This window comes from Flavobacterium sp. (assembly GCF_027490375.1).
In the GTDB taxonomy this organism is placed as follows: Bacteria; Bacteroidota; Bacteroidia; order Flavobacteriales; family Flavobacteriaceae; genus Flavobacterium.
The window spans coordinates 1-57671 of sequence record NZ_JAIXYH010000011.1; the positions used below are offsets into that span (position 1 = coordinate 1).

The window sequence follows — 57671 nt, forward strand, 5'->3', positions numbered from 1 at the left end:
AAAGATTAAAAGATTAAAAGATTAAAAGATTAAAAGATTAAAAGATTAAAAGATTAAAAGATTAAAAGATTAAAAGATTGAAAGATTAGCTTTCAACACGTTCAGGCTCCCACGATATTTAGGTTCAGTAGGGCAAAACGATACAGTAATTGGTGATCGCATCAAAGTCTTAATACTTATTACTCCGATCTTAATACTCCAAAAATTCCGTATTGCGATCTTTGCGAAAATCTCTGGGCCCTTTGCGGTTAAGCCTTCGAGAAGCTAAAGCAGCGAGGTAGCACAATGTTTCCCAAAGTTTTTCACAATGTACACAACGCCAGCCTTCGACAAGCTGCCTTCGACAGGCTCAGGCTCGCATGATACGCTGGTTCGGGTCGGTAAAACCATACGTAAAGTGGTGAACGTCGCGAAGTCTTAATACTTCAATCTTAATACTCAAATCTTAATACTTAATACTCCCATCTTAATACTTCTTTAAAATATGTGGAAAACCCGTAATCGTATGTCGATTTTTTTTCAAAACTTCGCTTCGATGGGGGCGGGAGGGATGGGGAGCGATTCCCACGTACGAAATTCCCGGAAATAAATTTTACGGAAAAACCACATTTTTGATAAATTTTGAGATTTCGAAATTTTGAGATGAAAAGATCTATGGAGCACAATGTTTCCCAAAGTTTTTCACAATTTACACAACGCCAGCCTTCGACCCGCTCACGTACCAGCTTTTTAAGCGCACAGAAAACACTGAACCTCACAGAATTTTGCACAATATGGTACCGTTGAGGAAAACACAGAACGTGTCAAGCCACCAAAAAATCGCACCAGCCTTCGACAAGCTCAGGCTGCGACGATACGCGGGTTTGGGAGGTAAAATGAAACGTAAAGTGGTGAATTCATCGAGTCTAGCTTCTCTCCCGATAGCCATCGGGACTATTTTCTAATTTCTAAAAATCAGCCTTTGACAAGCTCAGGCTCGCATGATTCGATGGTTCGGGTCGGTAAAACCATACGTAAAGTGGTAAACGTCGCGATTCCAAGAGCTATCTGAACTAACTTCCCAAAAACAAGGTGTGGTTTTTAAATAAGCACATTCTTAAACTGTGGTTAATCTTGCGTTAATTCACAGGAAGTTTAAAACCGTTTCGTGTTTCTCTACGTACCTTCAAGCATAATCAAAAAAATAAATTGTTATGAAAAAGTTGAAAATGATTTTAGTTGCAGCTGTACTTTTTGGCGCAACAACAGTGCATGCACAAAAAAATCCGGAAGTGGGCGGAGCACCGATGTACGCTACAAAAAACATTGTTGAGAACGCCGTAAACAGCAAAGATCACACGACTTTGGTGGCTGCTGTAAAAGCCGCTGGCTTGGTAGAAACTCTTTCGGGTAAAGGTCCGTTTACTGTTTTTGCTCCAACAAATGCCGCTTTCGACGCACTTCCGGCCGGAACCGTGGAAACTTTGTTAAAACCGGAGAACAAAAAACAATTGCAAGCAGTACTTACGTACCACGTTTTGGCAGGCAAGTTTAGCGCTGCCGATGTAGTGAAAGCTATTAAAGCAGGCAACGGAACCGCAACGTTTACCACCGTACAAGGCGGAAAATTAAAAGCTTCGCTTAAAGGTTCGAATGTAATTCTGACCGACGAGCAAGGAAGAAACGCAACCGTTACTATTGCCGACGTGAACCAATCGAATGGCGTAATTCACGTGATCGATCAAGTTCTCCTTAATAAATAGTGATTTGTTTTAAGTTTTGAGCGAAAGTCGGTCGTAATGTCCGACTTTTTTAGTTTCGATCCGAAGCTTTAATGAAATCGGTTAGTAAATAGCCAATTAGTTTTCCGAGCAATTGCGGATTTCCCGTATTTTCTAATTCGGGCGCTCCTTCGCAAATATGCAAATAACTGGCGTTGGGATGCGAGCCGAAGTGATACACAAATTGCCGCGCTTCTTCGATCGAGAATCCGCTGTTTGTCATTGCGCTGCTGGGCACAAACGGCAAGCTGTCTAAATCGATTTCCACACCAAAATAGTCGGTTTTAATAAATGAGAGTGCTTGAAAAAGTTCTTGTTCGAAGTTCTTTTGGCGTTTCACCTTAATTTCGTCGTAGGTATTGAAACGCACGCGGTCGTCGGTTTTCTTTAATAAATCGAGTACGGCTTTTGAGGTGTAGCATTCGTGCAAACCAAAGACAAAGTATTTTTTCAGAAATCCGTCTTCGTAGGCGTACGAAAAGCCGTTTCCAGAATGTCGGCCTTCCAGAATTCGGAAGTCGGAATGTGCGTCTAAATTCACGGCATTAACCGATTTCCCTTTTGCCAGCGCCGTTCCTTTAATGTTTCCGTAGGCGTTGTTGTGTCCGCCGCCAATAATAATAGGTGTTTTCCCCGCTTTAATAATCGTACACACTAAATGCGCCACCTCGCGATCGATCTTTCCCACCAAGAGTTTTAGTGCATCGCGATCGGCAGAAACTTTATAATCCAAATTTTCGGCGGCTTCCATTTCGGCATCGGTATCAATGGCGCCGAGTGCGAGAATCTTACTTCCTTTACAAAAACGGTTGTGCTGAATGTTGGCTATGGCAGTTAGGGCAACGTCCCAGGTTTGGTGTGCACCGCGTCGTCCGTGGTTAGCTCGTACGCCAATATCTTCCGGAATGCCAAACAACACGTATTTTGCTTCGCAGTTGGCGATGAAATGTTCGGCACTTACATCTTTCGGCACTGTGAGCATTTTCTCTCCAAATTTTACTTCACCACTTCTAAAATTGGTGCGTTTGGCGAGATCTGTTGCCGAAATCAATTTCAATTTCTCCATAAAAAAGTCGAATACGCTATGTTGTAAAAGTATAAACTTGCGTTAATAAGTCGTAAATAATCACAAGACTTTTTACTTTAGATTTGTCTTAAAAATAAAAACTATGGATACACAAAGAAGTAACTCAAGTTTAAAAGCAGTAGTTGTCATTTTAGCGCTATTACTCATTGCCAGTTTAGCTTATATTTTTAAGATGACCAGCGATGCTAAAACGCTTGAAACCGAGATTGTTGATGTGAAATCGGAGAAAAATGCCCTTTTAGATTCGCTAGCTGTTCAAAAAGGTATCTACGATAAAGCTATCGAAGAGAAAACAGAATTGAGCGACGAATTAATTGCTGAACGCGATAAAGTGGTGCAATTAATGGAAGATTTGAAGAAATCAAAAGGCGATGCTGCTTCATTACGTCAGTTTAAAACGCGTTACAACGATTTGCAAACTAAGTTTAAAGCTTTAATTGCAGAGAACGAAACTTTGAAGAAAGCCAACGAAGAGTTAACACAGCAACGCGATAGCACTGTTGTGGCGCTCGGCGAACAGAAGAAGTATAACGATACGCTGGTCGTACAGAACGAAAATCTGGCGAAAACCGTTGAGAAAGGATCGAAAATTGTTGTGATGAATTTGCGCACACAAGCGATCAAGCAACGTTCGTCTGGAAAACAAATTGAAACGGATAAGGCAAGTCGTGCCGATAAATTAAAAGTTTGTTTTGCGTTAGCAGCGAATGCCATTGCCAAGTCGGGAAGTCGTACCTACTATGTGCAAATTATCGACAGCAACAACAACGTTTTAGGCGATAAGAAAACCGAGTCGTTTGGCGAATCTTCGCTCACGTACAGCTTTACAACTACGGTGGAGTACAACAACGAAGCGGTTGACATTTGCGAATACTTAGATGGAAAAGGTAAAGATTTTGAGAAAGGAACGTACTATGTGAATATCTTCGATAAAAATGAATTGCTTTCTAAAACAACCTTCTCTTTAAAATAATATTTGATTGTTAATTCACTAAAGGTCGGATTCGAATAGAGTCCGACCTTTTTCATTATATCAAGTAGGAGTAAGCGCTTTTAGTTTTCCGACTCTTCGTTCTTGTCGGTTGATTTAAAATGCTTCTTGGTCCATTGCGAATTCTTGGCTTCAAACACTTTTTCAATCGATTTAATCATGCTTCCCGCAATGTCAAAATTGGTAGCGCCTTCAATGCCTTCTAGTCCGGGCGATGAATTTACTTCCAGCAGCAACGGACCTTTACTTGAACGTATTATGTCGACGCCAGCCACTTTTAAATCCATGGCTTTTGCGGCCCGAATGGCAATTTTCTTTTCCTGCGGCGTGATTTTTACCACCGATGCCGTTCCACCCAAATGAATGTTTGCACGGAATTCGCCCGGTAACGCTTCACGTTGTATGGCGGCAACCACTTTGCCATCAACCACGAAGCAACGAATATCTTTTCCGTTGGCTTCTTTGATGAATTCTTGCACCAAAATGTTTGCGTTCACACTTTTAAATGCATTGATTACGCTCTCTGCCGCCTTTTTTGTTTCGGCTAAAACCACGCCTTTTCCTTGCGTTCCTTCAAGCAGCTTGACGATCAGCGGCGGTCCGCCCACCATTTTAATTAAATCATTCGTTTCTAAAGGCGAATTCGCAAATCCCGTTGTTGGGATTTCTAAGCCGTGATTGAGTAATAATTGTAAAGAATATAGCTTGTCTCGCGATTGTGTTATCGCTGCTGCAGAATTTAAACAGTAAATTCCCAAGGTTTCGAATTGGCGTGTGAGTGCGCTTCCGTAGAAGGTCATACTTGGGCGAATTCGCGGAATAATCGCGTCGAAGTCGTTTAAAATGCGTCCGTCCCGATACCTGATTTGAGGCGTTGTGGCGTCGAGTTTCATGTAACATTCTTTGATATTCAAAAAATGCATGTCGTGTCCGCGCATCTCGCCTGCTTCCATAATTCGTTTGTTGCTGTACAATTCAGGATTGCTGGCCAGAACGCCGATGCGCAATCCCAGACTAGTTACTTGCGAGAATTTATATACTTCTTTAATACTGTCGGAAGAAGGAATTCCGAGCAGATATTTTTGTTCCGGATCAACAAGTACGCGTCCGCTCATGGCTTCGCGCCCGAGCAGCATCCGAAATCCCATCGAATCGCGGTTGGTCAGTGTAATTTCCACCGTCCATTGGCTGCCGCCGATGTTAAGCACGGAACTGATAACGTAGCGTTGTTCGCGAAAGCCACTAGAACTTTTAACAACGCGTTTTCCGACGAGTTTAGCTTCGCAATGCAACAGCGTTTGCACATTGTTTTGAATCGGATTGATATCGAACTTCACCCACGATTCGCCGTCTTTTAAAAACGGAGAAATATTGATGGCGTGAATGGCTGAGGTCTTGGCTCCGGAGTCGACGCGTGCCTTGATGTATGGGATTCCCAATTCGGGAAACGAGCACCATTCTTCGCTTCCAACAATTACTTTATCTGCAAACATTTTCTGATGTAAAAGAAGCCAAATGTAAGACGCCGATTTTGATTTAAGTTTAAGAAAATAATAAAAATGGCGTCCAGAATTTCTGAACGCCATTGAGATCAATAAAACCCGATGATAATTAACTGGTTGGTTCTTGTGCTTTATTCACAGAAACAGTTAATTCTTCGGCATTATCTTCAATATCCATAAAGATTTCATCACCTGAAGCGATTTTCGATGTGATGATTTCCTCCGCCAAAGCATCTTCCACATATTTTTGAATGGCTCGTTTTAGCGGACGTGCTCCAAATTGCTTATCGAAACCTTTATCGGCAATAAACGCTTTCGCTTTATCCGATAAATTCAATTGGTAACCCAACTCAGCAATGCGCTTGTACAGGTTTTTCAATTCAATTTCGATAATTTTATTTATGTCTTCTTTTTCTAGCGGATTGAACACGATGACATCGTCGATTCGGTTTAGGAATTCCGGAGCGAAGGCTTTTTTCAACGCATTTTCAATTACACTTTTTGCGTACTCATCGCTTTGCGAAACTTTAGCTGCGGTTCCAAATCCAACGCCTTGTCCGAAGTCTTTCAGCTGGCGTGCACCGATGTTCGACGTCATGATGATAACCGTATTTCTAAAATCGATTTTTCGACCTAAAGAATCGGTTAGGTAACCATCGTCGAGCACTTGCAGCATCATGTTGAATACGTCTGGGTGTGCTTTTTCAATTTCGTCTAGAAGCACCACTGCGTAAGGTTTTCTGCGAACTTTCTCGGTTAATTGCCCGCCTTCTTCGTAACCTACGTATCCCGGAGGTGCTCCGATGAGTCGAGAAATAGCGAATTTCTCCATGTATTCGCTCATGTCGATACGGATTAACGAATCTTCCGAATCGAATAATTCACGGGCAAGCACTTTTGCCAACTGTGTTTTTCCCACACCCGTTTGTCCTAAGAAAATGAACGAACCAATTGGTCGATTCGGATCTTTAAGACCTGCGCGATTTCGTTGAATCGATTTAGCAATTTTGTTAACGGCTTCGTCTTGCCCAATAACTTTTCCGCGAATGAGTTCCGGCAATTGAGCCAATTTATTACTCTCGGTTTGTGCGATTCGATTTACCGGAATGCCCGTCATCATGGAAACAACGTCGGCAACCTGATCTTCGGTAACTACGATACGATTCGATTTAGAGTCGGCTTCCCACTGTTCTTGGGCGATTGCCAAGTCTTTTTCGATTCGTTTTTCGTCGTCGCGAAGGCGTGCTGCTTCCTCATATTTCTGTTTTTTAACGACCGAATTTTTCAATTCGCGAACTTCATCCAATTGCCTTTCGAGTTCCAAAATGGTTTTCGGAACTTCGATATTGGTGATGTGAACGCGAGAACCCGATTCGTCGAGCGCATCGATGGCTTTGTCTGGAAGGAAACGTTCCGACATGTAGCGGTTGGTCAGTTTCACACAAGCTTCGATAGCTTCTTGGGTAAACGTAACATTGTGGTGGTCTTCGTATTTACCTTTAACGTTGTTGAGGATTTGAATGGTTTCTTCAACGGTTGTAGGTTCAACGATTACTTTTTGGAAACGTCGTTCGAGGGCACCGTCTTTTTCTATGTACTGACGGTATTCGTCGAGTGTTGTGGCACCAATACATTGAATTTCGCCGCGAGCGAGCGCTGGTTTAAACATGTTTGATGCGTCTAGTGAACCGGTTGCGCCGCCAGCACCAACGATGGTGTGAATCTCGTCGATGAACAGAATGATGTCGTCGTTCTTTTCGAGTTCGTTCATCACGGCTTTCATGCGTTCTTCAAATTGTCCGCGGTATTTGGTTCCGGCAACCAAGCTCGCTAAATCGAGTGTGACTACGCGTTTGTTGAACAAAATACGCGACACTTTCTTTTGAATGATTCGCAGTGCGAGACCTTCGGCGATTGCCGATTTTCCTACGCCGGGTTCTCCGATAAGCAGCGGATTGTTCTTTTTTCTGCGGCTTAGAATTTGCGAAACGCGTTCAATTTCTTTTTCTCTTCCAACTACTGGGTCGAGTTTTCCTTCTTCGGCCATTTCGGTTAAATCGCGACCGAAATTGTCGAGAACAGGAGTTTTCGATTTCTTGTTGGTTTTATTTCCAGGATTGTTGAAACTACTTTCTTTTAAACTGTCATCTTGTCCTGAATCGTCGTTGTAAGATTCGTTTCTTGGCAAGTTTTTCTGGAAATCATCGTCGATTGGCATCATATTTAAATATTGTTCTTTGGCTGAATCGTAGTCGATTTTCAACTTATTCATCAGCTTGGTTGTAGGGTCTGAGTCGTTTTTCAAGATACAAAGCAAGAGGTGAGCGGTGCTAATTTCTTTGCTTTCATAGAGTTTAGCTTCTAGGAAAGTGGTTTTTAGCGCGCGTTCGGCTTGTCTGGTTAGGTGCAGATTTTTCTTGTCGTTATTTGCTAACGGATTGTCGTTCGGCGGACTCAAAACCTCTACTTTTCGACGTAGGTGTTCTAAATCGACAGATAGATTATTGAGAATATTAATCGCTTTGCCATTCCCGTCGCGCAAAATGCCAAGCATAAGGTGCTCTGTGCCAATAAAATCGTGCCCTAATCGTAAAGCTTCTTCCTTACTGTAGGTGATTACGTCTTTTACCCGAGGTGAAAAATTATCATCCATTTTTTTAAGTTGGGTCTTTAATTATTGCTGAAAAAGCTTCAAAAACTGTACCCTGATGCGAAGCTGTCAGCTAAGTGACAAAAAATCTGCAATATTTTCAGTTAATTTTCTATTAATTTATCAACTATGGCGTGCAGAAAAACTGTTGATAAAAACCCGATTTTTTGAATGATATTTTCATCATCCACAAAGCAGATACCTTATATTAGCGAGATTTTTTTAACCACATAGTTTTTAAAATAGTTCAAGCTTATGGCCGATGGCGAAAAGTTAATTCCGATTAATATAGAAGATGAAATGAAGTCAGCCTACATCGATTATTCGATGTCGGTTATTGTATCGCGTGCTTTACCTGATGTTCGCGATGGACTTAAACCCGTACACCGTCGCGTGTTGTACGGAATGTACGAACTGGGCGTTCTTTCAAACCGAGCGCACAAAAAATCAGCGAGGATAGTCGGTGAGGTTTTGGGTAAATACCACCCGCACGGCGACTCGTCGGTGTATGATGCCATGGTTCGTATGGCACAAGAATGGAGTTTGCGTTACCTATTAGTAGATGGTCAAGGGAACTTTGGTTCGATTGACGGCGATTCTCCTGCGGCGATGCGTTACACCGAAGCGCGTATGAAAAAGATTTCGGAAGAAATCATGGCGGATATCGATAAAGAAACCGTTGATTTTCAACTAAACTTCGACGATACGCTTTACGAGCCTAAGGTAATGCCAACTAAAATTCCGAATTTGCTCGTTAACGGCGCATCTGGAATTGCGGTAGGTATGGCAACAAACATGCCGCCTCACAACTTAACGGAAGTAATCGATGGTACTTTAGCGTATATTGATAATCACGATATTGAAGTCGATGAGCTTCTTACACATATTAAAGCACCTGACTTTCCGACAGGCGGTGTAATTTACGGGTACGACGGCGTTAAGGAAGCATTTAAAACCGGTCGTGGTAAAATTGTTATCCGCGCGAAAGTTCATTTTGAGGAGATCGAAGGTCGTGAGTCGATTATCGTGACGGAAATTCCGTATCAGGTGAATAAGGCAGAAATGATTAAGCGTACTGCCGATTTAGTAAACGAAAAGAAAATTGAAGGTATAGCCAACATCCGCGACGAATCGGATCGTTCAGGTATGCGTATCGTGTACATTTTAAAGCGCGATGCCGTTCCGAATGTAGTGCTTAACACCTTATATAAGTATACGCAGTTACAGTCGTCGTTTAGTGTAAACAATATTGCACTAGTTGCAGGCCGACCACAAATGCTGAATCTGAAAGATTTGATTCACTATTTCGTGGAACACCGCCACGATGTTGTAGTTCGCCGTACGGAGTTCGATCTCAGAAAAGCAGAGGAGCGCGCCCATATTTTAGAAGGTTTGATTATCGCTTCGGATAATATTGATGAAGTTATCCAAATCATTAGAAGTTCAGCGAATACCGATGTAGCTCGCGAACGCTTAATGGAACGTTTCAGCTTGAGCGAAATACAATCGCGTGCTATTGTCGACATGCGTTTGCGTCAGCTTACAGGTCTTGAACAAGACAAGCTTCGCGCGGAATACGAAGAAATCATGAAATTGATCGAGCATTTGCGTGCTTTGTTGGCGAGCAAAGAACTTCGAATGAATTTGATTAAAGAAGAGCTTGCTGAAATAAAAGAGAAATACGGCGATGAGCGTCGTTCGACAATCGAGTACAGCGGCGGTGATGTAAGTATCGAAGACTTAATTGCCGACGAGCACGTGGTGATTACCATTTCGCATGCCGGTTACATTAAGCGTACACCGTTGAGCGAATACAAAACGCAAAACCGCGGTGGCGTAGGGCAGAAGAGTGCTGGAACTCGCGACCAAGATTTCTTAGAGCACATGTATGTGGCTACAAACCACCAGTATATGTTGTTCTTCACGCAAAAAGGAAAATGTTTCTGGATGCGCGTGTACGAAATTCCGGAAGGAACTAAAACCAGCAAAGGCCGTGCGATACAGAACTTGATTAACATCGAGCAAGATGATAAGGTAAAAGCATTTATCTGTACGCAAGATTTGAAAGATCAGGAATACATCAATAAGCATTTCTTAATTATGGTGACCAAAAAAGGTCAGGTTAAGAAAACGGCGCTGGAGCAATACAGCCGTCCACGGGCGAATGGAGTTGCTGCTATTACGATTCGTGAAGACGACGAATTATTAGAAGCAAAATTAACAGACGGTACTTGCGACATATTAGTTGCTGTTCGTTCTGGAAAATTAGTTCGTTTCGAAGAGCGCAAAACACGTCCGATGGGAAGAACAGCTTCTGGCGTTCGTGGAATTACCTTAGCCGACGAAGCCGACGAAGTAATTGGCATGGTTGCTGTAAGTGATAAGAACAGCGAAATATTGGTTGTGTCGGAAAACGGATACGGAAAACGTTCGAGCTTAGACGATTATCGTATCACGAACCGCGGTGGTAAAGGTGTTAAAACTTTGAATATCACCGAGAAAACCGGTAAATTAGTGGCTATTAACAACGTAACAGATGCCGATGATTTGATGATTATCAATAAGTCGGGGCTTACCATTCGTATGGCTGTGGAAGATTTACGAGTTATGGGACGAGCTACACAAGGTGTTCGTTTAATTAACTTGAAAGGAAATGATTCGATTGCCGCAGTAACGAAGGTTGTTAAAGAAGACGAAGAAGAATCAGCAGAATCGGAAACTGAATCTGGTGATGATCCAATTGTTAATGAAAATCCGGAGGCTGAAACTTCGGAAGATTAAATCGAGTAATATGAAAAAAGTATTTTTAATTACTGCTTTTACCGTTTTTAGTATTTCAGCAGTATCAGCTCAGAAAGATGAATTAAAATCTTTAAAGAAGATTTATTCTCGGGATGAGGTTAGCGCGAAAGACGCTACGGAATATAAAGGTGTAGTTCAAAAATTGAAGTCGGTTGCTGTAGAAGAAGGCGATAAACTATACGCAGCATTTTATGAGGCAAATACGCCTATGATTGAAATAGCAGCACTAGGTCCGGCAGCTTCTCCACAGGCAATGATGGCTTTAGTTTCGGCACCGAAAGTGACCGCATTTGCTACTGCTGTAAATGATTTACTTGCCTACGAGCAAAAGCAAGGAAAGAAAGTGCTAACCGATCAAATCTTGCAGCGCTACCAGACTACTAAGACTTTACTATTGAATTACGTAGTTTCTTTGGGTAACGAGAAGAAATACCAAGAGTGTGCAGAAATTCTCTATGCCATGTACACTCTCGATAAAAACGATCCAGAGAAATTGTACTATGCTGCTAATTATGCCGTAAACTCTAAGGACTACGATACGGCATTGAAGTATTACGATGAATTGAAGCGAGTTAATTATTCTGGGGAAGGTGTTGCTTACTATGCGACAAGTGTATTAAGCAATAAAGAAGAGTACTTCAATAGCAAAACAGATCGCGATAAGCTCGTTAGCTTAAAAACGTACATTAACCCAAGAGATGAAAATATCCCGAGTAAACGTGGAGAAATTTACCGCAATATTGCACTTATCTTAGTAGAAAAAGGTAAAGTAGAAGAGGCAAAAGCGGCTATAAAAGACGCTAGAAAAACGAATCCAGATGACACATCTTTGATTATTTCTGAAGCAAACTTGTATTTACAAACGAAAGATTTTGCCACATACAAAGAGCTTGTAAAAGAATCGTTGGCAAAAGATCCAAACAACAAAGATTTGATCTTCAATTTGGGAGTAATTGCTTACAATAATAAAGATATGGTTGAGGCTGAAAATCATTACAAGCGCGTAATTGAATTGGATCCGACATACGCCAATGCCTACTTGAATTTAGCTATTCTTAAACTAGATGGGGAGAAGGAAATCGTTGAGAAAATGAATAAGCTGGGTAACTCAGACGCTGACAACAAAAAGTACGAAGCTTTTAAAAAGCAACGCGAAGAAATGTTTAAAGCTGCGATGCCGTACTTAACAAAAACAGTAGAGTTACAGGCAGATAATATCGATGCAGTAAGAACTCTATACAACGTTTATCGCACACTAGATATGGAAAGCGAGGCAAAAACGTTAAAGGCACGTTTAAAAGAGCTGGAAGGTAAGTAGTAATTTTTTTACGAAACGTCTATAAAAAAACCGCCGCCGATTTAATCGGCGGTTTTTTTGTGCACTATTTTCGCGGGAAGGATTGGAGCAAGCTACCGTGTAGCGCGGAAAGCCTGTGCGCTTGCGTCCCGCCCAAAAAAATCTATTTCTTATTTGGCAGCGGACTAATAATCTCGACGTTCTGGAAGGCAATAGCACCGCGAACCACACCCGAAATAACCTGACGCAAAGCCTCGATGATGTGCATTTTTAATGCCGTTTGACCAAAAATTAGGCTTACCTGACGCGCGGGTTTAGGCTCTTCGAAATGGCGCAACTTCGCGCGATTGCGTTCCGATAAATCTAAGGTATGTAAATAGGGCAGAAGCGTTATTCCCAAACCTTCGTCAGCTAGCTTAATCATGGTTTCAAAACTGCCGCTCTCAATTTGGAAGTTCGCTTTTTTATCGGTAGAAATCGTGTTGCACAGATTGATGATGCCGTCGCGGAAACAGTGTCCGTCGCGCAGCAGCAAAATTTCATTGATTTCGAGATCTTCCGGTTTGATAAGCGACTTACGGGAGAGCTTATTTTGTTCGGGAATGTAGGCCACAAACGGCTCGTAATAGAGTACAAATTCCTTTAAACGCTCTTCGTCTAAGGGCGTGGCAGCAATCGCAGCGTCGAGATGCCCACTTTTGAGTTTTTCGATGATGGCCTGCGTGTTTAACTCTTCGATGATGAGGTTAATCTTTGGATATTTCTTGACGAAATTATTCAGGAACATCGGTAAAAGGGTGGGCATAATGGTTGGAATGATACCAATTTTGAAATCGCCGCCGATGAACCCTTTTTGCTGGTCGACAATATCTTTTATGCGTCCGCTTTCCAAGACAATATTCTTCGCCTGTTCTACAATTTGCTGGCCAACTGGCGTTAATTGAATAGGTTTTTTGGAGCGATCGAATATCAAAACTCCGAGTTCTTCTTCGATTTTTTGGATTTGCATACTCAGCGTGGGCTGTGTTACAAACGATTTTTCGGCGGCAAGAGTGAAGTTCTTGTATTCGGCTACTGCGAGAACATATTGTAATTGCGTTATTGTCATGATAGTATTTATTAATACAAATATAAGAATGTATAGTTTTACCTTATGTTTAAACTTCGTTATAAAAGTTATCTTTGATTAAAATATGCTGAAATTATGAAAAAGATGAATTTTTTAGGCCTGCCTACCGAGCAATGCGAGGCAGAGATAGCGCAGTTGAATGTTTTATTGGCAAGTTTCCAAACGTATTATCAGAATTTACGCGGAATTCACTGGAACATTCGCGGAAAGCGTTTTTTCGACTTGCATGTGAAGTTTGAGGAATTGTATAACGATGCGCAACTCAAGATTGATTTAATCGCTGAACGAATTTTAACGATCGGCGGACAACCGCTACACACCTTTGAAGATTATGTGAAGCACAATACACTAGCCGTGGGAAAAGCGATTTCGGAAGACGAGAAAGCGATTCAATTAATCGTGCATTCGCTGGCGGGATTGCTGGAGTTAGAGCGTCCGCTGCTACAACTTTCTGGCGAGATAAACGACGAAGGTACAAACTCAATGATCAGTGATTTTATTTCCGAACAAGAAAAAACGATTTGGATGATGAAAGCTTGGTTGGAAGAATCGCTATAGCATATGGTAAAAGAGCAGCTGAAAACGCAATCCTTCGGACTATTCTCTCACATTAAATCAGACGTTTCCAGCGGACTCGTAGTTTTTTTGGTAGCCTTGCCGTTATGCCTGGGCATTGCTTTGGCGTCGGGAGCATCGCCTTTACCGGGAATCATTTCTGGCGTTATCGGTGGTTTGGTTGTTGGTTTTTTATCGAATTCGCATTTAAGTGTTTCGGGACCAGCAGCCGGTTTGACCGCCATAGTTGCTAAGGCGATTATTGATCTTGGGAGTTTTGAAACCTTCTTGTTGGCCGTATTTATTGCAGGTATTTTTCAATTGGCACTCGGATTTATCAAGGCTGGCACCATTTCGAACTATTTTCCTAACAATGTAATCGAAGGTATGCTGGCAGGTATTGGAATTATCATTATTCTAAAACAATTGCCGCATGCTTTTGGATACGATGCCGACTACGAAGGAGATGAATCCTTTGTTCAGCCCGACGGTCGGAATTCATTCACAGAATTTTTTGACGTTTTTCAACATTTGGAACCCGGCGCTATTTTGATTGCCGCCGTTTCGCTTGTTGTTCTAATTTCGTGGAATTACATCCCATTTTTAAAGAAGATTAACTTGCTGCCAGCCGCTTTGGTCGTTGTAATTTTAGGTGTGTTAATCAATAGTTTATTGCTGCTAAACGGGCATTCTTGGGCACTGCAGCAGCAGCATTTGGTTGCTTTACCAGTTCCTAAAGACCTGGCCTCACTATCGGATTTGATTACCACACCGGATTTTTCGGCAATTCAAAACTCAAAAGTTTGGGTGAGTGCACTTTCTATTGCAGTGATTGCCTCGATTGAAACCTTACTTTGTATTGAAGCGGCCGATCGAATGGACGTGCACAAACGCTACACCGATACCAATCGCGAATTGAAAGCACAAGGTATTGGAAATATGTTGAGTAGTATGTTGGGCGGACTTCCGATGACTTCGGTGGTAGTGCGAACTTCGGCGAATAAAGAAGCAGGAGCACAAACCAAATTATCGACTATTGTGCACGGTTTACTGTTATTGGTTGCTGTTGTTTTTATACCTAGTTTGTTGAATAAGATTCCGCTTGCAACCTTAGCCGCTATTTTGCTGATGGTGGGTTACAAGTTGGCGAAACCCTCGGTATTTATTCACTTTTGGAAACGGGGCAAGTATCAGTTTTTACCCTTTTTGCTGACGTTTCTCGCCGTAATCTTAACCGATTTACTGATTGGCGTGGCGTTGGGATTGGTTTTAAGTATCATCTTCGTTTTGTGGGGAAATCTTCGTAAAGCCTTTGATGTTACGCGAGAAATGTATACCGACGGCGAGGTAACTCACATTAGTCTGGCTCAGGAAGTTTCCTTTTTAAATAAAACAGCGATAAAAAATACCTTAGCTGCCATTCCAGAAAATTCACGAGTGCTTATTACCGCGCATCAAACCGTTTATATTGCAAACGATATTTTGGATTTAATTAAAGAGTTTACCGAAGTTCGAGCCAAAGAACGAAACATCAGTGTGAAACTGCGCGGTTTTAAAGAAGAGTACAAACTCGATAACGCGCCCGAAACGGTACCTCAAGTGCGCATAGAACAATATTACGACGTAGCAAAGCGACAAACGGTCGTAAAAGAAATAACCGATAACAATTTTTAAAACGAGCCGATGGATGCTTTTTACAAGAAAATACTAGATAATAATCGCGAATGGGTTGTGAAATCTTTAGAGAAAGATCCCCATTTTTTTGAAGATTTAGCTAAAGGACAGCAACCGCCGTTACTCTGGATTGGTTGCTCGGATTCGCGCGTACCTGCAAACGAAATTATCGGTGCAAAACCCGGTGAAGTTTTTGTGCACAGAAACATCGCCAATATGGTTATTCACAGCGATATAAACATGCTCAGCGTTTTAGATTATGCTGTGAATGTTCTTAAGGTGAAGCACGTAATTGTTTGCGGACATTACGGTTGTGGCGGTGTAAAGGCAGCCATGGGCAACAGCAGTATCGGCATAATCGATAATTGGATTCGCCATATAAAAGACGTTTATCGTTTACATCACACGTATCTAGATAGCATCGTTCAGGAAGAAGACCGTTTTAATAAGTTCGTGGAAATTAACGTTAAAGAACAGGTGTACGATTTGGCAAAAACTTCGATCGTACAAACTGCTTGGCGAAACGGACAAGATTTGGCGCTGCACGGCTGGGTTTACGGACTTAATTCGGGATTTGTAACCGATTTACAAGTGAACATCAGCTCTGAAAAAGAACTCGATTTGGTGTATCAGTTGCGATTTTAATAGCGAGACTTTGCTTGAGACACAACGTTGAAGTGGAGGTTAAAGAAGTCACTTCAAACGATCTAACAGATATTTTTCTATCGAACTCTCGGCAACTAGTCTAAGTTTTCGTTGAACGTACTTGGAAGCAATTGCGGAATGAATTTCACCAATAACGGCAATAGCAAACTGCCGCCCGGAAGTAAAAAAATGGTTAGGGAAGGAATGGTTTTACAAATCTCCAACAGCTGTTTTTTTACTTTCTTTTTTTCTTTTTCATCCAAACTTCTAACGGTCGAATCTGTCAGTAATTTCAATAGATCTTTGTTGTTAGAAAGCTCTTTTTGGAGTCGGCTTTTGTTGCGAACAATGAGCTGCGATACGTTTGTTGCGGCGTGGTCGTAGAAATGTTTGACCGGATTTTTGTAATTCAGGTAGGGAATAGAAGCTCGGTGCGTATTCAGAAAAGCGTGTGCCGATTGCAGGAAATGCGCGCCAACCGATTTTTCAAATCCCAAATCAACGGCTAAGTCTTCCATAAACTTAATTTCAATCGGCTGCGCTTCGTCTTCATGAAATAGCGCTAACGCAGCTAAATCGAGCAGATAATACTTTTCTAGCGGCGCATCGAAGTACGAAAGCGGCAACGATTCGAGTAATTCGCGATTGTCGGTTTTGATTTTGGCGTAGCGAACCGAACTTTCAAAAACTTTGATGATGAGTTCGTCGTACGGCGTTGGAATAGAGCGCGTTTGTAAAGCACGAAGTACTATTTGAACGGCTACTTCTTCAACTTTTCGCAAGTAATTTTCCGGAATTTCGTTTCGGCGAATAAATTGTCCGAATGCCAAAACGTCTTGAAAAAGCAGTGCATTTGTGATTACGTGCGAGAAGTTCCGCGAAAAAATGTTCTCATTAGTTTGGATGCGTTCTTCCAAAATTTCTTCCAATTCTTCGAAGACATCCGAGTCGGGCAGTACTTTTTTGAGGATTGTAGAGCGATTTCCGTACAACTGATTGTAAAAAGCGATGAGTTGTGTGCCGAAATCGGTAGCATCGTCTGATAGCTGCAACAATCGATACACTTGAAAATGCGAGTAGAGTAGGCAGATTTTCGAAAGTTCGTCGTGCGAGATTTTAGCTACAAGTTGAATTTCTTCTGCGGGAAGCGAAATGGCCTGACCGTAAACAATGCCCATTTTACGCAAGCTGTCGTAAAACAACTCGCGATCTTGCGAAGGTTTCACGCTCAGATTGAGTTCGGTGAAAAATCGTTTAATCCAACCGTTTGCCGAAGGATTGATCATAATGGCACTCCCGTTTTAGACGTCAAAGCTATGAAAACGAGTGCCTATTTATAGCAATCAATCTTTATTATTTCGATATCTTTTTAAAAGCTGTCTGTTAAAATCGTCTTCAGCCTTTTTCAATTTCAGAATTTTCAATGCAGGGATGATTTGCTTGAGTTTAGAGATAAAACCGCGCCGATTTTCATGCAAATCTGTTTCACCTTTTTCAATCTCAGCCAAAGCCGTAGCCGCCTCTTTTTCAGTTAAATTGGCATTGGCGATGCCGCGAACGGTCATGTATTTTGACTTTCGGATTTCTTTCTCGCGACTGCGGTACGCGTTGTAAACCGGCCAAAATTTTTCGGCTTCAGCGGGCGTAAGTTCGAGTCGTTCGGTGATGAAAGCAATTCGCATGGCGTCTATCCGTCCGCCTTCTCGACCTTCTTGAGCAAAAGAAACCGAGCTAGCGCAAATGAGTAGTATGAGGAGTAATTTTTTCATGGTTCTGTAATTAGGAATTCCACATTAGTATTTTCAAGGAGTTCGTTTTCAACGGGATCTGTAGATTCACTTTCGGTTGTAACGAGCGAAAGTTCGTTATCTAAAGCAAAAGCCACGCTACCAAAATCGACATTGCGCAATAACTCGTGTTCGATTTCCGAAGAAGTAGGCTCGGTAGTAACCAACGAATTATTTACAATGGGAATGCTTGCGGCAATTACCACAACAGCAGCTGCAGCATACCTCCAGATTCCGCGCGTGCTGATTCTGAATGCTGCTTTTTTGTTTTTTTCTTGTTGAATGGAAGAAACTACCTGCTTTTGCAGCTGGTCGAGATACGTGTCGCTCGCCTCAAAAACAGTCTTGATCTTCGGCTGTGTATCTAGTTTAAAATCTTTCATATAGGTTTGACGTCTGAGTTTTCAAAAGGTTTAAAGTGCTCGGATAAAATCTTCAATTTTTCGAACGGCGTGGTGGTACGAAGCTTTTAAAGCACCAACCGTAGTTCCGGTGATTTCGGCAATTTCTTCATAGGTAAGTTCATCAAAGTACTTCATTCTAAAAACGAGTTGCTGTTTCGCTGGGAGTTGCAACAACGCCTTTTGTAAAGTAGCTGCAATAGCCTCGCCATCCATTTCATTGTCCAAGCCACTCGTTTCAAATTCCGATACTTGCAGCTGTTCAATAGAAACGCCTGATTTTCGTGACTTTTGCTCTAAGAAGGTGAGCGATTCGTTCGTAGCAATACGATACAGCCAAGTGTATAATTTGCTGTCGCCTTTAAACGAGTCGATGTGGCGAAAAACTTTGATGAAGGTATTCTGAAGTACGTCGTTTGTATCGTCGTGACTAATTACGATTCCACGAATGTGCGCATACAAGCGTTTGCCGTAGGTCTTTACCAATAACGCGAAGGCCCGTTCCTGCGTAGCCGGATCGGATAGTTGTGCCCATATAAACGCGTCGTCTTTCAAATTGCCGTTTTGAATATGACCGAAATTAGTTCATAAGGTTTAATCCACCGAAAAAAGTTGTAATTCGTTGCACTTTTCGTCCTTTTCAACGATTTTTTCAAACAAAAATGGCTGTACCAAATCCTAAATCTTAACCTAAATTTATTTCAGAGAAACTGCATAAATACGTTCCTTTGCTTTTCCAAACTAAACCTTGTTTTTGCCTTTTAGTAGGTACTTTTCCGAAAGAAAAATCACTATGATAAATACCGTAATTTTCGATATGGATGGCGTTATTGTAGATACCGAACCCATTCATTACTACGCCTATCACCAGCATTTTAAAGAGTTAAACATCGATGTTCCCGACGAATTGTACGGAACATTCACCGGCTATTCCACCATAAATACCTACCAAAAAATTGTAGCTCATTTTCAGTTGCCGCACGATCCCGCCGAATTAGTGAATCGGAAACGCGATTTGTTCAACGATGCCTTCGATACCAAACCCGATTTGGAGTTAATCGAAGGTGCATTCGACTTGATTAAATCGTTGCATAGCTCTGGTTTTCAATTACTTTTAGCTTCTTCCTCTGCGAAAGTAACCATCAAACGTGTCTTCGACCGCTTTGCCTTACATCCGTACTTTTCTCACATCGTTAGTGGCGAAGATTTTCCGCAGTCAAAGCCTCATCCTGCTATTTTTTTAGATGCGGTGGAAAAATCAAGGCAGCCAAAAACGGCTTGCATCGTCATAGAAGACAGCACTAACGGTATAAAAGCCGCCAATGCTGCCGGTGTTTTTTGTGTGGGCTATAAAAGTCCGCACAGCCTAAACCAAAAATACGATACCGCTAATTTGGTGATCAATCATTTTTCGGAGCTTAACGCAGAAAAGATTCGCAACTTAAGATTCTAATCCGGCTTTGTACACTTGCAAACAACGATCGCGTGCCGTTTTGTGATCAACAATCGGACTCGGATAGTACGTTGTTTCTAGTTCCGGAATGTTACGTTTGCAATACACCAATTTCGGATCAAACTTTTTGATTTGTTCCGCGGGATTGAAAATTCGGAAATACGGCGCAGCATCAACACCGCTTCCCGCTGCCCACTGCCAGTTGCCCACATTGCTCGATTGCTCGTAGTCGGAGAGTTTCAAAGCAAAGTACGCTTCGCCCCAGCGCCAATCGATCAGTAAGTGCTTGCACAAGAACGACGCTACAACCAAACGCACCCGATTGTGCATCCAGCCGGTTCGGTTCAGTTCGCGCATGCCGGCATCCACCATCGGAAATCCGGTTTTTCCTTCGCACCAAGATTTAAATTCTTCCTCGTTATTGCGCCATTCAATCCGGTCATAGGCTGGCTTAAAGCTCTTGGTTACGGTATGCGGATAATGATACAAAATCATCATAAAAAACTCGCGCCAAATCAGCTCCTTCAAAAAGGTTTTATCGGCACTTTTATTGGCTTTCTGAACCAATTCGCGTATAGAAACAGAACCAAATCGCAAATGCGGACTCAATTTCGAGGTGGCTTTCACAGCAGGAAAGTTACGTTGCTCGCCATACGCATCAATCAACGATGCGGCTGTATTCGGTTCCTCAATTTTGATTGTGGGTTCGGTAAAACCAATGTCGGCAAGACCTAAAAACGGGAACGAGTGTGCAACATACGGCTCAAAGGTGTGGTCGCTTTGATAGGTTTCTAGCGTTTTGTTTTCGAAAACACTCAGCCAACGTTTGGAATAGGGCGTGTACACCACATACGGACTTCCGTCGTCTTTCACAATTTCCGAACGTTCAAAAATCACCTGATCTTTGAAACTTTTGTACTCTATTTTTTCGGCGCAAGCCCATTCATAAATGGCTTTATCTCGTTCGCGCGCGGCCGGTTCGTAGTCGCGGTTGGTGTAAATAGCTGTGATACCGTGCGTTTCGCGTAATTTCTTAAATACATCGATCGGCTTTCCGTGAAAAGTAGCGAGCGCTTTCCCGTGCTTCTGCAACTGCGATTGTATTCGTTCCAAAAGCTGATGAATAAATGCCAAACGATGATCGTCTTTCGGCAATTGATCCAAAATGTCGGTATCGTAAACAAATAAAGGTAATACCGGCTGTCCGGAAGCTAATGCCGCAGCTAAGCCCGCGTTGTCGTGCATACGCAAATCGCGTCTAAACCAAAATACGATCATACCGAAGTTAATAAAGATGACATTCCTCCATCAATATGGAAAATCTGACCACTAATCCAACTGGAATCTTCAGACAACAGATAAACTGCCGCCGAAGCAATTTCCTCAGGCGTACCGACTTTTTTAAGCGGATGACGTTCGGCCGATTTCTCGCGCTTCACATCGCTGTTTAAAAACTTATCTGCCAGTGGCGTATCGGTTAACGAAGGCGCAATCACATTCATACGAATTTTAGGTGCAAATTCTGCCGCAAAGGCACGTGCAAAACCTTCGATAGCACCTTTTGCTCCAGCTACTGAAGTGTGAAACGGCATTCCCATTTTTACGGCAACCGTGCTAAAAGCTACCACCGAAGCGTTCGGAGCTGCCTGTAAAAGCGGTAAAACCTGTTGCAAGGTCTTTACCAAACCAATAAAATTCACTTGCAAGTCTTGTTCAAACGTTTCGGGTTTTATGCCTTTAAACGGACGTAAGTTTATCGTGCCTGGGCAATACACCACACCGTCTAAATGTGCCGGAAGTGCAGCTGCTGGGAAATCGCCAGTAGCAACATCGTACTGTAAATACGTAAGGTTTGGATTATTGCTAGCCAGTGGATTACGTGAGGTCACATAAAGTTTATGTGTAGCACTTAATTTTTCAGTCAAGGCTTTTCCTATACCCGAGGTTCCGCCGATAATTAAAATATTTTTCATGATTGTTAGTCTAAGGTTCCAAATAATTCGGTTAGTTTTTTTGTTCGGTATGCAAAGATTTCGTCTAGTTTGGGTTTCACTAAAATAGGGTGGAGGAGATCTCCGAGAAAGCCCAAAGGTAAACGGTAGTGAATAATGTCTTCCATCAAAACGCCGCCCGGAATTTCAGTGATAAAATGTTTGTGGTGCCAAAATGCGTACGGACCTTGCAACTGCACGTCAACGAAGTAGTTTTTGTCGACTACATGAGAAATTTCGCTTACCCAGCGCGTTTTAAATCCCGGCAACGGCCTCACATCGTACTCGATAATTTGCCCCGGATACATCGGACGCTCGGCTCCGCTAACGATCGAAAAATCCATAGCTTCTGGAGTGATAATTTTGAGATTTTTCGGATTTGAAAGAAATTCCCAAGCCTGATCTACCGAAAGTGGCAGGCGCAACGAACCTCTTTTAATGTGTAAAGCCATAGTTTAAAAATGTTTTCAAATATACTTTGTTTAACCGATTTCGAAAAACATTAAACAAACGAATGCGGTTTTTTAAGGTAATCTTAACGATTCAGCCCAAATACGGTTCGTACTTTTGGAAAAACTTTATCCATACACTAATGAAAAAGATACTAGTAATCTTGGCAGTTGCCACTGTTTCGTTTCTACAAGCGCAATTAAAAACTCCTGCGGCTAGCCCGAAAGCTACTGTACAACAAACAGTTGGCTTAACAGAAGTAAACATCGAATACTCTCGTCCGAGTGCGAAAGGAAGAACTATTTTCGGAGATCTTGTTCCTTTTGGCAAGCTTTGGAGAACCGGCGCCAACCAAAATTCAATGGTTAGCTTTAGCGAAGATGTAACCATCGATGGCAAAACCTTGAAAAAAGGAAAATACGCGATTTTCGCTACGCCAAAAGCCGATGCGTGGGAAATTGTTTTCTATACCGATACCGACAATTGGGGAACTCCAGAAGTGTGGAGCGAAGAAAAAGTTGCCTTGCGTACAACGGCTAAACCGGAGCAATTAAACAGAAATGTAGAAAGCTTTACCATCAGTATCAATAACTTAGATAACAATTTTGCACATTTAGAATTGAGCTGGGAAAAAACTTTAGTAGCTGTGAAGTTCGAAGTTCCTACGCAAAAAACGGCTATGGCTAACATCGAGCGCGTTTTGTCGGGTCCAACAGCAAACGATTTCTTTGGTGCCGCACAATATTACTACCAGTCGAACGGCGATTTAACCAAAGCGCTTACGTACGTGAACAAAGCTTTGGAATTGAGCGCAGAAAAGCCATTCTGGTATTCTCGTTTGAAGTCGTTGATTCAAGCGAAGTTAGGCGATAAAAAAGGCGCTATCGAAACAGCTAAAATCTCGTTAGCTGCTGCCGAAGCTGCTAAGAATGCCGACTACGTGAAGATGAACAAAGACAGCATCAACGAGTGGAGTAAAAAATAAGTTCACAAACAACTGTGGAAAGTCGCCCCAAAAAGGCGACTTTTTTTATGTCTTTTCGATTGTTTTTTGGTCAGCATTTCCGGCTTTTCGCTACAAATCCGCGTCCGTACAGCTCCGTTTTGCTACGTGCAGCAGTTGGCTTCCTGCGGTCGCCACCGTGCACTGCAAAACGGGCTGTACGGTCTTGCGGGTTTTTCGCTGCAATCCGGGCTGCGGCAATCGTTTTCAATAAAAGCAGTTGCCTTTGCAAACGTATTCCCAAAATTTTGATAATAACAAATTAATCTTAGCTTTACGCTGCATTTACACAAAACAGAACTTCATGGATTTGAAATCGAAGCTTATTGGAATGAGTTTCCTCCAATTTTTTGTCTGGGGCGCTTGGTTAATAACAATTGGAAACTATTGGTTTGGTACCAAACAATGGAGTGGCGAGCAGTTTGGAGCCGTTTTTGGCACCTTGGGAATTGCATCGATTATCATGCCTGCTCTTACGGGCATCATTGCCGATAAATACATGAACGGCGAACGTTTATACGGTTTGTTACATTTGGCAAGTGCTGGGTTTATGTTGTATTTGCCTCAAGCCCAAAATCCGAACGAATTTTATTGGATTGTTTTTGGCGCTATGTTGTGTTATATGCCAACAATTTCGCTTTCAAATTCGGTGGCGTACCACATACTTAAAGGCGCGAATTACGATGTCGTTAAAGTATTTCCACCCATTCGTGTGTTCGGAACAGTTGGTTTTATTGCTGCCATGTGGTTAACCAACTTATCGGGAAATAAAGCTTCCGAAAACATGTTTTACATTTCGGGAATTGCCGGAATTATTCTCGGACTGTACAGCTTTAGCTTACCCGCTTGCACACCGCAACGACAAATTTCTGAGCGCGCTTCCATAGTCGAAAAACTCGGATTAAACGCACTTGAGTTATTTGCGCAATACAAAATGGTGTTGTTCTTTTTGTTTTCCATGTTTTTGGGTGCAGCACTACAATTAACCAATATGTACGGCGATGTTTTCCTCGATGAATTTAAAAACATGCCACAATATGCCAACAGTATTGTAGTTCAGAAATCAACGTTAATCATGTCGATTTCTCAAGTAAGCGAAACCTTGTTTATTTTGGCCATTCCGTTTTTCTTGAAGCGTTTTGGCATCAAACGCGTGATGATGATTTCGTTATTGGCGTGGGTATTGCGTTTTGGTTTGTTTGCGTACGGCAATCCGGGCGACGGACTCTGGATGATTATCCTTTCGTGTATCGTGTACGGCATGGCGTTCGATTTCTTTAATATTTCAGGATCTTTATTTGTGGAAACCACAACCGATTCTAAAATACGTTCGTCGGCACAAGGCTTGTTTATGATGATGAGTAACGGCTTTGGTGCCTTTTTCGGCGGCCTCATCAGCGGAAAGCTCATCGACGCATTCTTCACAAACAACGGCGTTCGCGATTGGCACAACATCTGGCTTTCGTTTGCCGCTTACGCCTTAGTTATTGCTGTTTTATTTGGATTATTATTCAAACACAAACACGATCCAAACGATACGCGTTTGCAAGGTGGGCATTGATTGAGCTTGTTTTTATTCCATATTCTTTTAGATATTGATGGTTGATTGATTAGTTGTTAAGGTTAAATCGCATTACTAAGTCCTGTTGAAATGATAAATTTCTCGTTTGGAATCTATTAACAGCTTAAAGTTTTGTAAAGTATTTAGAAATTCTGGCAGGATTGTAAATTGCAGTTAATCAACGCTGTTCAGATATGTATAAATGGTACAGATTAATAAAAAAACACTAGTGATATATTGTAGGAGAGTAATTATTAATATTTCTGTAATTTCATAAATAATCAGATTTCTAATACTTTATGATGGTTTATCAAAATGATCTTAAAAGGATACTGTGGCATGAATTCGGGCATTTTTTAATAGAGCTACTTTTTACAAACCAATTTCCAACTTACAAAATAGAATGCTTGCAGCTGACTCTTCACAGAAATTGTATAAATGGAAAATGCTGGGGTGGCGGCATTAAAGTTAAACCGTCAATTAATTTAGAAGAGGTTCCTTTGGATCAAGACGCAATCTCTTTTCAAATTTTAAGCTTATTTTCTGGATGCATTTTCGAATCTTTTTTTTTAAAAGATAACAAATGTCTTTTGAAATTGTTTGACAAATGTTTGTGCAGTGAAAATTCTTGCACTGGGAAAAAGGACTTAGACTTTATTCATGCGATTACAAACCGTATTCCATTACATTATAAAGATAAGACGGAATTAAATAAATATTTAAATAATGATTTTAAAACCCATTATTTTCATCTTATTTCTAAGAATGAACAATTTATAAAAGAATTAGAATCATTAATTATTTCGCTATCTAATAAAATAATAACCAATTTAGATGAAACCAATTTAGATGAAACACAAGACTACAGAATTGTTGAATCTGAATTAAGCAGTTTGATAAACGAGACAACCCAAATTTTAAGCATTATTGAGGTTGATCTCCTGACTTTAAAAGATGAAATTAAGCAAAAGATGAAAATTAAGAAGTAGTTATATAGATTTCCCCTAATTCGAAAAGTTGATAAATCAAATTTATGTTTTCTGTTTTAATTGATTTGGCGTTCTATACGGTTTTTTCATTAAAAGCCAATTTATTTTAAAATGAGCTCAACGGCAAACCGATTGAACGAGCCGTATTTTTTGCGGACTAGAGCGAACAGCCGGATTAGCTTCAAAAAAATCATTAAAAAAGCAGCTCTTTACTGGCTATTGTACACCGAAATACGGGAATTGTATTTACAAGATGTTGAGCTTCTGGCTGCTCGAGTTTTGGTTGATTTGCAGATATTACGCTATTACTTGATTGTCAAAGAAACGCAGCTGCAAACTTTTTCAGACGGCTTTAAGTAATTGGTATTCTATATTTTATTTGCCTTGTCGATAATCTTCTTTACTGTGTCTATGTCTGAAATTAGTTTTATAATTTCGGGGTCAATCCAAGTTAATAGGTTGATTATCGATTTGTGAACTTCCATTGCTTCTGTAAAATCGATATTGTTACCGTTAAAACAGATTGGTTCATTGTGATTTATTCTGTTTCTGAAACGCCTGACTTTATCCAATTCATCATTTACTTCTTTTCGTCCGTGTCCAGCAGGCAATGAGTTAAATACTTGTATGGGCTTACCTTTTAGCAAACGATAATGATGAACTTCAAATAAGTCTGTCCAAAAACCTAAGGTTTGCTCTGCAATTATTTTACCACTTGATATTGGTGTGTTAGTTTTTTGAAGTCGCTTTTCTGCTTTATTGATTTCTCTTTTGAGAAAATCATTCGTTTTTAGTTGCCCTGTTCGCTTATATGTAAACCTTAGTGATGGGTCGGACATAAATCCTGTTTTTTGATTTATGATCCAATTAGGATCTGAGAAATGAGAAGCCAAGATGTCATTGAGTCTGTTTCGTAAAATAACTTCAAAAACCCCAAGTAATGGGTGAAATGCTTGTGAGGTTTTAAGATTAGCTTTGTAGAGTTTAATTGCTTTGCTTTTAGAGTTGCCTGTTGCCAGTAAATAACGATTTACTCGTGCTGATGAAAAATAATGTCTAAAGTCTGTAAATTTCATTTCTATTTTGTCAGTTCAATATATTATAGTTACTTTTGTAATGTGATGCTTAGTCAAGCCTCTTGTCTTCGGATAACGTAACTAAGTTAAAGATTTAAGACCTGTCAGAAATGATGGGTCTTTTTTTTGGTTGTTGTAATACTAATTTGTTGATAAGTTTCGTAGTGGATTTTCGCTGCGTTGGGTTCTTGAGTTCTTCTGAATTTTCCAAACTTGCTTGTAACTTTCGAATTGTCGAACTTGCATACCTCCAAGAATTTAAATTTAAAAAAATCGCCTTTTCATATCTTGCTAATTTAAGGGATTCCGCAGTGTTAAGAAAACTACTTATAGGTATTTTTCCACCAAACGTTAGTAACGTATTTCCTAGCCCGGATGGCAGCGGCAGCCCGTAAGAAAAATACGGTATTGTGAAACGGTGGGCGCGGGGTGACTAAGAAACCTGAGTTCGATTAAAAATCTTTGTCAGATCGCTTGATATGCTCAAATTTTGAAATTAAATAGCAATGGAAATGAAGAGTTTTTCCGCTAAACAGATAAACAGCCGCCTACTTCGTTAGATTTTTTTGTGATACAACAGTATCCCAAAACAAATCTGCCTTGTATTCAGCTATTTATCTGTTTTCTGACTTTAATTTTTAAATCGAACTCAGGTTTAGGAGCCCAACACTTACCGATTGAACAAACCGTATTTTTTGCGGACTACAGCGAACAGCCGGATTAGCTTCTGAAAATTACAAGACTGTTGCTTATTGATAAACTACTTGAGATTCTAGCTACGGTGTGTTGGGGTTTTAGAACTGTTTTTTTACAGCATTCAAAAGTGGTTATTGATCTATAGCAAAGTAAAGCTCGGGTCAGGTACTAGCGAACCTGGCTTTTTAAATACATTTCCGGACTTAAAACCGCTAGTTTGCTGTTTTGGTAATCCTTTATGTTTCGAGTTAGAATGATGTTGATTGAATTGCTATTTTCTGCTGTATAATTTTGAATGGCGTCTTCGAAGTCTTTAAATTTAGAATTAAGCGCTTCGATAAGTACCTCTTTATTAACTTGCGCGATATCGATGATGCGCAAAAGTTGCTTGAGTTTTTCAATGACCAAGTCGTGTTTGGCAATCTTCGATAGCAAATAGTAGACATTGCTGATAATCACAGGAGTTGTGTAACCTTTAATTTGCTTGTTCTCACACAGGGTAAAAATGGCAGTTGCGTGTTCGGCAAAAGGCGCTCTGTCGAAAAAGAAGTCGAGAATTACGTCGGAATCAATTAGTACGTTATCCATTTACAGGTGTTTCTTTTCGATGGCTTTTATAAGTTCTTCTTTGTAGTCGAAATCCTTCGGTAGTTTGAAAGATCCGCGCAGTGATTTTACAATCGGACTCGCTTTAACAGTTTTTTTCTTAATGTCTTCGTTCGTTAGTGCTTTAAGATAATTCTCAATGATATTAGACAGGCTATCGTTTGTTTGCTTCGCGTAGTCTTTTGCTTTTTGAATGACTTCTTTTTCAAGTACGAGCGTCAATTTTGTGTTCATAACCTATTTTTTTTCAAAGATATAAAAACGGGTGAAAATGCACGTGTAAATTAGCGTTTTTTTATACGTGCCATGAAAGTGTGCGCTTACTTTTAAATACGTAATTGCTTGGAAATGTGCGGTTTTAATTGCTGGTTACTGGTTTAGTTTTCAAACATAAACACGATCCAAACGACGCACGTTTGCAGGCGGGGCATTGATTTCAACGTTCATAGATGATTCTTGTTGACCACTCACGTTGCGCAACCGATTGAGCGGATTAGCCCGCAGCGCGCCCAGATGCAATAGGGCGAAGCGAGGACTATGAGCGAAAGCGGGACGGCAAAACCACACGGAATTTCCACTAAGTAGTTTTGCCGATGCGCCCAAAAAATAACTAATCCACTTTTGTAACTTGTGTTCGGGCACTGATACCGCTGTCGTTAAATGCTTCGATGGCAAAGTAATACGCGTCGCTGCGGTCTAAGCCGTTAAAGTAATATTCGTTCTTGCCGTACACCATGATTGAACCGTAGAGTTTATCGGCCGATTTTCCAAAATAAATTACGTAACCGTCGGCAGTTGGGTTTTGCTGCCATTTGAACCATACATTTCTGCGTTCGCCTTTTACCTTAGGCGGTGTGCGTAAGGCAACGAAATTTTGTACTTCAGTAGGTTTTGCCTGATTGCCGTTGCCGAAAATACGAAATCCGCTTATCGCGAAAGTTCCGGTAGGCATTTTCACGTTTTCGAGTTTTACGTAACGTGCTGTAGCCGATTTTTCCAACTCAATGTATTCGTGCGGAACGTCTTTTTCGTTGTTGGATTTATCCACCAAGAGTGTCCATTTTTTTCCATCGTTCGACACATACAAGCGGTATTGATGTCCGTTTTTTGGGGTTGATTTGCCCATAAATTCGACATCTTGATCAGCGTAGTTGATTTGAATTGCGTTTATGGTAGCGCGTTGTCCCAGATCGGAAATTAGGTATTCGCCAGCATTTCCGGTTTTTGCCGACCAGTAGGTTTTAATGTCTTCGTCGACCGAGAAGTTCGGTTGCAATCCGCCTAAAGTAGAGCTCACGATAACGGGTTTGTTGTAATTCAACAGCATCCAACGGGTAAATTCTCCGCTTTGTTTCACGTTCGGCAGGTAGGTTGGGTAATCGCCGTAAGCGGTATTGCAAAACATAACGCCGTCGCGGTCGAATCCAGCTGGCCAAATACCGATGCGCCGCTCGAAGTTGTTTTTGGTGCAAATTCCGATGGTCGATGTATGCCAATAACTTTGGTTTGTATTTAGAAATGTGGCGCCGTGTCCGGCTCCTCGTGCAAATCCGCCGGGCTTGTACGAAAACGGATTATGCGATTGGTATTCAAACGGACCCAAGGGCGAATTGCCCACGTACACACCGTCGGCGTAGCCTGAAAATTCGGTTCCGGGAGCGCCGTATTGCAAATAGTATTTGTTGTTGTGTTTCGTCATGAACGCGCCTTCGAGAAAGGGTTGAAGGAAGGTGTTGTCGTTGTGTTCGCCAAAGCGTTCCCAACCGTGTTCATCGTCGTTGAGGGCAATCATCGGAATTGCTTCGCCTTCGGGCTGAAAAGTTTTGCGATTGAGCTTGAAGCCGTACAAGGGATACAAATTACTTGAACCGAAATACTCGTAAATCTGATCGGTGTCGGCATCCCAGAAAATTTGTGGATCCCAAGCACCCGCTTCGGATTTGTGTACCAATTCTTTCCATTCGTTATTTTTCGGATTGGTGCTCATCCAAATGGGAAATTCCTTTCCGTGTGTGGATCCAACCACAAGCAAAGTATCGTTAACGAACGACGCTGAGGGTGCGCAAAGTTCGTCGTACACTTTATGTTCTGGTCGCAGAAATTTCCGTGAAACAAACGTCCAATTTGATAAATCGTCGCTGTACCAGTAGCCCCACTGATTGGTGGAAAACAAATAGAAGGTTCCTTTGTTTTGAACGATCACCGGATCGGCGGTGGCACGGTGTTTCCCTTGTTTAACAAAATCGGGAATAGGGCAGTAGCCGTAATCGATATTGATGGGATTGCAGTACGTTCTGTTTTGTGCAAATCCTATCAGTGAAAGGAAGAGCGCTGCAACTAAAAGGCTGTATTTTAAACGATTTATCATGGCAACAACTCAATTTGTACTTTCAGCGTTGCATCGCTATTGCCGCCAACATATACTTCGAATGTGCCCGGTTCGGCTACAAAATTCAAATCACTGTTGTAGAATTTAAGATCTTCGGTACTGATTTTGAACATTACCGTTTTGGCTTCGCCGGCTTTCAGGGCAATTTTTTGGAATCCTTTAAGCTCGCGAAGAGGACGCGTAACGCTGCCCACGACATCTCGAATGTACAGTTGAACCACTTCGGAACCATCGATTTTACTGCTGTTTTTAACATCGACGCGAATTTCTATCTCTTCGTTTGTTTTGAAAGCAGTTTTGCTTGCGCTGATGTTTTTATATTCGAAGGTGCTGTACGACAGTCCGTAACCAAAAGGAAACAAAGGTTCGTTTCTTACATCGAGATAGTTCGATTTAAATTTCTCGAATTTCCCATCTTTGTTTCCTAGCGGTCGACCGGTATTTTTCGCAGCGTAATAAATAGGCACTTGTCCGACATTACGAGGAAAAGTTGCTGTTAGTTTGCCTGAAGGATTTGATTTTCCGAAGAGTGTATTTGCGATGGCAGTTCCGGCTTCACTTCCTGGAAACCAAACGTTTAGTATAGTGTCGACGAGTTCAATCTCTTCGGTTAACACTAGCGGGCGACCTGTAAACAACACCAATACAATTGGTTTATTTAGTTTTTTGAGTTCGCGAAGTAGTTCTTTTTGAGCAAGCGGAATTTCTAAACTAGTTCTGCTGCTCGATTCGCCACTCATTTCAGCAGATTCTCCTAGCGCTGCTACAATAACATCGGCGTTTTTACTGATTTCGATCGCTTCTTTGATAAGTTCTTCGGCAGTTCGGCTATCGCGGTTAAGCGATTTACCAAACATAGTAGCACGTTCTTCGAAGGCCGGATCGTGGTCGAGATTGCTGCCTTTGGCATAAGTGATGGTGCTAGAAAATGCGCGTAGCCCGTCGATGAGCGTAATCGAACGTTCTTGTTTGGTAGCTACACTCCAAGTTCCAGCCATGTTAACGGCGTTGTTTGCAAGCGGACCTACCAATGCGATGCGTTGTTTCGGGTTTAGTGGAAGAACGTGATTGTTGTTTTTTAGAAGTACAAACGATTCCTCGGCGATTTTCACCGCTTCAGCACGGTGCTCCGGCGTGAATATCTCGGTTTTAGCGCGTTTTTCGTTGCAGTATTTGTACGGATCTTCGAATAAACCTAAATCGTATTTGGCATTTAGAATGAGCCGAACGGCTTGGTCGATATCGTTTTGTGTGATTTTTCCTTCCTCGAGTGATTTTTTTAATGTACTGATGAAGCCTTCGCCCACCATATCCATTTGAATACCAGCCTTTAAAGCGAGCGCTGAAACGGTTTGTAAATTGCCAATTCCGTGTTCGGTCATTTCATTGATTCCGGTGTAGTCGGTTACTACAAATCCGTTGAATCCCCATTGTTTGCGTAGCACGTCGGTCATTAGCCATTTGTTTGCAGTTGCGGGAACGCCGTCGACTTCATTAAAAGATGCCATGACCGTTGCAACACCTGCGTCGATTGCAGCTTTGTAAGGCGGAAAATAGTCGTTGTACATTCGGATGCGGCTCATATCTACCGTGTTGTATTCTCTTCCCGCTTCGGGTGCGCCGTAAAGCGCAAAGTGTTTTACGCAGGCGAGAATGGTTCGCGGATCACGCAAATCGCTTCCTTGATATCCTTTTACCATTGCTGCTGCGATTTTACTTCCCAGGTACGGGTCTTCGCCTGAGCCTTCTGAAATTCTTCCCCAACGCGGATCTCGCGAAATGTCGACCATCGGCGAGAATGTCCAGTTTATACCGTCGGCACTTGCTTCGATAGCAGCAATACGTGCACTTCTTTCAATGGCCTCTAGGTTGAAAGTTGCCGATAATCCGAGCGGGATTGGGAAGGTGGTTTCGTAGCCGTGAATGACATCCATACCGAATAAAAGCGGAATTTTAAGTCTCGATTTCTGTACGGCTATCGATTGGATTTCCTTGATTTTAGTAACCGATTTTATGTTGAACAGGCCACCTACTAATCCGTTTTTGATTTTTGATGCGATGTCGGCATTTTGTGTTGCTCCTGTTACGATATCTCCGGCACTTGGAAGATTAAGTTGGCCAATTTTTTCGTCGATGGTCATTTGATTGAGCAGATTTTCCACAAACTCTGATTTTGTTGCGGGCGCAGCAGATTTAGATTGTGCAACGAAAAGTTGTGGAAGTAGGAGTGAGGCAAAAAGTAGTAGACGAGAAATCATTATTTGTGTTTTTTCTGATTTAATAACCAAGAGTAAAATTCGTTGTTTTGAAAAAGGGTGTCCCAACCGCCGTGTCCGACATTTGGTTCGCTGTGTAATTTAACAGTAGAGTTAACTTGTTTTAATTTTTGATAGAGCGTTTCGGAATACCAGTACGGAACTACGGTATCGTCGGTGCCGTGGTACATGTAGATGGGCGTATTTGCAAGTTTTTGGAATTCCAACATAGGAATACGGTCAACATAACCCGAGATGGTTGCCGCTGCTGTAAAAAGGTCGGGATTGTTGATAAGTATATTCCAACTTGCCCAAGCGCCCATACTAACTCCTATGAGAAAAATCTGTTGCTTATTGATTGCATTTTTTGCGAGCACGAATTCAACGAGTTTGGTTAGCGCTTCGGCATTCCAGTATTGATTATTCGGACATTGTGGTGCAAGAATATAGCAATCGGGATACTGGCGTTCGAGATAACCGATTGGACTATTGATGAATACTTTTTCAATATCCGAACCACGTTCCCCGGAGCCGTGTAAGTAGACAACAAGCGGTTTGTTCTCGCTTTTACTAGCAGGTTTTTTAAGATAGTAGTTGTAGCTTACCGCTTCGTCTGATTTCCAAACAAAAGATTCAAATTTGGTTTGACCGCTGCTGTTTAACGTACAGACGATCGCAAAAAATAAGAATGCTATGTTAGGTTTAGATGGCATGCTGTGTTGAAGAAAAGCCAAGTTTTTGCAATCCTTGTCGAATTTCAGGTGCTTGCATGAATAAACTCCACAACAATCCGGTTCTGTAATTTTCGATCATCGGAGCTATAGTTCCTTGATCGATGGCTAAATAGCGTGGTGTAACCCAGTTGTGGTGTGGAGAAAATGCATCATACGGTCCGGCGGCACCGATTAAGCGAGGTCCCCAGCTTGGATCTTCGTAGAAAAAGCGCAAAGCTTTCATAGATTCTTGTGGAGTGTAGGGGAAAGATGATAAAGCGGCTGTTGGTGTAATGACGCCACGATCGTTACCAGGTTTGTGATCTGTGTAGCCCACCGTTCCGTTCGGATTTCGTGTGTAGCTCGCCGTTAATCCCCAGCAATTTTCACCGTAACCAATCCAGCCAATCTGATTCGCCACGCAGTAGTTGTACATGATTTGCGTATGATTTTTAGTCAGCGTCCAGTAATTTGCATATTGGTCATTTAAACCTCGTGGATCGAGCGCTAAGAAAGAATAATGTGCCCAAAACATAGGTCCAACGGTTTGAGCTCCGTTGTGTTTTAGTACGATTGGAAGCTCGTAGGCGCTTTGTGCACTGACAATGCCGCCGCTTCGAGCCCAGCCTTGATGATACGCTTCAGGAGCAACCGGATGTGTAGGCGATGAGGCTGCCAAAATGTAAGTTATCAAACACTCGTTGTAACCTTCTAATTTGAAGTTCATAATCCAACCGTTGTTTGGCGACCAGTGCCAATAGAGTGCTTGTTCGCCTTTGGTATACCAAGTCCAATCGACACCTTTCCACAGCGCATCGGCTTTTGCAGCTAAGGCTTGTTCACGTTCGTTACCTGTTTTAAAGTATTCGCGTAAGCAGATTAAACTCTGACATAAAAATGCGGTTTCTACCAAATCACCGCCATCGTCGTTTGCTCCAAAAGGGATGGTATTTCCGTTAGTGCCGTTCATCCAATGTGGCCAAGCACCGTAGTAACGGTCGGCATTTTCAAGAAAGCTAAGTGCGGTTTCAAGTCGTTCAATCGCTTGTTCGCGAGTGATGAATTGACGTTCAATACCCACGATGATATTCATCAAGCCGAAACCCGAACCTCCTGTAGTGACCAGATTTGCATCAACAAACGGTTCATCGGTGTGGAAGCGTTCACGAGCGAGTTTTGAATTTACTTCAGCAAGATCCCAAAAGTACTTAAAGGCGTCGCGTTGTGCTTTTGTTAGCAGTTCTTCGTCAGAAATAGGCGTTGGAGTTTCGGCTGTTACAGTCGACTTATCGCCACATGATGATGAAGAAATACTTACTGTGATTAAAGCGAGTATTAAATAGTATACTTTCATAAGAGGTTGCTTTATAAATAACGATTGTTCGCTAGGAGATAATAGTTTGATTCCGGGGAAGTTATTGGTTTTGATAATCTAAATTTCGACGCAAGTTTGTTGAAAGTGAATAATTTCAGTTATGAGACATTATACTACTTGAGAAACTTCGGCAATTCGATGTATGATTTGAAATGAAATAGTGTTTTTAACTTCAATTAATAAATCGAACTTTTGTTAAATAAACTCCGGCAAACGTGTTGCCGGAGTTTTTAATTGAAAATTCTAAAGATTAACGTCCAGCTTTTTCTAATTCGTACAATGCACCAATTTCAGCTTGTGTTAGCGCTTTATCGTATACGCGCACTTCATCAACAGATCCTTTTAATGCTTTGTTCCAAGCATCTGTATTAGATCCGTTAACAACAGTTTCTAAAGCTCCAATTACAGGACGAGTTGGCAAGAAGTGATTTAGGTTAAGTGCTGCGCCGTTATTACGAACTTCCCAAGCAGAGTTAGAGATTTTCACACCGTTTACAAAAATTCTGTTTGATCCAGTTGGACCATCAAATACGTACACAATGTGTGCCCACTGTCCACCAATTTTGTTGGCATTCCAAGTGTGCGTTGCATCCATCCAAGGCTCTTGTTTTAACATGTTAACAGCATCTCCTCCAGTTTCAGTTCCGTCGGCTTGCTTGATTCTGTAAATTCCTTTTACTTGGATAGAATCTGAAGATACTAGTCCGTGAGTTTCTCCAAATAAATTCAAGTTACCCCAAACTTCTCCCGTTCTCGTTAAAGAAAAGATCGGTGAAATGTTTGAAGGCTGGTCTGGCGCTGGTCTTGTATTATTCAAAATAGCCCAACAGCTGATAGTTGCACTTCCCGAGGTTGAATTCAAAGCTTCAATTGCTGGGTATGCCATATATCCCACATTGAAAGATACCCCTTGTCCTTTTATACCAGCTACAAAGGTTGCTGCTACTGTAGTAGAAGGATTTGTACCCGATATGCTTTCTTTTCCATTGCCATTAAGTGGCCAATAAGCGCGCAGTGAAGATGCAGCTACATCATCAGCTTTGTCGTATCCACCAATTGGAGGTAAAGATGAGTCAGTGTCGTCACCACAAGACACCATAAAAGCAAGTCCGGTTGCCGCAAGCATACCAATAAGTAATTTGTTTGTTTTCATAAAATAATAATTGATTAGAGTTAATTTTTGTTGTTAATAATTCGGATTTTGGATTAAGCGTTGGCCGCTTTGTATGATTTGATCGTTAGGTATTGGAAATACTTCATGTTTGCCGGGTATAAATGTTTTTCCATCGGCTGCCATTTTTTGCTGGGCTCGGCCGGTTCGCACTAAATCAAACCAACGATCGTATTCCATAGCCATTTCCCATCTGCGTTCATCCAAAAGTTGGTCGTAGGTAATGCTGGTTCGATCACCTAGTCCGGCACGAAATCGAAGTGTGTTTACGATGCTTAGTGCTTCGCTTGAATTTCCAAGGTTTAATGCAGCTTCGGCGCGAATGAGTAGTAAATCACTGTATTTCAATATTCGGTGATTCTTAGCCGTATTTCCCTTATCGCCATTCCAAGGCTCTGCAATTTGACTCTGGTACGCTTTGTAATTGTATCTTGGATTCGCCCAAGTAGCGGGCGCAACAAAATTGTCCCACAACACAGAAGGCACGAACAATATTGATGCACTTCTTCGAACATCACCCGACTCAAATGAGTTGGCTAAGTTTGCTGAAGGAGCGTTGAATCCCCAACCCAAATCGGGAGTGCCTCGCGGTCCTTGCACGTTTGTGTAATCACGTAAACCATTAGTTAGGGTAGCTTGTACCTCAAAAATCGACTCCGCTTTGTTTTCTCCAACTTCACGCCAAACATCAGCGTAATTTGTTAAAAGCCCGTATTGTCCAGACGAAATAACTTCGCCTGCCATATCGTACGATTGTTGCCATTTTTGTTGGTATAAATACGCTTTTGCTAAAAGTGCTTGTGCGGCTCCTTTGGTAGCACGTCCTAAATCGGCGCTGGAATATGCAGATTTCAGCGGTAATCGCGTTGCAGCGTCGATAAGATCGGCTTCGATTTGTGCGTAGACTTCTTCTTTACTTTTGCGGACAAATACTACTTCATTGATCGTTTCATCATCGTTGATATCAATTTTTCCCGTAACTAGCGGAACTCCACCGAAACAACGAACCAAATCGAAATAGAATAAGGCTCTCAGAAATTTAACTTCGCCAATAAAACGCGATTTTAAATTTTCATCTATCGCAAGTTGCTCGAGGTAGAACAACGCATTATTTGCTCTGTAGATTCCTTCGTATCTTCCTCGATAAACATCACTAAAGGAAATATCTGTCGGATCGAAGGTTAGGTTGTCCATTTTGTGTTTGTCTGTTCCCGTATCTGATAAAGAAGAGCCTTTATCGGCATCATCGGAGGTTATACTTGCGATACCAATCCACGAAAACGAGTACATATTGTAATCCAACAACTTATTATAAACACCATTCACCAATTTTACGGCGTTATTCGGATCATTTAAGAAATCAAATTCCGTTTGAGCTGTGTTCGGTTCTACATTCAGATCGTCCTCGCAAGCGGATAGCAAAAAACAAGCTAGTACGGATAAGACGAATATTTTTTTATTTAAAGCTTTCATAGTCAATTAATTATAAACTTACGTTTAAGCCAATAGCAAATGTTCGGTTAGTAGGGTAGGCATTTAACTCAATACCAGCAGTTCCGAGCGGATCTCCACCATTATTTCCGACAAGTTCTGGCGAATACCCGGTGAATTTTGTGAAGACAAATGGATTCACCGCAGTGGCATACACACGTACGCGACTAACTTTTTCAAAGAATTTTGGGAAGGTGTATCCGAGCGTTATGTTGTTAATTCGGAAGAACGCTCCATCTTCGATGTAGTAGGTAGAAGATCTAGGCACATTGTTGAATGGGCGAGGATTTGTTGCATTCGGATCGCCTGGCAACCAGAAATCATCCAGTACCGCCGATTCCACATTTTCTCCACCGAAGCGCTGCGCTTTCTTTCCGTTATATAATTTGTTACCTCCAACGCCATAAGTATCCACGCTAAAGTCGAAGTTTTTGTAGTTCAGGGCAAAGCTGAGTGCGTAGGTATGTGTAGGAATGTAGGAACCTGCAGCCACGCGTTCGTCGGAGTACGTAAATTCGCCATCGCCGTTAAAGCCGGTAACATCGAAAACATAAAAGCTTCCCAAAGGTTCACCAACAAGCACTTGCTTAGTCCATTGTCCGTTATCAATCGAACCACCAATCAAATCACTGAAGAATGAATTGTTGACTTTTTGAAGCTCGTTTTTATTGAGAGATAAATTTCCTGAAACGGTGTAGCTGAATTCGTCGTTAAATTTTCCGTCCCATTTCAGCGAAATTTCAGCACCTTGATTTAGGACAGTTCCCGTATTTAGTGTTACGCGATCTGGTGAGATTACTGAAGGTAATGTAACAGGTAAAAGTACATTTTCATTTTGGCGACGGTAGAAGTCAACAGTTCCCGATAAGCGGTTTTCAAACATTCTAAAGTCGAAACCAAAGTCGATTTCCGACATGGTCTCCCATGTTAAATTAGGGTCGATTTGATAAGGCTGAACATTTCCTGGGAAGATATTTGCATCTGGGCCAAAGCTGTAGTTGTAGTTTGCGGCAAAAAGCGGGATATTTAAGGCTGTGAGTGCATTTGCATTACCAACTTCGCCATATCCACCTCTAATTTTTATGTATTGAAGAATCTTATTTTGCTTGAAGAACGCTTCGTTAGACAGTACCCAACCGGCGGAAACTGCTGGAAATACACCCCAACGGTTTGACTCCTGAAAGCGGCTGTTTCCTTCCCGACGGACTGTTGCAGAGAACAAGTATTTGTTATCGAATTCGTAATCCGCACGAGCAAAATATGCTAAAGAAACTACGGGAGTTTCCACGCGGTTTTGCACAACTTGTCCAGGTGGTTGCTCTGTGTTGTAATCGGACAAATCGAGCGACCAATAGTTTGATTGTTCGGGAACATTCCAACGTGTAGCTGATAAACTCTCCGCGTTGTTTGTTGTACTACGGTTCATACCAATAGTAGCATTTATAGTGTGCTTGTCTATTGTTTTTGAATAACTTATGAAGTTGTCCCAGTTCCAATTGTAATCGTCATACCGACGTTGTTGCAGCGTATTAATCGGGTTACTTGCTGGATAATCGGCAATTTCTTGTGTTGGGTTTTCCGACAGCCAAATGTCGCGCGATGGCGTGTACGTAAAGCCTTTTGCCCAGTTAAATGTCGAACCAAAATTGGAGGTAAATTTGATGTCTTTTGTAATTTGAAGTTCGGCTGATATATTTCCGAAAACGGCTAAATTTTTATTTTGTTCGTTGTAATAAAACAACTGTGCAGCTGGATTCCCAACATTGTTAAAACGATCTGAGCCATTAATTGCCACCTGACCCGTTGCTGGATCTCGTAACGGTACACCCCAACGTCCGTTTTCGAAACGAACTGGTACAATGGGCGCTTGCTTATACGCATTGGTAAAAGCGCTCAGTGGTTTTGGACTATTGTTGGTGATTGCTAAATTTAAGTTTTGCTTTATGGTAACTTTTCCGTCGAGAATTTTAAATTGATTTCTCGAACTTAAATTTGTTCTTTCGAATTGAGTGCCATTTAGAATTCCTTTTTCTTTGTAATTCGTTGCGGTAAATTGCATGTTAACGTTTTCGCTTCCGCCTGAAATGGAAAGTTGGTGCGAAGTCGTCTCGCCGGTATCGGTTATCTCGTCAAGCCAATTTGTATTGTACGGTTGATCAAAGTTGAAATAGGTCGACGATCCCAGCGCAGTATTGTTGTAATACACGTAGCGATAGGCATCTGCCATCTCAACCTCTCGCTGAATGAATTTCCGACCAACAAAGCCGTCGTAGCTCACTTGAAGCTTGTTTTTCTTTGCTTTCTTGGTGTTAACAACGATAATTCCGTTTGCTCCTTTCTGTCCGTAGATTGCCAGGGACGACGCATCTTTCAGGATATCAATATTTTCAATATCTCCGGGAGCGATACCGTTAAGTGACGTCGCTTCTAAACCGTCAATGATATATAAAGGCGTTCTACCTCCTAAAACAGTTCCTAAGCCACGGATGATTACAGTAGGGTTTGCTCCAGGTTCGTCGTTCGTTACGATGTTTACGCCCGCTGCTTTTCCTTGTATGGCCTGAATAGCAGATTGTGCAGGTGTTTTGGTGATTTCGCTAGCTTTTATCTGAGCAACAGAACCCGTGATCGCACCCGCTTTTTTCGTACCAAATCCAACGACAACTACTTGCTCTAACTCGGTACTAGAAAGTTGCATGCTTACTTTCATGCCGTTCTTTGCCGCTTGTGTACTGGTTTTGTATCCTACGAAAGTAAAACTTAGCTTATCGTTGTCGGCTGCTGTTATGCTAAAATTTCCGTCAAGATCAGCAGCAACAATTACCTGGCTAACTGTATTTGTTACCGTTGCACCGGGAAGCGGCAAACCATTTTCGTCGAGCACTTGTCCAGAAATCGACTGTCCAACTACAAATTGAAAGCCAGAGAAAATGAATAAAAAGAGTATTAGTTTTTTCATACCAAACTTCATTGGAAAGATTTGATTGCGAATGTAGCAACTAAATCGTTGTAGTTGTGGTATGCAGGAAGTTGTTTATTGCAACTAAAACTTTATTTAAAGAAACTTAAAGATATAAAAATCATTACTTTAAATATAATAAATTTATGTGTAAAATAGAGGCAGTGATGTAGTAGTGATGTGTTAAGTAGATGTAAAATCTTGGCAAAAAAATTGTTATCTATGTAATTTTAGGAACGATTTTATAGCGTATTCATAAATCTGTTCAAGCTAACTTCAGCATCAAGAGCTAATTTTTTGCGAAGTCGATAGCGATGAATTTCGACACCGCGATAAGTGATATTCATAAGCGGAGCAATTTCTTTAGACGATAAGTTCATTTTCAAGTAAATCGCTAGTTTTATATCTTTTGAAGTTAAGATGGGATAGTTCTCTGTAATTTTCTTAACGAATTCAGCATGACTCTGCAAGAGGTTTTGTTCGAAGTTTTCCCACTCTTTTTGAGTAATGCTGTGATTTTTAATCGCTTTCTTAATTTTAGTTTTGAGTTTCGCAACATCAGGTTCTTCTTCGACTGCAGCCGAAACAGCTTCAATAATTTCACTGTGTTTAGCGATAGCAAGTGATTTTGAAGCGACTTCACTGGCTTTTGCTTGAATCTGCATTTCCAAAATGTGCTTTTCGTACTCTTGAATTCGCAAAGCATTCTGAGCTTCAAGCTCTAAGGTTCGCAGTTCGCTCTGATGTTTAATTTCTTCTTCTTTAATAGCCAGTCGTTGTTTATAGCGAAATTGATTCCATTTGTAATACAGAAACAACAACAGTGTTAATGCACAGGCATAAAAAAAGAGCATTAATCCAGATAGAAACCAAGGTCGGGCTACTTCAAACTCGAAAGTTGCGATACGAGTTAAGTTATTATTTTGAATATTAAAAAATTCAATTTGTTGCTTTCCGCTTTCTAAGTTGTTTAAAATAAGCCTGTTATTATATGAGACCGATTTTATTTTATCGCCGTTTCGTCTGTAATAAATTTCTGCGGTATTCTGCCCAAAATACTTATGTATGATTCGTAATTCCACAGGCTTTTTATAACCAACAATCGATTCGGCGTCTAAGAATTTGTTTTGCTGAAAAGCTTCTATTCGAATTTTATCAAGCAGTCGTGTATTTTTTTGTTCGGTAAATTCTAAAAAACCGTCGTCGAGATTTACGGCATATTTAGATCCGAGCGTAAAAATCTTGGTGTCTTGGTTAATTAAACGCCCGCGATAGTATTTTTCAGGAATTAAATCCCAAACAAATAAATCGTTAACCAAACGTACCAAATACAATTGTGTGTTTTTTACTGCTAAAAGCGATTCTTTACCAGCGGCTGCCAATTCAGTAACTCCACTAAACGCAGCTGTAAATTTGGAATCGTAGTTTAGCAGATTTGTTTTTTTGTTGGGAGTATACCATTTATCAGCAATTTTTACGTAAACGCTTTCGCGGAAAGAAAGCAGCTTAACACTGAAATCGTTTTTAAAGTTTTGTAGTTTACTGATGTCAGTAATTGTGAATTTTAACTTATCGTATTCGTAATCAATGCGATAAATACCGCGGTATGCGTCGGCAGCCCACAACTGTCCTGGTTTACTTTGCACCAAGTTTTTAATAGGTTTGGTAAGTCCATTTATAACTAGGAACTTCTCCAAATTTAAGGGCGATTGGTACGCGATAATTCCCGCATAGTGCGATTGAAATATCAAAGGTTGATACACATCCGGCAAGAATTTCCAACCACCGGTTACTGTATTTACGCGCTTAATTCGATTTTGTTCGTAGCGAAACGTACCGTCGTTGTGGCCAATAGCAAATGCCGATCCAAAAGGTTCAATAGACCAAACCTGTCCCTGTGAATTTGGAATTAGCTCGAGTTTTTTTTGTTTGTAGGAGAAAAGTCCGTGGTTTGAACCAATTAACACTTCGTCGTTATTCTTGTTCAAGGCATAAACAGATCCTAACTTTCCGGATACATCTGTGAAAAACTGAAAATTTGAATTAATTTCAATATGCGAAATTCCATTGTCTAATCCCAACCATAAATCGCCTTCTAAATCGGTTTGAATTTGAAGTACCGAGTTGTTGCAAAGTCCGTTTTCACGCGAAATATTTTTATAGCTTCCATCGTTCAAATCAATGATGTACAGTCCGTTAGAGGCCGTTCCAACCGCTAGGCGATTATTTGAGAGAAATTTGGCACAAAGTATTAGTTCGCGTTTAAATCGCTGGTTTAAAGAATGATTCCAAGGTTTTGTAGTTCCTTCCTTATGACAATAGACGCCATTTTTTAGTGTAAAAATGAAATCGGTTCCCTGATTATTAGCGGCATGATGTACAATATTGTTGTTTAGAATAGTGCCGAGTTGCAGATTTTCAAACGTACCATTTACATAGCGATAAATGCCTTTATTGGTTGAGGCAAACCAGATTTCGCTGCCAACGATGAAACAATAAGAAATTTGGAACGGAAGTTTTACAGCCTTTATTAGCTTACCGTCGTAGATGAAAATGGAGTTAAACGACTGAAAATAGATTTTGCCCTCGTGTGAGAAGATTTTCCAGATTTCTTCATTGAGGGTATTTCCTTTAAATAAGTTTTTCCCTGCTGAAAGCGAAGTGTACGTTAACTGTCCTTTCTCGTAAAACCAATATCCAAATTCGTTATACGAGCCGCAATACAAGCGATTTTCAACGGCAAATACCGATCGAATAATTGTTTTATTCGGCAAACGTTTTTTCTGCCAAACGGCACCATCGTATCGCAACAAATAGTTATTGTTGGCGAAATACATCGAATAATCGGCGCCTTGCGATATGCTCCAAACCTGATTATCACCGAAATACTCAGATTTGGTAAAGTTCTCGACAAACGGCAGTAATTCTTGCCCAGACATAAAAAGTGGACAAAAAGCGCTCAAAATCAAAAACAACAATCGTTTCAATCTCAAATATTTTAACGAGTAAATGTAAATGAATTCACGCTGTAATTGTAAACTTCGCGCCGTTTTACATCATTACATGTTTAAAGAATTCTGTTTAAATAATTGAAAATGATTTATTTATATGAATTAAGCTTCTTTCGGAATGAAAAAATTTTTTTAGCTGCTTTCGGAATTTTGATGTTCAGCATTCAGATACTTTTCTGCAAAGACAATAATTAGAAATCCGATGATATAGGCCCAAATGTCTTCCCAAGCAAACGAGGTTCCTAGTATTGCTCTAGCTAAAGCCGAATGTTCCCAGCCCAATGAAAAAATTAATCCAAGATATTGCGTTGTTTCAACAGCAAAGGCAAATAGCAAAACGCCGACGGCAGTTTTCAATTTCGAAACAGCAAAAACCGATTTCAAGGCGCAATAAATCAGTATAACCACAAGTACATCACCTACATATGGTCTTATAAATTTATCGTGTACAAATAAGGCAATTACAACTTCTACAAAAAAAAGCAAGACTGCCCAAGCGAAGTAGTTTTTGTTAAATCGAACGTTTTTCATAACTAACATAACTCGTAATAATTTCAAATCTTATCTTAGGATGTAACTTATTTAAAAGAAAACTTGCAATTGGAATTCAGCTGTCGGTTCTTTGTAGGAAAGTGTTTGTTCTCGAGTACTCACAAATGTTTTATAAGTAAATAACAGTTCATGTTAAAATCAATTCATCACGTTGCAGTAATTTGTTCCGATTATGCGATTTCTAAGAAATTTTATACCGAAATACTAGGCTTAGAGGTTATTCAAGAAGTTTACCGCAGGGAACGCCATTCGTATAAGTTGGATTTGGCATTAAACGGACAATACGTTTTGGAGTTATTTTCCTTTCCCAATCCGCCCCAACGAAAATCGTTCCCAGAAGCATGCGGATTGCGGCATTTGGCTTTCGAAGTTGCCGATATAAAAGTCGTCATGGAGCACCTTTCGCGTTTCCACGTAAGTGCTGAACCGGTTCGAATAGATCCGTATACGGGAAAGAAATTCACGTTTATAAGTGATCCCGATAAACTTCCGATTGAATTTTACGAATCGTAAGTAGCAGGAGAATTGCTGTTTTTCTGGGAACGTACCGCGAAATCGCCCCAACTTGCAATCGCGTCAAGTAACGGTAATAAGGTCTTCCCGAAATCGGTTAACGAGTACTCAACACGTAACGGAGGTTTTGTCGTGTACACTGTTCGCTTTACAATACCATCGGCTTCCAAATCTTTTAACTGTAAACTCAAAGTGCGCTCGGTTATTTGTGGCATGCTACTGCGAAGTTCATTGTAACGAAGCGTTCCCGATTTTAAGTGGAATAGAATTACGCTTTTCCACTTTCCGCCAATGATGTCCATCGTAATACTTGTACAACACGGATATTCTTTATTGTTGAATGTCAACATAATACTCTTTTTTTTAATACTATACTTTTAGACCGTACTTGTGTATTATTTCTACTATACTTAATTTTGTTGCTATAAAATTTATAGTTCAAAAATAATAAAAAGATGAGTTCATTTATCGAGCATTTTCAAAAAAGATACACAACTAAGAAATACGATTCTTCGCGAAAGATAAATCCAGCTATTTTGGATGAATTGAAACAAGCTGTGCGCTTAAGTCCGTCTTCAATAAATAGTCAGCCTTGGCATTTCACTTTTGTTTCCGACGAAAGCACAAAACAACAGCTGGCGGCCGCTTCGTTGTTTAACGATAAGAAAGTTTTGGATTCGGATACAGTAGTGGTTTTTAGCAGAATTAACGACATCAGTTTTTTTGAAAAGCAAATACAGGAAAATTTGCCTGAAGGTGCCGTAGCGTATTACAACAACATGATTAAGCCTTTGCCAGAAGCTGAAATAAAAGCGTGGTTCGACAAGCAGGTGTATTTGGCTTTGGGTGTTTTACTAAGTGCTTGTTCGCAACTTGCTATTGATGCAACACCGATGGAAGGTATTGAATCTGAAAAGTATAACCAGATTTTGGGACATGACAAGTACCATGCCTTAGTTGCGGTTGCTTTGGGTTTTAGATCCGAAGACGATAGTAATCAGCCGAGCGTAAAACCAAAGTCGCGCGTGGCCACCGACAAAATAGTAACCACAGTGTAAGTTTTTTATTAAAGATTGTTTTTATTGACTAAAACCGGGTATTATATAAGTGCTCGGTTTTTTTGCTTTTATAGGAAATAAATCAATTTTGTATCTTGCTTGAAAAAGCAGCATGCAAAAATATATTCATTGCTTTTATCTGATTTTGTTCCCTTTTTTGTCGTTTTCCCAAGAACTTTATTCCAAATCTTTTGGCAAACAAACAGATCCGGCGGTGGTTTTTCTTCACGGAGGACCGGGCTATAATTCGGCAAATTTTGAGGTAATTACTGCCGAAGCCCTTGCGCAAAGCGGCTTTTTTGTTGTAGTTTACGATCGTCGAGGCGAGGGGCGAAGTTCCAACGTGCCGGCTTCATTTACTTTCGAAGAAACTTTTTCTGATTTATCTGCGATCATCGAAAAATATCAGGTAAAGCAACCCACACTTCTCGGACACAGTTTTGGAGGCATTGTTGCAACGCTTTTTGCTGCACGCAATCCGCAGCAAGTAAAGAACATTGTTTTACTGGGTGCTCCGGTTTCGTTGCAAGAAACTTTTAAAACAATCATTAAGAGCTGTAAAAGTATTTATCAAGCGAAAAATGATAATGTTAATTTGCAGTATATTAATGCTTTAGAAGGTATGGATAACACTGGTATTGAATACAGTTCGTATTGTTTTTATCATGCTATGCAAAACAATTTTTATTCGCCTAAGCAGCCAACTAGCGAAGCAAAGCAATTGTATTCTCTTTTTGGAACGGATGCGACGCTGAAGAAATACGCGTCTAAAATGACTTACGAAGCGCCTCGAGGTTTTTGGAAACAGGAAAAGTATACTTCTTTGAATCTCAGTTCAACAATTGAGAATTTGCTGAAATCGGGCGTTGCCGTAAAAGGAATCTATGGTAAAGACGACGGTTTGTACAGTGCCGAACAAGTTGCGCAACTGCAACAATTGCTTGGTTCGGAGCAGCTGCTGTATTGGGATTCCTGCTCACATAACGTTTTTATTGATCAACGTTCGAAGTTTATTACTGCTCTAGAAAATTGGTTTAAATAACTTAGGCGTTATGAAAGTGAATACTGCTATAGTTCTTGTTTTTTTCTCCATTTTTGGTTCTTTTGCACAGGAATTGGCCGAGGTTAAACACGTGATGTTAGCTTCAAAAGCGCTGCAGCAAAATCGAGAAATTTTAATTTATACTCCACAATCGTACAAAGAAAATTATCTGACACAGTACGAGGTAGTTTACGTTTTTGACGCGCATACGCGTGAATTTTTCGATCTCACACATTCCATGATTAGCTTTTTGTCGAGAGCTGATAAACAATATATTGTCGTCGGAATAACCTCGCCGTATAACGAAGCGCTAGATTATTCAAGAAGAAACGATTTTTTACCGGAAATGCAAACTGATGAAGCGCGTCAAGCTTATGGAAAATACTGCGGAAATGCCGATAAGTTCTTCCAGTTTGTCACCCAAGAAGTGTTTTCGTATATGCAAGAAAACTACCGTGTTTTAAGTCGTCGTAGTGCCATCGGACACTCGTTGGGCGCGTCTTTTCTGGTGTATTCGTTTTTGAAAAATCCCGACACTTTCGATAACTACGTGTTGATGTCGCCTAATTTAGCTTACGATGCCAATCGCTTAATTCGCGAACTAAAACAATTTGATTTTTCGACAATTAAGCCCTACAAATATTTTTATTTGAGTTTCGCTAACGAAGCCGTTTCCTTTCCAGAATGGAAGCCAGCCATTGATGAGAGCTTTGTGCTTTTTGAATCGCTTCAGGGAAAGGAGAATTTTTACGTAAAGTCGGCTAAGTTTCCTGAAAGCAATCATTTTAGTTCGGCTTTACCGGCCTTAACCGCAGCTCTTTCTACTTATTTTACGCAGGTTTATGATCGGCAGCAAGCACAGTTGTCCGACACTTTCGTAGAAGTGGAAGTGGTGGTAGAAGTTTCGAATCCGAAAGCAGAGTTATACATTACGGGCAATCAAAAAGCGGTTGGAAATTGGAATCCTGCTGCAGTAAAAATGAATCGGTTGTCTGATAAAGAACGAAGCGTCAAACTCAAGGTACAATCGCCATTTATTTTTAAGATTACGCAAGGCTCCTGGGAAAGCGAAGCTACTTTAGAAGGCGTTTCGGGTAACGTTTGTTTACTTCCTTCAAACGAAAAACGCTACCGTTTTAAAGCGATAGCGTTTGCCAATGATTAAACTTTATTGTTTTATTTTCCCGGATATGCTTCGAGTGCGTTTTTAAGAATTTCAACTGCCTGAATTAAATCTGCTTTTTTCAAAACGTAAGCAATACGTACTTCGTCTTTGCCAACATTAGGTGTACTGTAAAATCCGGCAGCTGGAGCCACCATTACAGTAGCACCGTTGTACGAATACGATTCTAAAAGCCATTGCGCGAAGTGATCGGCGTCGGCAACGGGTAACTTTGCGATGCAATAAAAAGCACCTCGCGGTTTAGCTACTTGAACGCCAGCTATTTTACTCAGTTCTTCTACTAAAGTGTCGCGTCGTTCTTTGTATTCTGCAACAACGTCATCGAAGTACGATTGTGGTGTGTCTAAAGCGGCTTCGCTGGCAATTTGTGCAAACGTCGGCGGACTCAAACGAGCTTGTGCATATTTCATGGCAGTTTGCATTACCTCTTTGTTTTTAGAAACAATACATCCGATTCGCGCACCACACATGCTGTATCGCTTTGAAACCGAGTCGATCATGATGGCGTTTTGTTCAATTCCTGCGATGTTTAATACGGATAAATGAGGTTGATCGTCGTAGATAAATTCGCGATATACTTCGTCGGCAATCAGAAACAAATCGTATTTCTTGACGATCTCTGCCAATTGAAGGAGTTCTTCTTTTGAATACAAATAACCGGTTGGATTCCCAGGATTACAGATTAAAATGGCTTTGGTTTTTGAAGTGATTCGTTTTTCGAAATCGGCAATAGGAGGTAAGGCAAATCCGGTTTCAATTCCTGAAATAATCGGAACTACTTTAACGCCACTGGCCGTTGAAAAGCCGTTGTAATTCGCATAGAAAGGTTCAGGAATAATGATTTCATCACCAGCGTCCATCGTTACACCCATTGCAAAAAGCAGCGCTTCCGAACCTCCTGTTGTGATAAGTATATCGGCTGTTTCTACAGGCAATCCGTGGGTTCGGTAATAGGCAGCGAGTTTATTGCGATACGATTCAAAACCAGCAGAGTGGCTGTATTCTAAAATTTCAAAATCAAAATTTCTTACCGCATTTAATGCAACTTCGGGCGTTTTTATATCAGGCTGACCAATATTCAAATGAAACACTTTGGTTCCTGCTTTTTTAGCTTTTTCGGAATACGGTACCAATTTTCGAATTGGTGACTCAGGCATAGACAAACCTTTCGCTGAAATTGTTGGCATAGTGATATAAAAATTTGAATTGCAAATTTGCAATAATTCCGCTACAACTGCCAACTTTTAGCTTTCTATTGTATCTTTAATGTAAAAATTAACGAATGTTGCACTTTTGCCGAAATTCAACGCTTCTTGTTGCTTTCTTTCTCTTCTCTGTTAATGGTAGTGCGCAGTCGGATTTTACTTTCAAAGATAATTCAAAGAAAACCAGTATCCCGTTCAAGCTTGTTAATAATTTGATTATCATAGAAGTTAAAGTGAATGGAGTTCTTTTAAATTTTCTTTTAGATACAGGCGTGGAAGAGACTTTACTTGTGGGTTTGGAGAGCAATCAAGAGCTTTATCTTAAGGATGTGGAAACGGTTAAATTGAAAGGGCTTGGCGCAGAGGAGCCGATAGATGGATTAAAAGCGCAAGGGAATATCTTGGAAGTAGGAAAATTATGGTCAAGCGATCATTTGTTATATGTAATACTGCAAGCGGATTTGCGATTTTCTGCATCTCTGGGAATTCCAGTGAACGGAATTTTAGGATATAATTTTTTCAAAAATCATATCGTAGAAATAAATTATCAAAGGAGAAAGATTACCGTATATCATTCAGAACACCGTTCAATTACAAATTTGGTGAAGAAGTTTACAAAAGTCCCAATTTTGATAGAAAGGTCGAAACCCTATGTATTTACTCAGGCGAGAGTTGTACAAAACCGCGTTTGTGATTCTGTAAAGTTGTTGGTTGATACCGGAAATAGTTCTGCATTATGGCTTTTTCAAGGAACCAATGATATCAATGAAATTCCTGAAAAGCGTTTTGAAGATATCCTAGGATACGGTTTTAGTGGTGTTGTAAAAGGTAAGCGATCAAAAATTGAACTTTTGAAAATCAATAATTTTGAATTTAAAAAACCTGTAACAGCGTTTCCAGATAAAGAATCTCTTGTAAATGTTAAAATGGTTACCAACCGATCGGGGTCTATAGGCGGCGACATTCTTAAGCGTTTTAACATCATTTTTGATTACCAAAATGCGGCTATGTATTTGAAAGCTAATTCGAAATTCTCCGATCCCTTCGAATACAACAAAAGCGGAATTTATCTACAACAAGCCGGTGTTCGATTGTATAAACTTCCCAACAAGGAAAAGCCAAGCGGAGCAGCACTTACGGTGACTTTCGGTGAAAAAAATGTCGAGGTCAATTTTCAATATGCTTTTAAACCCGCGTATGAAGTTGCTGCCTTAAGTCCGGATGCTCCCGCAGCTAAGGCTGGAATCCAAATTGGCGATGTTATCATTTCGATAAACGAGCAAACTGTCGGCACTATGTCGTTACTGCAAGTAGCTAATTTCTTTAAATCAGAAAAGGAAGAAATGATTGTTTTGGAAGTCGATCGCTCTGGTGAGCTTAAAAAATTTCGATTTCAACTTAAAAACATCCTCGACTAAGTCTATTTTTAAATTATGACTTATTTTTGCGCGAAACAACAACACAATGAATTCACCTAGCGGATCTCGATACGTTCAAAGAGGCGTATCTGCCGACAAAGAAGATGTACATCAAGCTATAAAAAATGTCGATAAAGGCTTGTTTCCGAAAGCTTTTTGTAAAATAGTTCCCGATTACCTTACGCAAGATCCCGAATATTGTATCGTTATGCACGCCGATGGCGCCGGAACTAAATCGGCTTTGGCTTACGCATATTACAAAGAAACCAATGACATAAGTGTTTGGAAAGATATTGCCCAAGATGCTATTGTCATGAATCTCGACGATTTACTGTGCGTGGGCGTTACAGATAACATATTGTTGTCGTCAACTATAGGTCGGAATAAGAATAAAATTGGTGGTGAAGTAATTGCCGCGATCATAAACGGCACCGAAGAACTTATTCAAAATTTGCAACAACACGGCGTAACCCTTCATAGTACAGGAGGCGAAACTGCCGATGTGGGCGATTTAGTTCGAACCATAATCGTAGATTCAACCGTAACGGCACGAATCAAAAAAACAGCTGTTATTGATAACGGAAACATTGCAGCAGGAAACGTTATTGTAGGTCTCGCAAGCTTTGGAGAAGCCAGTTACGAACAATCCTATAACGGTGGAATGGGATCGAATGGACTAACCTCGGCACGTCACGACGTATTTTCGAAGGAAATTGGTTTAAAATATCCAGAAACCTTTGATCCCGAAGTACCCGAAAACCTCGTTTACAGCGGTTCACAAAAGCTAACAAACAAAATCGACGAACTTAACACCACCGTAGGAAAACTTGTGCTTTCACCAACACGAACCTACGCACCCATTATTAAAGCAATTTTCGAGAAAATCGGACGTAAAGCCATCAACGGAATGGTGCATTGCAGCGGCGGCGCCCAAACTAAAGTACTGCACTTTGTAGAGCATTTACACATAATAAAAGACAATCTTTTTCCAGTACCTCCGCTTTTTAAAATGATTCAAGAGGAATCTAAAACGCCGTGGGAAGAAATGTACAAGGTGTTTAACTGCGGACATCGTATGGAATTGTATTGCAACGAAGAAGTAGCAGCCGAGATTATTGCTATTTCAAAATCATTTGATGTCGATGCACAAATTGTCGGTAGAGTAGAGGCTTCCGAGGCGAAAAAACTAACAATTCGTAGCCAATACGGGACGTTTGTTTACGAATAGACCATTGGATGTATTTTCGAAGTTTCTAGATTGCAAAAACTAGAACTCATTTCTGGTACTTTCATTTCGCGACAGCGATTGAAAAAGCAAGCGTGCAGTCGCAAAAGCACTAGCAATGCAGCGTTTTTGGAGCGACCAACGGAAGCTACCAAAACGCGAGCAGTGCGTGCTGTTGCGGTTGCACCTTGACTTGAAAAGCGCGGTGGCCGCCGCTGTACATTTTTCTGGGATAACGATTTGTTGCGGCGGACAGTTGCCAAAAAAATACGCCGGTAAAAATCGACGTATCTTAAAATTTATATTCTTGTAAATTATTTCGCGCGGGTCATGGTAATTTCCATAGCCTTATATTCTTTTCCGTTTTCGTCGGTGTCGTAGCTGGTAAAAACTTGCTTATCGGCGTTTACTAATTCAACGGTTTCGCGAATTTTTTTCATTGATTTAGTTAACGGATCGCTCATTTCGCCTGCATAGTTGTAGGTTTTGGATGCCTCGTCGTAAGTTCCTGTTACGTAGGTTATTCCGGTTCCCATATTGTCGGTCCAAATCGAAAAGTACTTGCCCGATGCATTGTCGTAGCCGGTAGTTGCAGTACCTTCGAACGGCATGCCAAAGTACGAACCGTTGTGTTTGGCATATTGATATCTGCCACCGTGAATCATACTGATATCTACCGTCATTTTCATGACCGTTGGTTCTGCGCCAGGTTTTGAATAAAATTTACACTCTTCGTTCCATTTCCCAACGTCGGCAGCTAAACGTTTGTGTGGCTCGCCAGGTGTACCGTAATCCATCCAAATTTTGGCAACGGCAGCCGAATCTTTCGGAATTTCTACCTTTTCAGCCGTGTTTTCCGCTGATTTTTCGGTTGCATCAGTGGGCGCTTTGTCGTCTTTCTTACAAGCTGTGAGCGCTAAAAGAAGCAAGCTGCTGCATAAAAATAGTTTTTTCATATCGATCGTGGTTTTTGGTTAATCTTCGGGAAAAGGCGCATTCTGATACGCGCCGATATCGGGATTTGTAGCAGGCGGAGTTGGACGCGGGCGACCTAAAATATCGGTTGTAATTTGCCCTAAAGTCGTTGGCGTACCTGCGTTTACTGCCGGAGATGTTTCGTCGATGTTCATTTGATTGTTTCGCAGATTGAAAAAGCCGGGCTGTCTGTTTTTGATATTTCCGTTTTCTTGGTTGCGAAGCACATCAAAAAGTACGTTGTTGTAGTACGGATCGCCGTCTGAAATGCGAACTAAATTATTGGTGAAACTGTAATTGAACAGTTTCAAATCAGATTTATCAAGTTGAATGTTTTTTCCACCAGAGCCATAAATGATGCAATTGGTGAAATCGCACTTACTCAAATCGAAAGCCGTTTCGGTGCCCGCATTATCTTCAAAATAATTGTTGACGATAAGTGCAGCTTGCGATGATTCGGGAAAATTATTGTTTATGGTGCAGTGTTTGAAATCGTACGAACCGCCAAAAGTGAGGGCAACTGAAGCCTGTCCGGCATTGTTCCAAACCGAATTTTCCGCTTCAATATTGGCAAATCGTGCTAGTAAGCCCACGTTTGAGCAGTTGTAAAATTGCGAATTGCGAATTTTCATCGGTGTTCCGGCGTTGTTTTGTACCAAAAATCCGACGATGGCATTTTTTAAGGTCAGGTGATTGATTTCGTGATCTTTGGAGTTATCTCGGAAGTAAATGAACCCCCACTGACCCGCAATATCGCTGTAAAAAGGTTCCAGACGATCGCCTTCGAAAATAACTTCATTTTCCAGAGCTTCGGTATTGGATAAGGCACCATTGATTTTCAACGTTGCATTTGCTTGAACAATCATGCCGCTTTGTGCGTGAAAATGCAAACGAGCACCCGGGTTTATTGTAAGTGTTTTTCCTTCGGGAACCGAGGCATAACCATAAATAACGTAAGGTTTTTCGTTGGTCATCACCAATTCGTTTCCGTTAATCGGGTGATTTTCGGATAAATTTCGTCCTTGAACCTGCGTGACATTTCCGTCGGTGTCGAAGCCAAAATCTACACCTTCAACAATACCATTCTCACGATTTGGATAAATAAAGTACGCATCCTGAATGAGCGTTACCAAATTTACTTTTTGATAATTATTGGGTGTCCCGAATAAAATCTCGTCGGTATACAGGAAGTCGGCCGGATTGGCGTCGTTGATATCGGCAGTAGCTTCTATGAAAATAAACATCGAATCCTTTGCGAGCAGTTCTACATTTTCAAAAACTTTGCCGTCGCCAATGCCGCTGTTATCGCTGTCGATTCCAGTCATACCATCCACCATAATGCGGTATTTGCTGGCATTTTCTTTCGCTAGCTTTAGTTGTGGAATTAGTATGTTTTCATTGCTGCGGTTATAAACTTTTAGCGTGTAGGTACTGGTACTGATGCTGCTGAATACCGTGTCGAGGTAAACGGTATCTTTTGAAAAACCTAGTGTTCCGGTTTTAGCTACAAAGTCAAAATCGGTTCTACAAGACAAAAAAAGTAGGGTAAATACAACGAAACAGGCGAATAACGATTTACGCATCAATTCAAAAATTTAAGTAAAAGTAAGATTTTTATCATTTGTTTAGTACTCAATCTCCAACGCACAACCGCGAAAGTAATTGTATTTTTGCCGAAAATTTTTCGTTGTATGGAATTCGATAAACAGTATTTTCTGGAAATGTGTAACAAGATTTCGGAAAAAACTTTGATGAGAACATTAGATATTGTGTACACTGATGCCGGTCCGGATTTTTTAACGGCAACGATGCCGGTTAATTCTCGTGTACATCAGCCCATAGGACTTTTGCACGGCGGAGCTATGGTTGCCTTGGCAGAAAGTGTGGGCAGCGCAGCATCGCTGATTTTAGTAAATCCGGATAAACAAGAAGTACGCGGTATCGAAATATCGGCAAATCACGTTCGAAGCATTCGCGAAGGTGTTGTTACGGGAACGGCTCGTATCGTACACCAAGGAAAAAGCGTACATCTGTGGGAGATTCGAATTACCGACGAGAAAAACCGACTCATTTCGCTCTGTAAACTCACCAATATGATACTTCCCAAACGATGATCAACCAGCCGTTAATCGATTGTTTTCAGGAAGCAATAGCCACTAAAGAGAATTTTGCATTTTGGCGTTATCCGAAGGAAAGCAGCATTTCATTCGTTTCAAATTTGAAAGAGAACGATCGTTTTTCAGACGAAAAGGCAGCTTTTTATTTCCAACGATTTGCTCCGGATTCGAATTCGGTGTATCTGTACGATTCCGGTTTGGTGCGAAAATTTGAATTGGAATCTGCTATTTTTTCCGCTGCTGACATCGCGTTTACTTCCGAAGATCGTTCGGTATTTGAAACGCAAGTAGAGCAAGGAATAAAGCGAATTTCAGAAGGAAGACTAAGTAAAATAGTGCTTTCGCGGAAAGTAAGTACGGAAATTGATTTAAACCTCATTGACTCGTACATTCACATGTGTTTGACCTATCCCGCTGCGTTTTGCTACTTGTTTTACACTGCGGAAATTGGTTTTTGGATGGGAGCGTCGCCCGAATTGTTTTGTGAAGTTTCCGACGGAATTGCTACTTCTATGTCGCTCGCCGGAACCCGATTCGCGACAAAGTACCAGCCTTTTTTAGATAAAGAGTTTAGAGAACAGGAGTTAGTTACTCAGTTTATTTCGTCGAAGCTTGCCGATTTGGTTTATCGTGTTCGAGTTTCCGACAGAACTGAAATACAAGCAGGAAACTTAATTCATTTGCAAACCATAATTAGTGGTAGGTTGCTGGAACATGCAACGCTAAATCAGTTAATTGCGGCTTTGCATCCGACACCAGCTGTGTGTGGACTACCGCAACAAAAGGCTTTTCAAGCGATTTCAGAAATCGAAAAGTACGATCGGTCGTTTTATACAGGAGTTGTTGGTGTTGTAAATGGCGTACAGCCAAACAAGATTAATGCGCGCTTGTACGTAAATTTACGCTGTATGAATTATCGTGATAAACAAACAACTCTTTACGCGGGTTGTGGTATTGTGGCCGACAGCAATCCGCCAGCCGAGTTTGAAGAAACCGAACAAAAATTCAAAACGATTAAACGTATTTTAGTTGCCAATAATAGTTGATTTAGCGAGATACTTATACGCTGAATGACACCTAATTTATATAATATGAACGATATACAACTCGATATTTTAGCTTTTGGTGCGCATCCAGACGATGTTGAATTGGGCTGCGCGGGCACGTTAGCGAAAGAAATAGCTCATGGAAAAAAAGTGGGAATTGTAGATTTAACCCGTGGGGAACTTGGTACCCGAGGAAGTGCGGAAATACGTGACGCAGAAGCCGCAGCAGCCGCAAAAATTCTTGGTGTTCAAGTACGTGAGAACTTGAGATTTCGAGATGGTTTTTTTGTCAACGATGAAGCGCATCAGCTTGAGGTCATTAAAGTAATTCGTAAGTACAAGCCGCGAATCGTAATTTGTAATGCCATTTCCGATCGTCATATTGATCATGGAAAAGGCAGTAGTTTGGTTTCGGATGCTTGTTTTCTTTCGGGATTGCGGCGCATTGAAACGGAAGTCGACGGTAGTTTTCAAGCTGCGCATCGTCCGGAAGTGGTTTATCACTACATTCAGTGGAATGATATCACGCCGCAGGTAGTTGTAGATATTACTGGATATGAGCAAATTAGGAAGGAAGCAATTTTAGCGTATCGCACGCAATTCTTCGATCCAAATAGCAAAGAACCGGTAACACCCATTGCTACACAGAACTTTTTAGAGAACTTAGATTTCCGTGCGCGGAATCTGGGCCGACTCACAAATGTTGAATTTGCAGAAGGCTTTACCGTTGAACGTTACCCGCTTACGAATTTATTGACCGATTTAAAGTAATTTTTTTAAAACGGCAGTTGTTTAAAAGCAAATTTTTGTTTTATCTTTGCAGCCGATTAAAACGGTGGTTGTAGCTCAGTTGGTCAGAGCATCGGTTTGTGGTGCCGAGGGTCGTGGGTTCGAGCCCCATCAGCCACCCAAAATCCAAAAGGTTTTCGATTGTTCGAAGACCTTTTTTTGTTTTATTTACTTTCTGAAAAATCGATTTGCTTGAGTTTTAATAGCTATGAAATAGATTTAAGAAGTTTAGTTTGCGTTTCGCTGTTTGTACTGAATGTAGCACATCTTTCAAAACTCCTTCTGTTTTAATACTCCAATCTTAATACTTAGTACTTAATACTTCAATCTCAATACTTCAATCTTAATACTTCAATCTTAATACTTCAATCTTAATACTCCAATCTTAATACTCCAATCTTAATACTCCAATCTTAATACTCCCATCTTAAAATCATACCACTCCTTTCCCGGGTGAGCGGGCGCAACGGCATCCTATTAGGCGATACCCATATTTCCATCGGTTGTTTTCGCCTAATAGATATAGTGTAGCACGCGACGGCGCCACAACAACGCGGCGAAGCCACCACAGCGCCGGCACCCCCAAATTAGAAAGAAAATTCTTAGTCAAATTGCCAGTTCGACCGATTTTCTGCAATGAAAAACCGCAATGTGCATAAAAAATTGTTAAAACGGTAACAAACAAGAAGCTGCGTCGTCTTACTCATATAAATCATCAATTAAATCAATCATCATGAAAACAATTAACATCCTTTCAGCAGTTTTATTTGCAAGTACCGTTTTTACTGCAAACGCTAGCACAACTTCGAACGCGTATTTAAACGGAGTTTCCGATTCTATTCGAATTGAAAATTCTGGAGAAGCCGATTTGGATTTGAGCGAATTAAAGAGAGCAGAAAAAACAATCGATGAGCAAATTGCCGAAGATATGCAAGTTACCGAGGCGCAACTACCTAAGTATATTTCGGTAGCCGAACCTGCGAAAACGGTTAAAATCCCGACGAAATTATTGAATTAGTTATCTTATTTATGTTGGAAGACCGCCCACGAGGCGGTTTTTTTATGGTTGTAACCGCATG

49 protein-coding genes and 1 tRNA gene (1 of these 50 running past the window's edge) are annotated in these 57671 nt (G+C 41.0%); 22 read left to right on the top strand and 28 right to left on the bottom strand.

What is annotated here, in order from left to right; all coding sequences use genetic code 11:
* Nucleotides 1-1193: 1193 nt before the first annotated feature.
* The gene (locus tag Q0064_RS01425) at nt 1194-1742 is read left to right on the top strand and encodes a fasciclin domain-containing protein (protein ID WP_298143180.1); all 549 of its coding nucleotides are present in this window, start codon (nt 1194-1196) and stop codon (nt 1740-1742) included.
* Between the two features lie 49 nt (nt 1743-1791).
* Here Q0064_RS01425 and Q0064_RS01430 read toward each other — a convergent pair whose 3' ends face one another.
* Nucleotides 1792-2826: a formimidoylglutamase gene (locus tag Q0064_RS01430; RefSeq protein ID WP_298143183.1), complete on the bottom strand. Its 1035-nt coding sequence runs from the start codon at nt 2824-2826 to the stop codon at nt 1792-1794.
* A gap of 103 nt (nt 2827-2929) precedes the next feature.
* Between Q0064_RS01430 and Q0064_RS01435 the strand changes: the two genes are divergently transcribed.
* A complete protein-coding gene (locus Q0064_RS01435; protein ID WP_298143186.1) occupies nt 2930-3820 on the top strand; it encodes a hypothetical protein in 891 nt (296 codons plus the stop codon).
* Between the two features lie 80 nt (nt 3821-3900).
* Here the strand turns inward: Q0064_RS01435 and rimK are convergent, their stop codons facing one another.
* Together rimK and Q0064_RS01445 are read right to left on the bottom strand one after the other, a co-directional pair.
* The gene (rimK, locus tag Q0064_RS01440; RefSeq protein ID WP_298143189.1) at nt 3901-5331 is read right to left on the bottom strand and encodes a 30S ribosomal protein S6--L-glutamate ligase; all 1431 of its coding nucleotides are present in this window, start codon (nt 5329-5331) and stop codon (nt 3901-3903) included.
* Nucleotides 5332-5449: 118 nt separating this feature from the next.
* A complete protein-coding gene (locus Q0064_RS01445) occupies nt 5450-7993 on the bottom strand; it encodes an ATP-dependent Clp protease ATP-binding subunit (protein ID WP_298143191.1) in 2544 nt (847 codons plus the stop codon).
* Nucleotides 7994-8245: 252 nt separating this feature from the next.
* Between Q0064_RS01445 and gyrA the strand changes: the two genes are divergently transcribed.
* Nucleotides 8246-10771, top strand: coding sequence for a DNA gyrase subunit A (gene gyrA / locus Q0064_RS01450; protein ID WP_298143195.1), 2526 nt, complete (start codon nt 8246-8248; stop codon nt 10769-10771).
* A 10-nt stretch (nt 10772-10781) separates the two neighbouring features.
* Nucleotides 10782-12110 (top strand): tetratricopeptide repeat protein, encoded by a 1329-nt coding sequence (locus Q0064_RS01455; RefSeq protein WP_298143197.1) that lies wholly within the window; start codon nt 10782-10784, stop codon nt 12108-12110.
* A 142-nt stretch (nt 12111-12252) separates the two neighbouring features.
* Here Q0064_RS01455 and Q0064_RS01460 read toward each other — a convergent pair whose 3' ends face one another.
* Entirely contained in the window at nt 12253-13197 is a 945-nt protein-coding gene (locus tag Q0064_RS01460; RefSeq protein ID WP_094486604.1) for a LysR substrate-binding domain-containing protein, read from the bottom strand.
* Nucleotides 13198-13293: 96 nt separating this feature from the next.
* On the opposite strand from Q0064_RS01460, the gene Q0064_RS01465 reads away from it, so the two are divergent.
* The 3 genes from Q0064_RS01465 to can are packed head-to-tail and all read left to right on the top strand — an operon-like array spanning nt 13294 to nt 16092.
* On the top strand, nt 13294-13776 hold the full coding sequence (locus Q0064_RS01465) for a Dps family protein (RefSeq protein ID WP_298143206.1): 483 nt from the start codon (nt 13294-13296) through the stop codon (nt 13774-13776).
* A 3-nt stretch (nt 13777-13779) separates the two neighbouring features.
* Nucleotides 13780-15447: a SulP family inorganic anion transporter gene (locus Q0064_RS01470; RefSeq protein ID WP_298143209.1), complete on the top strand. Its 1668-nt coding sequence runs from the start codon at nt 13780-13782 to the stop codon at nt 15445-15447.
* 9 nt (nt 15448-15456) lie between these two features.
* The gene (gene can / locus Q0064_RS01475) at nt 15457-16092 is read left to right on the top strand and encodes a carbonate dehydratase (protein ID WP_298143214.1); all 636 of its coding nucleotides are present in this window, start codon (nt 15457-15459) and stop codon (nt 16090-16092) included.
* Nucleotides 16093-16187: 95 nt separating this feature from the next.
* On the opposite strand, the gene Q0064_RS01480 is transcribed toward can, so the two are convergent.
* The 4 genes from Q0064_RS01480 to Q0064_RS01495 are packed head-to-tail and all read right to left on the bottom strand — an operon-like array spanning nt 16188 to nt 18835.
* The gene (locus tag Q0064_RS01480; RefSeq protein ID WP_298143217.1) at nt 16188-17378 is read right to left on the bottom strand and encodes an LETM1-related biofilm-associated protein; all 1191 of its coding nucleotides are present in this window, start codon (nt 17376-17378) and stop codon (nt 16188-16190) included.
* Nucleotides 17379-17435: 57 nt separating this feature from the next.
* The gene (locus Q0064_RS01485; protein ID WP_298143220.1) at nt 17436-17861 is read right to left on the bottom strand and encodes a sensor of ECF-type sigma factor; all 426 of its coding nucleotides are present in this window, start codon (nt 17859-17861) and stop codon (nt 17436-17438) included.
* The gene (locus Q0064_RS01490; protein ID WP_298143223.1) at nt 17858-18262 is read right to left on the bottom strand and encodes a hypothetical protein; all 405 of its coding nucleotides are present in this window, start codon (nt 18260-18262) and stop codon (nt 17858-17860) included. The genes Q0064_RS01485 and Q0064_RS01490 overlap by 4 nt, the downstream gene beginning before the upstream one ends.
* Nucleotides 18263-18292: 30 nt before the next feature.
* Nucleotides 18293-18835, bottom strand: coding sequence for a sigma-70 family RNA polymerase sigma factor (locus tag Q0064_RS01495; RefSeq protein WP_094485002.1), 543 nt, complete (start codon nt 18833-18835; stop codon nt 18293-18295).
* A 238-nt stretch (nt 18836-19073) separates the two neighbouring features.
* On the opposite strand from Q0064_RS01495, the gene Q0064_RS01500 reads away from it, so the two are divergent.
* Nucleotides 19074-19733 carry an HAD family hydrolase gene (locus Q0064_RS01500; protein WP_298143231.1) on the top strand — a complete coding sequence of 220 codons (660 nt, stop codon included), beginning with the start codon at nt 19074-19076 and terminating at the stop codon, nt 19731-19733.
* Here Q0064_RS01500 and Q0064_RS01505 read toward each other — a convergent pair.
* The 3 genes from Q0064_RS01505 to Q0064_RS01515 are packed head-to-tail and all read right to left on the bottom strand — an operon-like array spanning nt 19722 to nt 22176.
* A complete protein-coding gene (locus tag Q0064_RS01505) occupies nt 19722-21011 on the bottom strand; it encodes a deoxyribodipyrimidine photo-lyase (RefSeq protein WP_298143235.1) in 1290 nt (429 codons plus the stop codon). The genes Q0064_RS01500 and Q0064_RS01505 overlap by 12 nt on opposite strands.
* Nucleotides 21008-21706, bottom strand: coding sequence for an SDR family oxidoreductase (locus Q0064_RS01510; protein WP_366094585.1), 699 nt, complete (start codon nt 21704-21706; stop codon nt 21008-21010). The genes Q0064_RS01505 and Q0064_RS01510 overlap by 4 nt, the downstream gene beginning before the upstream one ends.
* A gap of 5 nt (nt 21707-21711) precedes the next feature.
* Entirely contained in the window at nt 21712-22176 is a 465-nt protein-coding gene (locus Q0064_RS01515) for an SRPBCC family protein (RefSeq protein ID WP_298143238.1), read from the bottom strand.
* 140 nt (nt 22177-22316) lie between these two features.
* On the opposite strand from Q0064_RS01515, the gene Q0064_RS01520 reads away from it, so the two are divergent.
* The 3 genes from Q0064_RS01520 (at nt 22317) to Q0064_RS01530 (ending at nt 25727) form a co-directional block, all read left to right on the top strand.
* A complete protein-coding gene (locus tag Q0064_RS01520) occupies nt 22317-23159 on the top strand; it encodes a DUF2911 domain-containing protein (protein ID WP_298143241.1) in 843 nt (280 codons plus the stop codon).
* Between the two features lie 322 nt (nt 23160-23481).
* Nucleotides 23482-24738 carry a nucleoside permease gene (locus Q0064_RS01525; protein WP_298143244.1) on the top strand — a complete coding sequence of 419 codons (1257 nt, stop codon included), beginning with the start codon at nt 23482-23484 and terminating at the stop codon, nt 24736-24738.
* A gap of 299 nt (nt 24739-25037) precedes the next feature.
* Nucleotides 25038-25727 (top strand): hypothetical protein, encoded by a 690-nt coding sequence (locus tag Q0064_RS01530; protein WP_298143248.1) that lies wholly within the window; start codon nt 25038-25040, stop codon nt 25725-25727.
* A 368-nt stretch (nt 25728-26095) separates the two neighbouring features.
* Here Q0064_RS01530 and Q0064_RS01535 read toward each other — a convergent pair whose 3' ends face one another.
* The 12 genes from Q0064_RS01535 to Q0064_RS01590 all read right to left on the bottom strand — a co-directional run bounded on the left by Q0064_RS01535 (nt 26096) and on the right by Q0064_RS01590 (nt 44000).
* Nucleotides 26096-26803, bottom strand: a complete 708-nt coding sequence (locus tag Q0064_RS01535; protein WP_298143251.1) for an Abi family protein — start codon at nt 26801-26803, stop codon at nt 26096-26098.
* Nucleotides 26804-27667: 864 nt separating this feature from the next.
* Complete coding sequence (locus Q0064_RS01540; protein WP_298143254.1) at nt 27668-28087, bottom strand: PIN domain-containing protein; 420 nt, start codon at nt 28085-28087, stop codon at nt 27668-27670.
* Entirely contained in the window at nt 28088-28339 is a 252-nt protein-coding gene (locus tag Q0064_RS01545) for a DUF6364 family protein (RefSeq protein WP_298143256.1), read from the bottom strand.
* Between the two features lie 376 nt (nt 28340-28715).
* Complete coding sequence (locus tag Q0064_RS01550) at nt 28716-30473, bottom strand: family 43 glycosylhydrolase (RefSeq protein WP_298143259.1); 1758 nt, start codon at nt 30471-30473, stop codon at nt 28716-28718.
* Nucleotides 30470-32749, bottom strand: coding sequence for a beta-glucosidase BglX (gene bglX, locus Q0064_RS01555; RefSeq protein ID WP_298143333.1), 2280 nt, complete (start codon nt 32747-32749; stop codon nt 30470-30472). The genes Q0064_RS01550 and bglX overlap by 4 nt, the downstream gene beginning before the upstream one ends.
* 2 nt (nt 32750-32751) lie before the next feature.
* Nucleotides 32752-33462 (bottom strand): prolyl oligopeptidase family serine peptidase, encoded by a 711-nt coding sequence (locus tag Q0064_RS01560; protein ID WP_298143262.1) that lies wholly within the window; start codon nt 33460-33462, stop codon nt 32752-32754.
* On the bottom strand, nt 33452-34816 hold the full coding sequence (locus Q0064_RS01565) for a glucoamylase family protein (protein ID WP_298143265.1): 1365 nt from the start codon (nt 34814-34816) through the stop codon (nt 33452-33454). The genes Q0064_RS01560 and Q0064_RS01565 overlap by 11 nt, the downstream gene beginning before the upstream one ends.
* A 271-nt stretch (nt 34817-35087) precedes the next feature.
* Complete coding sequence (locus Q0064_RS01570; RefSeq protein WP_298143268.1) at nt 35088-35990, bottom strand: LamG-like jellyroll fold domain-containing protein; 903 nt, start codon at nt 35988-35990, stop codon at nt 35088-35090.
* Nucleotides 35991-36023: 33 nt separating this feature from the next.
* Nucleotides 36024-37481, bottom strand: coding sequence for a RagB/SusD family nutrient uptake outer membrane protein (locus tag Q0064_RS01575; protein ID WP_298143271.1), 1458 nt, complete (start codon nt 37479-37481; stop codon nt 36024-36026).
* A 10-nt stretch (nt 37482-37491) separates the two neighbouring features.
* Complete coding sequence (locus Q0064_RS01580) at nt 37492-40458, bottom strand: SusC/RagA family TonB-linked outer membrane protein (protein ID WP_298143274.1); 2967 nt, start codon at nt 40456-40458, stop codon at nt 37492-37494.
* A gap of 242 nt (nt 40459-40700) precedes the next feature.
* Entirely contained in the window at nt 40701-43445 is a 2745-nt protein-coding gene (locus tag Q0064_RS01585) for a histidine kinase (RefSeq protein ID WP_298143277.1), read from the bottom strand.
* Nucleotides 43446-43601: 156 nt separating this feature from the next.
* Nucleotides 43602-44000: a DUF2809 domain-containing protein gene (locus Q0064_RS01590; RefSeq protein WP_298143281.1), complete on the bottom strand. Its 399-nt coding sequence runs from the start codon at nt 43998-44000 to the stop codon at nt 43602-43604.
* A gap of 150 nt (nt 44001-44150) precedes the next feature.
* Here Q0064_RS01590 and Q0064_RS01595 point away from each other — a divergent pair, with 150 nt between their 5' ends.
* Entirely contained in the window at nt 44151-44534 is a 384-nt protein-coding gene (locus tag Q0064_RS01595; protein ID WP_298143283.1) for a VOC family protein, read from the top strand.
* Here the strand turns inward: Q0064_RS01595 and Q0064_RS01600 are convergent.
* Complete coding sequence (locus tag Q0064_RS01600; protein ID WP_298143286.1) at nt 44522-44884, bottom strand: helix-turn-helix domain-containing protein; 363 nt, start codon at nt 44882-44884, stop codon at nt 44522-44524. The two genes, Q0064_RS01595 and Q0064_RS01600, sit on opposite strands and share 13 nt — an antisense overlap.
* Before the next feature lie 105 nt (nt 44885-44989).
* Here Q0064_RS01600 and Q0064_RS01605 point away from each other — a divergent pair, with 105 nt between their 5' ends.
* From Q0064_RS01605 to Q0064_RS01615, 3 genes are all read left to right on the top strand, one after another.
* Nucleotides 44990-45592 carry a nitroreductase family protein gene (locus tag Q0064_RS01605; RefSeq protein WP_298143289.1) on the top strand — a complete coding sequence of 201 codons (603 nt, stop codon included), beginning with the start codon at nt 44990-44992 and terminating at the stop codon, nt 45590-45592.
* Nucleotides 45593-45704: 112 nt separating this feature from the next.
* Nucleotides 45705-46634 carry an alpha/beta hydrolase gene (locus Q0064_RS01610; protein WP_298143292.1) on the top strand — a complete coding sequence of 310 codons (930 nt, stop codon included), beginning with the start codon at nt 45705-45707 and terminating at the stop codon, nt 46632-46634.
* Nucleotides 46635-46644: 10 nt separating this feature from the next.
* Nucleotides 46645-47799, top strand: a complete 1155-nt coding sequence (locus Q0064_RS01615) for an alpha/beta hydrolase-fold protein (RefSeq protein ID WP_298143295.1) — start codon at nt 46645-46647, stop codon at nt 47797-47799.
* Nucleotides 47800-47810: 11 nt separating this feature from the next.
* Here Q0064_RS01615 and Q0064_RS01620 read toward each other — a convergent pair whose 3' ends face one another.
* Nucleotides 47811-49004 carry a pyridoxal phosphate-dependent aminotransferase gene (locus Q0064_RS01620; protein ID WP_298143298.1) on the bottom strand — a complete coding sequence of 398 codons (1194 nt, stop codon included), beginning with the start codon at nt 49002-49004 and terminating at the stop codon, nt 47811-47813.
* A 95-nt stretch (nt 49005-49099) separates the two neighbouring features.
* On the opposite strand from Q0064_RS01620, the gene Q0064_RS01625 reads away from it, so the two are divergent.
* The gene (locus Q0064_RS01625) at nt 49100-50440 is read left to right on the top strand and encodes a PDZ domain-containing protein (RefSeq protein ID WP_298143301.1); all 1341 of its coding nucleotides are present in this window, start codon (nt 49100-49102) and stop codon (nt 50438-50440) included.
* Nucleotides 50441-50486: 46 nt separating this feature from the next.
* Complete coding sequence (locus Q0064_RS01630) at nt 50487-51668, top strand: AIR synthase related protein (RefSeq protein ID WP_298143303.1); 1182 nt, start codon at nt 50487-50489, stop codon at nt 51666-51668.
* Between the two features lie 311 nt (nt 51669-51979).
* On the opposite strand, the gene Q0064_RS01635 is transcribed toward Q0064_RS01630, so the two are convergent.
* A complete protein-coding gene (locus Q0064_RS01635; protein ID WP_298143306.1) occupies nt 51980-52621 on the bottom strand; it encodes a DUF1579 domain-containing protein in 642 nt (213 codons plus the stop codon).
* Nucleotides 52622-52639: 18 nt separating this feature from the next.
* Entirely contained in the window at nt 52640-54223 is a 1584-nt protein-coding gene (locus Q0064_RS01640) for a choice-of-anchor Q domain-containing protein (RefSeq protein WP_298143309.1), read from the bottom strand.
* A gap of 108 nt (nt 54224-54331) precedes the next feature.
* Between Q0064_RS01640 and Q0064_RS01645 the strand changes: the two genes are divergently transcribed.
* From Q0064_RS01645 to Q0064_RS01665, 5 genes are all read left to right on the top strand, one after another.
* The gene (locus tag Q0064_RS01645; protein ID WP_298143312.1) at nt 54332-54754 is read left to right on the top strand and encodes a hotdog fold thioesterase; all 423 of its coding nucleotides are present in this window, start codon (nt 54332-54334) and stop codon (nt 54752-54754) included.
* Nucleotides 54751-55803, top strand: coding sequence for a chorismate-binding protein (locus tag Q0064_RS01650; protein ID WP_298143315.1), 1053 nt, complete (start codon nt 54751-54753; stop codon nt 55801-55803). The genes Q0064_RS01645 and Q0064_RS01650 overlap by 4 nt, the downstream gene beginning before the upstream one ends.
* Nucleotides 55804-55857: 54 nt before the next feature.
* Nucleotides 55858-56574 (top strand): bacillithiol biosynthesis deacetylase BshB1, encoded by a 717-nt coding sequence (gene bshB1, locus Q0064_RS01655; protein WP_298143336.1) that lies wholly within the window; start codon nt 55858-55860, stop codon nt 56572-56574.
* Nucleotides 56575-56638: 64 nt separating this feature from the next.
* Nucleotides 56639-56712: transfer RNA gene (locus tag Q0064_RS01660), tRNA-His, on the top strand.
* Nucleotides 56713-57325: 613 nt separating this feature from the next.
* Complete coding sequence (locus Q0064_RS01665) at nt 57326-57610, top strand: hypothetical protein (RefSeq protein ID WP_298143318.1); 285 nt, start codon at nt 57326-57328, stop codon at nt 57608-57610.
* 42 nt (nt 57611-57652) lie between these two features.
* On the opposite strand, the gene Q0064_RS01670 is transcribed toward Q0064_RS01665, so the two are convergent.
* Nucleotides 57653-57671: the 3' portion of a TIGR02117 family protein gene (locus Q0064_RS01670; RefSeq protein ID WP_298143322.1), read on the bottom strand. It continues 671 nt past the right edge of the window; only the last 19 of its 690 coding nucleotides appear in the window; its start codon lies beyond the right edge, outside the window; the stop codon is at nt 57653-57655.

Excerpts from the sequence above, each read along its gene's own strand:
- Q0064_RS01425 (WP_298143180.1), top strand. The coding sequence starts at position 1,194 with ATGAAAAAGTTGAAAATGATTTTAGTTGCAGCTGTACTTTTTGGCGCA.
- Q0064_RS01430 (WP_298143183.1), bottom strand. The coding sequence starts at position 2,826 with ATGGAGAAATTGAAATTGATTTCGGCAACAGATCTCGCCAAACGCACC.
- Q0064_RS01435 (WP_298143186.1), top strand. The coding sequence starts at position 2,930 with ATGGATACACAAAGAAGTAACTCAAGTTTAAAAGCAGTAGTTGTCATT.
- rimK (WP_298143189.1), bottom strand. The coding sequence starts at position 5,331 with ATGTTTGCAGATAAAGTAATTGTTGGAAGCGAAGAATGGTGCTCGTTT.
- Q0064_RS01445 (WP_298143191.1), bottom strand. The coding sequence starts at position 7,993 with ATGGATGATAATTTTTCACCTCGGGTAAAAGACGTAATCACCTACAGT.
- gyrA (WP_298143195.1), top strand. The coding sequence starts at position 8,246 with ATGGCCGATGGCGAAAAGTTAATTCCGATTAATATAGAAGATGAAATG.
- Q0064_RS01455 (WP_298143197.1), top strand. The coding sequence starts at position 10,782 with ATGAAAAAAGTATTTTTAATTACTGCTTTTACCGTTTTTAGTATTTCA.
- Q0064_RS01460 (WP_094486604.1), bottom strand. The coding sequence starts at position 13,197 with ATGACAATAACGCAATTACAATATGTTCTCGCAGTAGCCGAATACAAG.
- Q0064_RS01465 (WP_298143206.1), top strand. The coding sequence starts at position 13,294 with ATGAAAAAGATGAATTTTTTAGGCCTGCCTACCGAGCAATGCGAGGCA.
- Q0064_RS01470 (WP_298143209.1), top strand. The coding sequence starts at position 13,780 with ATGGTAAAAGAGCAGCTGAAAACGCAATCCTTCGGACTATTCTCTCAC.
- can (WP_298143214.1), top strand. The coding sequence starts at position 15,457 with ATGGATGCTTTTTACAAGAAAATACTAGATAATAATCGCGAATGGGTT.
- Q0064_RS01480 (WP_298143217.1), bottom strand. The coding sequence starts at position 17,378 with ATGATCAATCCTTCGGCAAACGGTTGGATTAAACGATTTTTCACCGAA.
- Q0064_RS01485 (WP_298143220.1), bottom strand. The coding sequence starts at position 17,861 with ATGAAAAAATTACTCCTCATACTACTCATTTGCGCTAGCTCGGTTTCT.
- Q0064_RS01490 (WP_298143223.1), bottom strand. The coding sequence starts at position 18,262 with ATGAAAGATTTTAAACTAGATACACAGCCGAAGATCAAGACTGTTTTT.
- Q0064_RS01500 (WP_298143231.1), top strand. The coding sequence starts at position 19,074 with ATGATAAATACCGTAATTTTCGATATGGATGGCGTTATTGTAGATACC.
- Q0064_RS01505 (WP_298143235.1), bottom strand. The coding sequence starts at position 21,011 with ATGATCGTATTTTGGTTTAGACGCGATTTGCGTATGCACGACAACGCG.
- Q0064_RS01510 (WP_366094585.1), bottom strand. The coding sequence starts at position 21,706 with ATGAAAAATATTTTAATTATCGGCGGAACCTCGGGTATAGGAAAAGCC.
- Q0064_RS01515 (WP_298143238.1), bottom strand. The coding sequence starts at position 22,176 with ATGGCTTTACACATTAAAAGAGGTTCGTTGCGCCTGCCACTTTCGGTA.
- Q0064_RS01520 (WP_298143241.1), top strand. The coding sequence starts at position 22,317 with ATGAAAAAGATACTAGTAATCTTGGCAGTTGCCACTGTTTCGTTTCTA.
- Q0064_RS01525 (WP_298143244.1), top strand. The coding sequence starts at position 23,482 with ATGGATTTGAAATCGAAGCTTATTGGAATGAGTTTCCTCCAATTTTTT.
- Q0064_RS01530 (WP_298143248.1), top strand. The coding sequence starts at position 25,038 with ATGATGGTTTATCAAAATGATCTTAAAAGGATACTGTGGCATGAATTC.
- Q0064_RS01535 (WP_298143251.1), bottom strand. The coding sequence starts at position 26,803 with ATGAAATTTACAGACTTTAGACATTATTTTTCATCAGCACGAGTAAAT.
- Q0064_RS01540 (WP_298143254.1), bottom strand. The coding sequence starts at position 28,087 with ATGGATAACGTACTAATTGATTCCGACGTAATTCTCGACTTCTTTTTC.
- Q0064_RS01545 (WP_298143256.1), bottom strand. The coding sequence starts at position 28,339 with ATGAACACAAAATTGACGCTCGTACTTGAAAAAGAAGTCATTCAAAAA.
- Q0064_RS01550 (WP_298143259.1), bottom strand. The coding sequence starts at position 30,473 with ATGATAAATCGTTTAAAATACAGCCTTTTAGTTGCAGCGCTCTTCCTT.
- Q0064_RS01560 (WP_298143262.1), bottom strand. The coding sequence starts at position 33,462 with ATGCCATCTAAACCTAACATAGCATTCTTATTTTTTGCGATCGTCTGT.
- Q0064_RS01565 (WP_298143265.1), bottom strand. The coding sequence starts at position 34,816 with ATGAAAGTATACTATTTAATACTCGCTTTAATCACAGTAAGTATTTCT.
- Q0064_RS01570 (WP_298143268.1), bottom strand. The coding sequence starts at position 35,990 with ATGAAAACAAACAAATTACTTATTGGTATGCTTGCGGCAACCGGACTT.
- Q0064_RS01575 (WP_298143271.1), bottom strand. The coding sequence starts at position 37,481 with ATGAAAGCTTTAAATAAAAAAATATTCGTCTTATCCGTACTAGCTTGT.
- Q0064_RS01580 (WP_298143274.1), bottom strand. The coding sequence starts at position 40,458 with ATGAAAAAACTAATACTCTTTTTATTCATTTTCTCTGGCTTTCAATTT.
- Q0064_RS01590 (WP_298143281.1), bottom strand. The coding sequence starts at position 44,000 with ATGAAAAACGTTCGATTTAACAAAAACTACTTCGCTTGGGCAGTCTTG.
- Q0064_RS01595 (WP_298143283.1), top strand. The coding sequence starts at position 44,151 with ATGTTAAAATCAATTCATCACGTTGCAGTAATTTGTTCCGATTATGCG.
- Q0064_RS01600 (WP_298143286.1), bottom strand. The coding sequence starts at position 44,884 with ATGTTGACATTCAACAATAAAGAATATCCGTGTTGTACAAGTATTACG.
- Q0064_RS01605 (WP_298143289.1), top strand. The coding sequence starts at position 44,990 with ATGAGTTCATTTATCGAGCATTTTCAAAAAAGATACACAACTAAGAAA.
- Q0064_RS01610 (WP_298143292.1), top strand. The coding sequence starts at position 45,705 with ATGCAAAAATATATTCATTGCTTTTATCTGATTTTGTTCCCTTTTTTG.
- Q0064_RS01615 (WP_298143295.1), top strand. The coding sequence starts at position 46,645 with ATGAAAGTGAATACTGCTATAGTTCTTGTTTTTTTCTCCATTTTTGGT.
- Q0064_RS01620 (WP_298143298.1), bottom strand. The coding sequence starts at position 49,004 with ATGCCAACAATTTCAGCGAAAGGTTTGTCTATGCCTGAGTCACCAATT.
- Q0064_RS01625 (WP_298143301.1), top strand. The coding sequence starts at position 49,100 with ATGTTGCACTTTTGCCGAAATTCAACGCTTCTTGTTGCTTTCTTTCTC.
- Q0064_RS01630 (WP_298143303.1), top strand. The coding sequence starts at position 50,487 with ATGAATTCACCTAGCGGATCTCGATACGTTCAAAGAGGCGTATCTGCC.
- Q0064_RS01635 (WP_298143306.1), bottom strand. The coding sequence starts at position 52,621 with ATGAAAAAACTATTTTTATGCAGCAGCTTGCTTCTTTTAGCGCTCACA.
- Q0064_RS01640 (WP_298143309.1), bottom strand. The coding sequence starts at position 54,223 with ATGCGTAAATCGTTATTCGCCTGTTTCGTTGTATTTACCCTACTTTTT.
- Q0064_RS01645 (WP_298143312.1), top strand. The coding sequence starts at position 54,332 with ATGGAATTCGATAAACAGTATTTTCTGGAAATGTGTAACAAGATTTCG.
- Q0064_RS01650 (WP_298143315.1), top strand. The coding sequence starts at position 54,751 with ATGATCAACCAGCCGTTAATCGATTGTTTTCAGGAAGCAATAGCCACT.
- Q0064_RS01665 (WP_298143318.1), top strand. The coding sequence starts at position 57,326 with ATGAAAACAATTAACATCCTTTCAGCAGTTTTATTTGCAAGTACCGTT.